Annotated in this window: 40 protein-coding genes and 1 pseudogene (2 of these 41 cut by a window edge); 27 read left to right on the top strand and 14 right to left on the bottom strand. The window is 58.5% G+C overall.

Annotated features, from left to right (window positions below):
- On the top strand, positions 1 to 464 hold the 3' portion of the coding sequence (gene rhtA / locus AABC73_RS09935; RefSeq protein ID WP_341523433.1) for a threonine/homoserine exporter RhtA. 424 nt of this gene lie to the left of the window's left edge; 464 of the gene's 888 nt are visible here — the last part of the coding sequence; the start codon falls outside the window, past its left edge; it ends in the stop codon at positions 462 to 464.
- Between the two features lie 179 nt (positions 465 to 643).
- The gene (locus tag AABC73_RS09930; protein WP_341523432.1) at positions 644 to 937 is read left to right on the top strand and encodes a hypothetical protein; all 294 of its coding nucleotides are present in this window, start codon (positions 644 to 646) and stop codon (positions 935 to 937) included.
- 58 nt (positions 938 to 995) lie between these two features.
- Here the strand turns inward: AABC73_RS09930 and AABC73_RS09925 are convergent, their stop codons facing one another.
- Positions 996 to 2804 carry an aminopeptidase P family protein gene (locus AABC73_RS09925; RefSeq protein WP_341523431.1) on the bottom strand — a complete coding sequence of 603 codons (1809 nt, stop codon included), beginning with the start codon at positions 2802 to 2804 and terminating at the stop codon, positions 996 to 998.
- 57 nt (positions 2805 to 2861) lie between these two features.
- Positions 2862 to 4040: an aminotransferase class V-fold PLP-dependent enzyme gene (locus AABC73_RS09920; protein WP_341523430.1), complete on the bottom strand. Its 1179-nt coding sequence runs from the start codon at positions 4038 to 4040 to the stop codon at positions 2862 to 2864.
- A gap of 1059 nt (positions 4041 to 5099) precedes the next feature.
- Here AABC73_RS09920 and AABC73_RS09915 point away from each other — a divergent pair.
- The 16 genes from AABC73_RS09915 (at position 5100) to ssuE (ending at position 23409) form a co-directional block, all read left to right on the top strand.
- Positions 5100 to 5888, top strand: coding sequence for a hypothetical protein (locus AABC73_RS09915; protein WP_341523429.1), 789 nt, complete (start codon positions 5100 to 5102; stop codon positions 5886 to 5888).
- A 66-nt stretch (positions 5889 to 5954) separates the two neighbouring features.
- Complete coding sequence (locus tag AABC73_RS09910) at positions 5955 to 7076, top strand: DegT/DnrJ/EryC1/StrS family aminotransferase (protein ID WP_341523428.1); 1122 nt, start codon at positions 5955 to 5957, stop codon at positions 7074 to 7076.
- Positions 7077 to 7081: 5 nt separating this feature from the next.
- On the top strand, positions 7082 to 8596 hold the full coding sequence (locus tag AABC73_RS09905; protein WP_341523427.1) for an oligosaccharide flippase family protein: 1515 nt from the start codon (positions 7082 to 7084) through the stop codon (positions 8594 to 8596).
- Between the two features lie 3 nt (positions 8597 to 8599).
- On the top strand, positions 8600 to 9535 hold the full coding sequence (locus tag AABC73_RS09900) for a glycosyltransferase family A protein (protein WP_341523426.1): 936 nt from the start codon (positions 8600 to 8602) through the stop codon (positions 9533 to 9535).
- On the top strand, positions 9525 to 9977 hold the full coding sequence (locus AABC73_RS09895) for a low molecular weight protein-tyrosine-phosphatase (RefSeq protein ID WP_341523425.1): 453 nt from the start codon (positions 9525 to 9527) through the stop codon (positions 9975 to 9977). Before AABC73_RS09900 ends, AABC73_RS09895 begins: the two co-directional genes overlap by 11 nt.
- Positions 9978 to 12194 (top strand): polysaccharide biosynthesis tyrosine autokinase, encoded by a 2217-nt coding sequence (locus tag AABC73_RS09890; protein WP_341523424.1) that lies wholly within the window; start codon positions 9978 to 9980, stop codon positions 12192 to 12194.
- A gap of 37 nt (positions 12195 to 12231) precedes the next feature.
- Positions 12232 to 13032 (top strand): WbqC family protein, encoded by an 801-nt coding sequence (locus AABC73_RS09885; protein WP_341523423.1) that lies wholly within the window; start codon positions 12232 to 12234, stop codon positions 13030 to 13032.
- Positions 13033 to 13036: 4 nt separating this feature from the next.
- Positions 13037 to 13552: a transcription/translation regulatory transformer protein RfaH gene (rfaH, locus tag AABC73_RS09880; RefSeq protein WP_341523422.1), complete on the top strand. Its 516-nt coding sequence runs from the start codon at positions 13037 to 13039 to the stop codon at positions 13550 to 13552.
- Between the two features lie 84 nt (positions 13553 to 13636).
- Complete coding sequence (locus AABC73_RS09875; protein WP_341523421.1) at positions 13637 to 14638, top strand: glycosyltransferase; 1002 nt, start codon at positions 13637 to 13639, stop codon at positions 14636 to 14638.
- Positions 14635 to 15903, top strand: a complete 1269-nt coding sequence (locus AABC73_RS09870; protein WP_341523420.1) for a glycosyltransferase family 4 protein — start codon at positions 14635 to 14637, stop codon at positions 15901 to 15903. Before AABC73_RS09875 ends, AABC73_RS09870 begins: the two co-directional genes overlap by 4 nt.
- Before the next feature lie 73 nt (positions 15904 to 15976).
- Positions 15977 to 17287 carry a hypothetical protein gene (locus AABC73_RS09865; RefSeq protein WP_341523419.1) on the top strand — a complete coding sequence of 437 codons (1311 nt, stop codon included), beginning with the start codon at positions 15977 to 15979 and terminating at the stop codon, positions 17285 to 17287.
- A gap of 124 nt (positions 17288 to 17411) precedes the next feature.
- The gene (locus AABC73_RS09860) at positions 17412 to 18530 is read left to right on the top strand and encodes a glycosyltransferase family 1 protein (protein ID WP_341523418.1); all 1119 of its coding nucleotides are present in this window, start codon (positions 17412 to 17414) and stop codon (positions 18528 to 18530) included.
- A gap of 138 nt (positions 18531 to 18668) precedes the next feature.
- Positions 18669 to 19886 (top strand): glycosyltransferase family 4 protein, encoded by a 1218-nt coding sequence (locus tag AABC73_RS09855; protein ID WP_341523417.1) that lies wholly within the window; start codon positions 18669 to 18671, stop codon positions 19884 to 19886.
- A 13-nt stretch (positions 19887 to 19899) separates the two neighbouring features.
- Positions 19900 to 21312, top strand: coding sequence for an undecaprenyl-phosphate glucose phosphotransferase (locus AABC73_RS09850; RefSeq protein ID WP_341523416.1), 1413 nt, complete (start codon positions 19900 to 19902; stop codon positions 21310 to 21312).
- Positions 21313 to 21467: 155 nt separating this feature from the next.
- The gene (locus AABC73_RS09845; RefSeq protein WP_331150699.1) at positions 21468 to 22556 is read left to right on the top strand and encodes a polysaccharide biosynthesis/export family protein; all 1089 of its coding nucleotides are present in this window, start codon (positions 21468 to 21470) and stop codon (positions 22554 to 22556) included.
- A 271-nt stretch (positions 22557 to 22827) separates the two neighbouring features.
- The gene (gene ssuE, locus AABC73_RS09840; protein ID WP_341523415.1) at positions 22828 to 23409 is read left to right on the top strand and encodes an NADPH-dependent FMN reductase; all 582 of its coding nucleotides are present in this window, start codon (positions 22828 to 22830) and stop codon (positions 23407 to 23409) included.
- A 9-nt stretch (positions 23410 to 23418) separates the two neighbouring features.
- Here ssuE and AABC73_RS09835 read toward each other — a convergent pair whose 3' ends face one another.
- The 3 genes from AABC73_RS09835 to AABC73_RS09825 form a co-directional block, all read right to left on the bottom strand.
- Complete coding sequence (locus AABC73_RS09835) at positions 23419 to 24024, bottom strand: LysE family translocator (protein WP_341523414.1); 606 nt, start codon at positions 24022 to 24024, stop codon at positions 23419 to 23421.
- Positions 24025 to 24158: 134 nt separating this feature from the next.
- Positions 24159 to 24434, bottom strand: coding sequence for a hypothetical protein (locus tag AABC73_RS09830; RefSeq protein WP_341523413.1), 276 nt, complete (start codon positions 24432 to 24434; stop codon positions 24159 to 24161).
- 563 nt (positions 24435 to 24997) lie between these two features.
- Positions 24998 to 25906 carry a LysR family transcriptional regulator gene (locus AABC73_RS09825; RefSeq protein ID WP_341523412.1) on the bottom strand — a complete coding sequence of 303 codons (909 nt, stop codon included), beginning with the start codon at positions 25904 to 25906 and terminating at the stop codon, positions 24998 to 25000.
- 127 nt (positions 25907 to 26033) lie between these two features.
- Between AABC73_RS09825 and AABC73_RS09820 the strand changes: the two genes are divergently transcribed.
- The 3 genes from AABC73_RS09820 to AABC73_RS09810 all read left to right on the top strand — a co-directional run bounded on the left by AABC73_RS09820 (position 26034) and on the right by AABC73_RS09810 (position 28950).
- Positions 26034 to 26735, top strand: coding sequence for a CoA transferase subunit A (locus tag AABC73_RS09820; RefSeq protein WP_065834703.1), 702 nt, complete (start codon positions 26034 to 26036; stop codon positions 26733 to 26735).
- Positions 26736 to 26806: 71 nt separating this feature from the next.
- Positions 26807 to 27463: a CoA transferase subunit B gene (locus AABC73_RS09815; RefSeq protein WP_341523411.1), complete on the top strand. Its 657-nt coding sequence runs from the start codon at positions 26807 to 26809 to the stop codon at positions 27461 to 27463.
- Positions 27464 to 27531: 68 nt separating this feature from the next.
- Positions 27532 to 28950 (top strand): TIGR00366 family protein, encoded by a 1419-nt coding sequence (locus AABC73_RS09810; protein WP_341523410.1) that lies wholly within the window; start codon positions 27532 to 27534, stop codon positions 28948 to 28950.
- A gap of 63 nt (positions 28951 to 29013) precedes the next feature.
- Here AABC73_RS09810 and AABC73_RS09805 read toward each other — a convergent pair whose 3' ends face one another.
- From AABC73_RS09805 to AABC73_RS09795, 3 genes are all read right to left on the bottom strand, one after another.
- Entirely contained in the window at positions 29014 to 29511 is a 498-nt protein-coding gene (locus AABC73_RS09805) for a MarR family winged helix-turn-helix transcriptional regulator (RefSeq protein ID WP_341523409.1), read from the bottom strand.
- Between the two features lie 99 nt (positions 29512 to 29610).
- Positions 29611 to 30177 (bottom strand): YbhB/YbcL family Raf kinase inhibitor-like protein, encoded by a 567-nt coding sequence (locus AABC73_RS09800; protein WP_341523408.1) that lies wholly within the window; start codon positions 30175 to 30177, stop codon positions 29611 to 29613.
- A 209-nt stretch (positions 30178 to 30386) separates the two neighbouring features.
- Positions 30387 to 31112 carry a CTP synthase gene (locus tag AABC73_RS09795; RefSeq protein ID WP_341523407.1) on the bottom strand — a complete coding sequence of 242 codons (726 nt, stop codon included), beginning with the start codon at positions 31110 to 31112 and terminating at the stop codon, positions 30387 to 30389.
- Between the two features lie 52 nt (positions 31113 to 31164).
- On the opposite strand from AABC73_RS09795, the gene AABC73_RS09790 reads away from it, so the two are divergent.
- On the top strand, positions 31165 to 32094 hold the full coding sequence (locus AABC73_RS09790; protein ID WP_341523406.1) for a LysR family transcriptional regulator: 930 nt from the start codon (positions 31165 to 31167) through the stop codon (positions 32092 to 32094).
- Between the two features lie 60 nt (positions 32095 to 32154).
- Here AABC73_RS09790 and AABC73_RS09785 read toward each other — a convergent pair whose 3' ends face one another.
- The 3 genes and pseudogenes from AABC73_RS09785 to AABC73_RS09775 all read right to left on the bottom strand — a co-directional run bounded on the left by AABC73_RS09785 (position 32155) and on the right by AABC73_RS09775 (position 35020).
- Positions 32155 to 33069 (bottom strand): AraC family transcriptional regulator, encoded by a 915-nt coding sequence (locus tag AABC73_RS09785; protein WP_341523405.1) that lies wholly within the window; start codon positions 33067 to 33069, stop codon positions 32155 to 32157.
- 82 nt (positions 33070 to 33151) lie between these two features.
- Positions 33152 to 33847 carry a fumarylacetoacetate hydrolase family protein gene (locus tag AABC73_RS09780; RefSeq protein WP_341523404.1) on the bottom strand — a complete coding sequence of 232 codons (696 nt, stop codon included), beginning with the start codon at positions 33845 to 33847 and terminating at the stop codon, positions 33152 to 33154.
- 128 nt (positions 33848 to 33975) lie between these two features.
- Positions 33976 to 35020: pseudogene (locus tag AABC73_RS09775) on the bottom strand (2-hydroxyacid dehydrogenase).
- A 209-nt stretch (positions 35021 to 35229) separates the two neighbouring features.
- Here AABC73_RS09775 and AABC73_RS09770 point away from each other — a divergent pair.
- Both AABC73_RS09770 and AABC73_RS09765 read left to right on the top strand, forming a co-directional pair.
- Positions 35230 to 35658, top strand: a complete 429-nt coding sequence (locus tag AABC73_RS09770; RefSeq protein WP_341523403.1) for a DUF4160 domain-containing protein — start codon at positions 35230 to 35232, stop codon at positions 35656 to 35658.
- A complete protein-coding gene (locus tag AABC73_RS09765) occupies positions 35655 to 36104 on the top strand; it encodes a DUF2442 domain-containing protein (protein ID WP_341523402.1) in 450 nt (149 codons plus the stop codon). Before AABC73_RS09770 ends, AABC73_RS09765 begins: the two co-directional genes overlap by 4 nt.
- Before the next feature lie 12 nt (positions 36105 to 36116).
- On the opposite strand, the gene AABC73_RS09760 is transcribed toward AABC73_RS09765, so the two are convergent.
- Entirely contained in the window at positions 36117 to 37460 is a 1344-nt protein-coding gene (locus tag AABC73_RS09760; RefSeq protein WP_341523401.1) for a diguanylate cyclase, read from the bottom strand.
- 249 nt (positions 37461 to 37709) lie between these two features.
- Between AABC73_RS09760 and AABC73_RS09755 the strand changes: the two genes are divergently transcribed.
- On the top strand, positions 37710 to 38867 hold the full coding sequence (locus AABC73_RS09755) for a glycerophosphodiester phosphodiesterase (protein ID WP_341523400.1): 1158 nt from the start codon (positions 37710 to 37712) through the stop codon (positions 38865 to 38867).
- 300 nt (positions 38868 to 39167) lie between these two features.
- The gene (gene pssA, locus AABC73_RS09750) at positions 39168 to 40511 is read left to right on the top strand and encodes a CDP-diacylglycerol--serine O-phosphatidyltransferase (RefSeq protein WP_341523399.1); all 1344 of its coding nucleotides are present in this window, start codon (positions 39168 to 39170) and stop codon (positions 40509 to 40511) included.
- An 80-nt stretch (positions 40512 to 40591) separates the two neighbouring features.
- On the opposite strand, the gene AABC73_RS09745 is transcribed toward pssA, so the two are convergent.
- Positions 40592 to 44146 (bottom strand): molybdopterin cofactor-binding domain-containing protein, encoded by a 3555-nt coding sequence (locus tag AABC73_RS09745; protein WP_341523398.1) that lies wholly within the window; start codon positions 44144 to 44146, stop codon positions 40592 to 40594.
- A gap of 13 nt (positions 44147 to 44159) precedes the next feature.
- The gene (locus AABC73_RS09740; protein ID WP_341523397.1) at positions 44160 to 44648 is read right to left on the bottom strand and encodes a (2Fe-2S)-binding protein; all 489 of its coding nucleotides are present in this window, start codon (positions 44646 to 44648) and stop codon (positions 44160 to 44162) included.
- Between the two features lie 339 nt (positions 44649 to 44987).
- Here AABC73_RS09740 and AABC73_RS09735 point away from each other — a divergent pair, with 339 nt between their 5' ends.
- Positions 44988 to 45844, top strand: partial view of an MFS transporter gene (locus AABC73_RS09735; RefSeq protein ID WP_341523396.1) — the 5' portion only. The gene runs 457 nt beyond the window's last position; the window shows 857 of its 1314 coding nt (coding positions 1–857); the start codon lies at positions 44988 to 44990; the stop codon falls past the right edge of the window.

Here is a 45844-nt window from a genome sequence, read left to right as displayed (position 1 = left end):
CCAGCGCGAACCTTGACCTGACGGGTGTCGCCTACGCATTGGGTGCCGGAGTTTGCTGGGCTGCCTACATCCTGTTCGGCCAAAAGGCCGGGGAAGACAACGGCATTCAGACCGCCGCGCTAGGCGTATTGATTGCTGCGATATTCATCGCCCCCATCGGAATGGTGCACGCAGGCACCGCGCTGCTTGATATTGCATTGATACCGACCGCCATTGGCGTGGCGATTCTATCGACGGCCCTGCCCTACAGTCTGGAAATGGTCGCGCTGACGCGCATGCCTGCACGAACGTTTGGCACCCTGGCGAGTATCGAACCGGTGTTTGGCGCTCTATCCGGGATGCTTTTCCTTCATGAAGATCTGACACTTCTGCAGTGGCTGGCGATCGCCGCGATTATTCTGGCTTCAGCTGGCGCGACGCTCACGTCCCAACGAGAAACGTCGCAATTGGTGCCAGCCGATTGACGGATGTTTTGCCTGAAAATGAGATGTTGCTAGCATTTGTAACGTCGTTGAGCCATGTTTAGCGCCAGGCGATGTTCTTTTCTGGATTGCAATCCAGGCAGGGCAGTACGCCGCCTTGTCGCAAGCTACTGAATTCAGGGTGGGCGCCGCTTCTGGTCGATGCTCAGGTAAGGAAGGCAATGAAACACATTTTTATAGTGTTGGCGCTCTTGATAGCTACGGGATGCGCGGCAACATCAAAACCGCTCAAACAGACAAAGCGCGGAATTCACATCAATTGCTCCGGTCTGTCTTCTTCGTGGGAAAAATGCTACGAAATGGCGACAAGTTCCTGCGTTTCGCAGAACTACCGGATCATCGCCAAATCCGGTGATGCAGCTGAAGAGCCCGGCGACTATCCCTTCGGGCTCAACCCGGCCGGCTATACCAGCCGCAGCATGATCATCGTCTGCAAGAAACCAGTAAAACCCTAGCCGTAGGACGGCCGGTCGAAGTGCGCCTCGGCCCGTTGCCGAAGCGCAGGAACCCCCGTCAGATCCCGGCAGTGCGAGTGTTCAACCATTCCAGCGCAGCGCCTTGCAACAAAGGCGTCAAACGCTCCTGTACTTCGACGTGGTAATCATTGAGCCACGCACGCTCATCCTCGGCCAACAAGTCGATATCCAGGCATCGGGTATCGATAGGGCACAGAGTCAGCGTCTCGAACTTCAGAAACTCTCCGAATTCTGTCTTGCCCGCCTCGCGGTTGATCACCAGGTTTTCAATCCGAACTCCCCAACGGCCGGGGCGATATGTGCCCGGCTCGATTGAAGTGATCATGCCTGCCAGCATCGCGGTTTGCGGGGTAGCTGGCGCCTGATAGGCAATGACTTGTGGGCCCTCGTGAACATTCAGGAAGTAGCCCACGCCATGCCCAGTGCCATGACCGTAATTGACACCGCCCGCCCAGATGGGCGCACGAGCAATGGAATCCAGCAGAGGTGACAGAATTCCTTGTGGGAAAAGCGCCCGGGACAAAGCAATCACGCCTTTCAACACACGGGTGCAGTCCTGCTTTTGCTCGACCGTTGGCGTACCGACCGGCACCATGCGCGTGATGTCAGTGGTGCCGCCCAGGTACTGGCCGCCGGAATCAATCAACAACAAGCCATCGCCTTCGATCTGCGCAAATTCTTCTTCCGTAGCCCGGTAATGCGGCATCGCGCCATTAGCGTTGAATCCGGCGATGGTAGCGAAGCTGGCAGAGACATAACCCGGACGCCGCTGGCGCGCCTGACCGAGTTTTTCGTCAATGGTCAGCTCGCTGACCGGTTCATGGCCCAGGGCCGAATCCAGCCAAGTGAAAAACTCGCACAGCGCCGCGCCATCCTGCTCCATTGCCTGGCGAATATGCTGGGTGTCTGTTTCGGATTTCTGTGATTTGAACAGAGTGGTCGGGTTCAAGCCTTCGACGAAAGTGACTTCACTATCCAGGTAATCGAGCAGGCCACAGGTCACCCGTGCAGGGTCAATCAACAGGCGAGCGTCTTTGGGGACCGCGCGTAACGCTGCACCGATCTGCGTATATTCCAGCAAGGTGACGCCATCTGCCTCCAGGCTTTGGCGGATGCCGGCGTCGACTTTGGTGGAGTCAATAAAAAGACTGATGCTGTTGGGGCCAATTAACGCAAAGGAAATGAACACCGGGTTGTAGGAAACATCAGCGCCACGCAGGTTGAACAACCATGCGATGTCATCCAGCGTTGCAAGAAAATGCCAGTCAGCACCCCGCTCTGCCATGACCTTGCGCAGTCGAGTGAGTTTTTCGCTGCGGGCCACCGACGCCTGTGGTGGCAAATGCTCGTAGATCGGCTTGGTTGGCAGCGCCGGACGGTCTTCCCACAGCTCAGTCAGCAAGTCCAGATCGGTACGCAGTCGGGCACCACGATCATAGAGTTTGCTGGCCAGGGTTCGTGAGGAGGCCACGGCCAGCACTGCGCCATCCACGGCAACAACGGTTTCAGCCTTGGCTTGCTCGGCCAGCCACTCCAATGGCCCCTGCTGGCCCGGAACCAGCTTTACCAACTGGATGCCGCTGCCTGCCAGCTCTTTAGTAGCCTGTTCCCAGTAGCGGCTATCGGCCCAAAGACCCGCGAAATCCTGAGTGACAATCAGCGTGCCAACGGACCCATGAAAGCCGGACAGCCATTGCCTACCCTGCCAATAGCCCGGCAGGTATTCGGACAGATGCGGGTCAGCCGAAGGCACCAGATAAGCATCGATTCGCTCGCGGCTCATCAATGCCCGTGTTTGTGCCAAACGTTGCGACACCACACCGCTGGTTGTCGATTGCATAGTCATGGATTCTCCTGCTGTCCCGAAAAGTGATCGCTTTCGGGGCAGATAATGGAGCACCACTCAAGACTGAGCAACCGCCCAGAACGCAGGCTGTATGAGGGATGCCCGGATCAGACCGGCCGCACGCTCGATATCCTGCTCACTGGTGAAGCGGCCGAGACTCAAGCGGATGGTCTGACTGGCGGCTTGCGCGTCATACCCCAATGCAAGCAGAACATGGGATGGCGTGTTCTTGGCCGAGTTACATGCGGAGGTGGAGGAAAACGCCAGACCGTGACCCAGCGCCGAGATATCCAGGTCGCTGTTGGTGAAGGTCAGACTCAAGGTATGAGCAATGCGTTGGGTACGACAGCCATTGAAGTGCAGACCTGACACATCAGCCAGCAACTCGCGCAACCGCAGGTTCAAACGCTGGATATGGGCAACTTCGTCTTCGAATGACTCTGCGGCCAACGCGAATGCTGCCCCCATCCCGGCGATCTGGTGAGTAGCCAGAGTGCCGGAACGCAGCCCGCATTCATGACCGCCGCCGTGAATCTGCGCGAGTACACGTTGCTCGGCACGAGGGCCGACATACAGCGCGCCGATGCCTTTAGGACCGTAGACCTTGTGGGCAGAGAATGACATCAAGTCAACGGCCAGTCCGGACAGATCAATCCTGACCTTGCCCGCCCCTTGCGCCGCATCAACATGGAACAACGCACCGTGAGCGCGCACCTGCTTGCCGATTTCGGCGATGTCATTGAGCGTGCCCAGTTCGTTGTTGACCAGCATCAACGACACCAGAAAAGTATCCGGGCGCAGTGCGGCCGCTACAGCGTCAGCGGTGATCAGACCATCCGCATCAGGCGCCAGAAGCGTTACGTCGAAACCCTGACCCTGAAGTTGCTGCGCGGTATCGAGGATCGCCTTGTGTTCAATCTGGCTGGTGATGATGTGGCCGCGCGCCTGACCATTGCGCTGTGCATGGGACTGCGCAACACCTTTGAGTGCCAGGTTGTTTGATTCGGTTGCGCCAGATGTCCAGATGATTTGGGTAGCCTGAGCGCCGACGAGTCCTGCAACCTGTTGCCGAGCCAGTTCGACGGCTGACCGGGCGTTCTGCCCATAGGTATGCGAGCTGGACGCCGGATTGCCGAAATTGCCGGACATGCCCAGGCACTGGACCATTACCTGAATGACACGCTCATCGACAGGAGTGGTAGCCGCGTAGTCAAAATACAGCGCAATATTTTTCATAAGGTCACTCTAATAATGCGCAGCCCGGAACACAGGCTGTTGTCGCTGGTGGTATCCCTGGCTCGTTCGCAATCTGCGAGGCCAAGGCCTGAGGCCATGGAGTGATGATGCACCAAAACAATTAGATCAAAAAATTATTAATAATTATTTATGTATTCTATTTGGAAATATATGAGTTCAACCTTGCGCGGATTCAGACAGCGAGGACGATACGAGGAGCGTCGGGAAATATCCTACCGTAACTGATATGAAGCATATTCCATGCCCACCAGGCTCCGGCTGACCGCCTCGTATGCGCCTTTTACAGGGATGAGAAAGCCTGAAGTCTGAAGCCGTCACGTATTACCGACGGTTTTTTTTATAAATGCATCGAACGAGTGTCAAATGCCTCTCCAGACACACTCATTTGAACATGAAGTGTCGATACTGCACTTGCGCGACACTCGCAAACACACTTGGCGACTAACTTCTGGCGTTAATAAAACGACTCATCCCAGGCACCAGGCCGTTAAACGCCTAACTGTAAATGTGTCTAAAAAACGTCGTCGCACCGTAGCAGTGCACGCGCTGTTTTTTTGACTCCCATATAATTCAATCAGTTACGAAATATCTGGAACCGCTTATCAAAAATTTAACAGAAACTTGACGAAATAATTTGACAGAAAGCCCGTCCCCATCGATATATATGCCTGTCAAACATTTCCCAGCCAGTGCAGCGTCGCCCCAGAGCGATACGCCGGAATGTTCGACCGATACACCACTTGTTCTGCCCAAGACGTTAGTTATTACTACGGCGAGTTATTTGCGTCGGTGGGCGTCTTTCGTCTGATGGAAACTGAATAAATTGCTGAGTTTGCTCGGCATGGCGGTAGCTTGGCCTGATGCTTTGCTCCGTCAGATAACAAGTTCATTCAAGCACTTACATGCCTGTAGTCGATGTCAACCAGTCCGGATGTGCAGGATTGGGCGGTAGCGTGGCTGCAAGGGCGCCATTTGAGATGAATAAACCAGGCCCGCCGAGCGGTGAGCCCTTTACTTCGGACCCACAGGGTGTGAGTCATGCCATTTTCATTGCATATGAATGATCAGCAAGTAGAGCAACTGGCGGCAGAAATAAACGCCAATGGCTTTGCCCGGTTGCGCGACGTGATCAGCCAACCTGAATTGCAACAACTGCGCGGCTTTACGGACGCCCACGCCCAGCTGCATTACGGCGAATATTTTGCCTACCACGGCGAGAAGGCGCTGTCGCAAAGTTTGCTCGGTAGCATCTGGAGCAATCCTGACTTCAAACAGCTCGTCGACGCCCTGTACCGGCAGGCGACGCACCAGGAGTCGGCAAGTGATCGAATCTTCCCGGTGCTGCGTTGCGTGCAAGGCAATCTGGGACAGAAAGAGTCCAACTGCTTCCACTTTGACGCCAGCCTGGTCACCGCCCTGGTGCCGATATTCATTCCCACCGAAGGCAGTGATCGCGGCGATCTGATGGTGTTTCCCAATCTGCGCAAAGTACGCTCCAGCGTACTGCTGAACGTGATTGAAAAGGCGCTGATCCAGAATCGCGTCACACGCAAATTGATGACGCTGGCCATAGATCGCGGCTGGCTCAAGCCTCAGACAATTCCGCTGGTCCCAGGCGATATCTACCTGTTCTGGGGCTATCGCTCATTACACGCCAACAAGGCGTGCGGCGCCGGCGTCAAGCGGGCGACCGCGATCTTTCACTTCGGCGATCCCCATGCGGGCAGCCTGGCCACCCGGCTGATTCTGCAATTCAACCAGCGTCGCGCACGTCGGGTCAGCGACAAAACCGGCGCTCAGCCTCCGAAATCGACCCTCGGCCAGTAACCAGGGCCGCAACCAACTTCAGGGCAATTGCAGTTCCCGCGTTCAACGTTAGACATGGAGGCTTCGATGATCAACGTAACCAAAACCTACCTGGGCGATATCGGCAAGTTCAAGACCTACATAGAAGGCATTTATGCACGGGGCTGGCTTACCAATCACGGGCCGCTGGTGACGGAGCTGGAAGCTCGACTCAAGGATTATCTGGGCGTCAAACACATCATTCTCACCAATAACGGCACGCTTGCCCTGCAAGTCGCTTATCGCGCCTTGAACCTGAGCGGCAGCGCCGTGACCACGCCCTTCAGTTTCGTCGCGACCAGCAGCTCGTTGCAGTGGGAAGGCATCCGGCCGATCTTTGCCGATATCGACGCCAGCACCTGGAACATCTCCCCGGAACACATTGAAAGTCGCATTGAGCCAGACACTTCGGCCATCGTCGGCACGCATGTGTTCGGCAATCCATGCGCCGTCGAACGTATCGAAGAAATCGCTCGCCGTCGTAACCTGAAAGTCGTCTACGACGGTGCCCATGCCTTCGCCGTTCGGCATGCCGGACAATCTGTTCTTAACTGGGGTGATGTCAGCACCTTGAGCTTTCACGCCACCAAGCTGTTTCACACAGTCGAAGGCGGCGCGATCATCACCAACGATGACGAAATAGCCAAGCGTGCCTACCTGCTGTGCAACTTCGGAATTGCCGACGTCGACAAGATCGACGGGATCGGCATCAACGCCAAGCTCAATGAATTCTCTGCGGCCATGGGCCTGTGTGTGCTCGATGACATCGAGAACATTCTCGAGGAGCGTGCCGAAATTGCCTACCGCTACACCTCGCGACTGGAAAACTACCTGGACCTGCAACAGGCAGAAGCCAACAGCCAGCTCAACCACAGCTATTACCCGGTGGGCTTGCGGGACGAGCAGCAACTGCTGCGTGTGCGTGCCGCACTCAACAACCGGGATATCAATCCGCGCCGGTACTTCTACCCATCGCTGGATACCCTCGAATATCTGCAGCCGCAGATCCCGCAAACCGAATCCCGTGCCTTGAGTGAGCGTGTCCTGTGCCTGCCGATTTATCCAGGCCTGCAACGCGCTGATCAGGACAAGGTGATCAACACCATCATCGACGAATGCAGCTTCAGCAACGCCCATTACCAAAGCCCTGCCCTCGCTCAGGTCATCTAGTGGCTATGCAAACGAAACGCTCCGTGGTCCGCAACACTGCATTGAACTATGCCGGGCAGGCCTACGTCTTGCTGGTCGGTATCCTGATCATGCCGTTCTACCTCGGCCACCTGGGTGCCGAGGCCTACGGCCTGATCGGGTTCTTCGCGGTCATGCAGGCATGGTTGCAATTGCTTGACGCAGGCCTGTCGCCCAGCCTGGTGCGTGCCGTCGCCCACCAGCAAGGTACGCCGGCCAGCGAACGTAATTCGGGACATCTGCTGCGGTCGTTCGAGATTATTTTTCTACCCCTGACCCTGTTGTGCTGCGTCACGATTTACCTGAGCAGCCCGTGGATTGCCCTGCAATGGCTCAATGCCAAAGAGTTGCAACCGCAAACCTTGATTCATTGCATCAGCCTGATGGGTGTGGTGATAGCCCTGCGCCTGTATTCGACGCTCTACAAAAGCGGCATCCAGGGCCTGGAGCAGCATGGCTGGCTCAACCTGGCCAATATCATCATTGCCACCCTGCGCTACTTCGGCGGCCTGCTGCTGGTCAGCGTCTACTCCCAGGACCCGGCGGACTTCTTCGAGTTTCAGGTTGCAGTAGGCTTGATCGAAACCTTGATGTTTGCCGGGCGCGCCTATCAGCAAATGCCGACGCCGCACTGGCTCAGCGGGTTCAACTGGCGACTGGTCAAACCGATCATTCCGTTTGCGGCGAGCATGTCATTCACGGCGGTGCTGTGGATCGTCCTGACACAGATCGACAAAGTGTTGCTGTCCGAGCAGCTGCCGCTGGACCAATACGGCTACTTCTCATTGGTGGCGCTGATCACCACCGGGATCTTGATGCTGACCAATCCGCTGGTGCAAACCCTGCTGCCGCGCCTGACCGTATTGATGGCAGAAGGTCGCCGCGACGATATGCACCGGCTGTTTCTGGCCGCCAACCGCTTCGTCTGCACGTTTCTGTTTCCGCTGGCTGCGGTGATTGCCTTGCATGCCCAGCCCTTGATCTACGCCTGGACCGGCGATCAGGTCGCGGCGCAATGGAGCCGTTCGATCCTGTGCTGGTACGCGTTGGGCAGCGCGATCATGGCCGTCAGCGCGTTTCAGTTCTATCTGCAATACGCCTACGGGAAAATGAATCTGCACGTCCGGTACAGCATCGTTTCAGCGGTGATCACCGTTCCGGTGGTGTTCCTGGCGATTCATTACCAAGGCGCTTATGGCGCTGCACTGGCCTGGTTTTTCCTGCGCATCGTGTCGTTCGCGGTATGGCCGATGATCGTTCACAACCACCTGGCGCCGGGCATTCACGGCACGTGGTTACGCGACATCCTGCGCATCAGCCTAATGACCGGCGTCGGCCTGGCAATCAGCGAGCCAATGTTTCGCATGATCGCGGCCGACGACCGTTTCAGCGTGTTCGCCGGTCTGGCGGTCAGCGGCTTGATCACCCTGATCGTCGTGGCGGCCAGCGACAAACCGCTGGCTTCGAGACTTTTCATTTTGTTCAGCAAACCGAGTACCTGAGCCATGGATGACAAGACATTAGAAACGTCCACTGCCCCGTCCCAGCCACCGCTAGTGAGCATCGTCTGCCCTGCCTACAACCAGGGAGCGTTTATCGCTCAGACACTGGACAGTTTTCTGGCACAACAGACGACATTCAGTTTTGAAATCCTGATCAACGACGATGCCTCCACCGACGGCACGGCACAGATCATCGCCGAATACACCGAGCGTTATCCGACGATCATCAGGCCGTTCTATCAAACGGTGAATCAGTACCAATATGGCAAGCCCTGCGTGCCAGGCCTGTTTGCCAAAGCCCGGGGCCGTTACATCGCGTACTGCGAAGCCGACGACTACTGGACCGATCCGCGCAAACTGCAAATCCAGGTGGACTTCCTGGAAAGCCATCCGGACTACGTCATCACTTATCACGACGCGGTGGCGTTCGACAGCGAAGGCGAGAAAGGCATCCAGTTGCAGGGCAAGTTACGCGGCGATGCGACGGCTCTGCAACTGCAGAAGGCCCGGCCGATTTCGACCCTGACCGTGTGCTTTCGCAACATGATCAGCATCCTGCCGCCAGAGCTGCTGATGCCGGTCGCCCCGCTCAATGACATGTGCTGGTGGTCGCTGCTCGGGGCTTTCGGCAAAGGCAAGTTTCTCGCGCAGATCAAACCCGCTGCCTACCGCGTGCATCCGGGCGGCATTTTCTCGATGCGTACCCATAAACGAAAGCTTCATATGAGCCTGCAAACCTGTAGCAGTCTGGCTAACTACTACAACCGGCAGGGCAATCAGGAGCTGTACGAATACTTCCTTATGCAAACCATCGGCCTGGCGATTTCCGCACTGGCGCCGGTGCATAAGCTGCAGGCGCTGTTGATGGTGGCGCGAAATTTCACCGTCAACCTCGGCAAGCGGCTCATGCCTTCGATAAGCAAGGGCCATGTTCAGTAACGTTCTGGTGATCTGCATCGGCAACATCTGCCGCAGCCCCATGGCTGAAGCGCTGTTGCGCCAGCGGGTGCTGGCGCTGGATGTGCAGATCGCCTCGGCGGGCACGCACGCGATGCTCGATTCGCCAATCGACCCGCTGGCTCAGGCGGTTTTGCAGATGCACCAGGTGCCAACACTCAGGCACCGCGCCCGCCAGATGGATCGCGACATGTTGCACCAGGCCGAGCTGATCCTGCTGATGGAAAACGCCCAACTCAAAAGCGTTTTGAGGATGGCACCCGAAGTTCGCGGCAAGACTTTTCTGATTGGCAAATGGCAACAACAAATGGAAATAGCCGACCCCTACCGGCAACCAAAATTAGCCTTTGAACAGACCTACGAGCACCTCTCGCGATGTGTCGACGACTGGCTACCTTATCTTCAGTCAGGAGAAACAAGATAAATGACCGCTATGAACCGTTCTTCCCTGGACTACTACCAGGACTCCCGGATCGATTTGGCAACTATCTTGCGCACGTTATTCGACCATAAGGGCCTGATCCTCTCAATTGTCGGGCTGTTCTGCCTGGTCGGGCTGGCCTACGCGATACTTGCCGAGCCGATCTATCAGGCCAACGCGATGATCCAGATCGAGCCAAAGAAAATCGGCATCGAAGGCACTCCGGAAGTTTCCAACAAACCGATGTCGGTGTCTCAGGCGACTACCGAAATCGAGCTGATCAAGTCGCGGGCAGTGCTGGGCAAGGTGGTTGATGACCTCAAGCTGAACATCGTGCAGCGTCCCGATTACTTCCCGATGATCGGCGGTTACCTCAGCCGCACGTTCAAGCCAGAGCGGCCGGGCCAGTTCGCCGAACCGTGGTTCGGCATGAGTCAATACGCCTGGGGCGGCGAGAAGCTCGACGTCTTCCAGCTTGAGGTTCCCGAAGATCTGTTGGGTGAAAAACTGACCCTCGTCGCAGGTAAGCCAGGCTTCTTCACACTGTATGACAAGGACCACAACCAGATTCTCAGCGGCGCCGTCAACCAGACCGTCGAAGGCCATGGCGCGAAGATCCAGGTCGCCACGCTCAATGCCCGGCCAGGGACTGAATTCACGGTTTCCAAACTGCGCACGTTAACCGCCGCGCTCAATTATCAGGAGCGCCTGAAAATCACCGAAGCCGGTAAGGACTCGGGGATCATCTACCTGGCGTTGCAGGACCCGAACCCGGAAAAGGCCAACAAGATCGTTGATGAAATCAGCCGTCTTTACGTACGTCAGAACGTCGAACGCAGTTCCGCCGAGGCCGCCCAACGCCTGGACTTCCTGCGCTCGCAACTGCCGGCCGTACGCAAGCAGCTGGAAGCGTCGGAAGTCGCCTTGAACAACTTCCAGACCAGCGCCAAGTCGGTGGATCTGAGCATCGAAACCAAGGGCGTCCTGGATCAGGTCGTGAAGCTGGATTCGATGCTCTCGGAACTCAAGATGCGCCGCGTCGAACTGGAGCGGCTGTACACCCGCGAACACCCGAACTATCGCGCCTTGATGAGCCAGATGAGCCAGCTGGAAGCGCAAAAACAGGGCCTGCTGAAAAAGATCGAAACTCTGCCTGAAACCCAGCAGGAATTGCTGCGCCTGACTCGCGACATGCAGGTCACCAGCCAGACCTACACCTTGATGCTGAACAAAAGCCAGGAGCAGGACATTCTGCGCGCTGGCAGCATCGGCAATGTCCGCATCATCGACAACGCCGACGCCAACGTGGAAGAGCCGGTCAAGCCGATGAAGAAACTCATCGTGCTGATTGCGACGTTGCTGGGTGCGCTGGTCGCGGTCGCCACAGTGTTCGTTCGCCAGGCGTTCTATCGCGGCGTGGACAACCCTGAAGTCATCGAAAACATCGGCATGCCGGTGTACGCATCCCTGCCCTACTCGCGCCAGCAGGAACGTCTGGAAAAGAACAATCAAAGCCGCACGGCCAGCAAGGAATCCCGACTGCTGAGCGTATCGGCACCGACCGAACTGGCAGTGGAATCCCTGCGCAGCCTGCGTACCAGCCTGCATTTCGCAATGCTCGAAGCACGCAACAATGTGCTGATGATTTCCAGCCCGTCGCCGGGCGCAGGCAAGTCATTCGTTTCCAGCAACCTGGCGGTGATCATCGCCCAGACCGGCAAGCGCGTGCTGCTGATCGACGCCGATATGCGTAAGGGTTACCTGCACAAGGTGTTCGGCCTGCAACCCAAGCACGGTCTGTCCGACACACTGGCCGCGCGCCTGAAAAGCACCGAAGTCATCCATCACACCGAAGTGCGCAACCTGGATTTCATTTCCTGCGGTTTCGCGGCGCCCAATCCTTCGGAGCTGTTGATGCATGACAACTTCAACAAGATGCTCACCGAGCTCTCGCCGCTGTATGACCTGGTGCTGGTCGACACGCCGCCGATCCTGGCCGTGACCGACGCCACTCTGGTCGGTCGCCAGGCCGGTACATGCCTGTTGGTCACCCGTTTCGGTCTGACTTCGGTCAAGGAAATCGAAGCCTGCAAGCGTCGACTTGGTCAAAACGGTGTAGTCATCAAGGGCGCCATATTCAATGGCGTGCTACGCAAGGCTTCGACCGCAGATTACGACTGTGCCGCCTACGGATACGACTACAGTCCAGTACGCAAATAACGAGCAAAGATCACCCAACACACTAAAGGAGTTACGCATGGCCAGGACCATAGCAATGATGCAGCCATACCTCTTCCCCTACCTGGGCTATTTTCAATTGATCGCAGCAGCAGATGTCTTCGTCCTGGGAGACGATCTGCAATATATCCGCTCCGGCTGGGTCAATCGAAACCGCATTCTGAACAACGGCGAGGCGAAGCTGATTACCTTCCCGCTGAAAAAGGATCGCTTCGAGCTGCCGATCATGCAGCGCCAGTTCATCGACACCTTCAGCGACGAAGCCGAACGCCTGATCAACATCATTACCCAGAACTATCGCAAGGCGCCGTACTTCGAACAGGTCATGCCTTTGGTAACGCGCCTGATCCGCTTTGCGCAGCAGAATCTCGCGCTGTACGCCGAGCACGTCATCCGCGAGCTGTGTGCGTATCTGCACATCGTGACGCCGATTCTGCGCGGCTCGGACCTGAAGCTGAACTCGTGCACCGACAGGCAGGACCGGGTGATCAATATCGCCCATACCTTTGCCGCCACGACCTTTCTCAATCCCATCGGTGGTGCCGAGCTGTACGACCGCGACCTGTTCGCCAGAAATGGCCTGCTGGTGCGCTTTTTCAAGATGGATGAAGTGGTCTACCGGCAATTGGGCAAGCCGTTCGTACCCAACCTGTCAATCATCGACGTGCTGATGTTCAACTGCGTCGAACAGGTCCAGGCCATGCTCGCCTGCTTCACCGTCAGCGATGGCGCCGGTGGGAATCAAGAGGATCTGCTGGCCGGGCTCGTCAGTCAGCAGGACGCCACCAAGCCCTCGTTCACACGCACCGCAGTGGAGTGAATGTATGTCTCAATTCAATAGCCCCGCCCGTTGGTACCTGATCCAGACCAAACCGCGTCAGGAGGCCCGCGCAGAAGAGCATTTGCAGCGGCAGAGCTTCGAATGCTATCGGCCGCTGAAGACAGGAGAGCCGAAAAAGCGCACGCCCAAAGTGGCAAGCGAAGAAGAGTTGTTCCCGGGCTACCTGTTCATCCGCATGGATCAGGTGCACGACAACTGGTACCCGATTCGCTCGACCCGTGGCGTGGCGCGCATCGTCACCTTCGGCGGCCATCCGGTTCCGGTCCAGGATGAACTCATCGAACAGATCCGCCAACGCTTGCATGAACCCGTCGCCAAAGTCGATTTCCGGCAAGGCGAGCGCGTGATGATCAAGGCTGGCGAACTGTGTGATATCGAGGCGATTTTCCTTGCCGCTGATGGCGCCGAGCGTGCCGTCATCCTGCTTAACCTGCTGCAGCGGGAACAGAAAGTGGTGTTGCCGATGAGCAGTCTGTTGCGGATGGAAGCCAGGGTCTAAGGCAACGTTTCGCCAGGCCCCGGTTGTTCACACGCACCGGGGTTGCAGCACTACCTTCATTTCTATTGCGGACGGAACCTCAGCATGACTCAACTCACGACATTGGTGACGCTCACCTATGGTGACCGTTTCAATTATTTGCACACCCTTGTCAGCCGCTCGCTGGAAAGCCCGTTGATTGACCGTGTGATCATCGTCAGCAACGCGTCCGTTGCCCCGCTGGAAAACCTGCGCACCACCTGGCCCGGCCAGGTCGAAGTTATCTATCTGGACAACAACACCGGTTCGGCCAAAGGTTACTCGGTGGGCATCAAGGCCGCACTGGATGCCGGTGCCGAATACATCTGGCTGATGGACGACGATAACGCACCGACGCACAACGCCATCGCGACTCTGCACACATGCCTGCGTCAGCTGGAAGAAATCGATGGCCGCGACAAGTCGGCGGTGCTTGGCTTTCGCCCAACTCATCAGGCTGACATTGCCGCTGGCGTTCCCGGTCGTTTCGCCATTCAGCGCCGCTCCAGCTTCTTCGGTTTTCACATTGCGCAACTGCCCTACAAGCTCTGGCGCCGCCGCCCCTGGGTGCATCCCCAGCGCAAGCAAGACAAGATCCCGATGGTGCAATTGCCCTTCGCCACCTACGGCGGCCTGCTTGCTCATCGCAGTCTTTATCAACGCATTGGCCTGCCCCTTGATGCCTTGATGCTGTATGCCGATGACAGTGAATACACCTGGCGCATCACCGCCGGTGGCGGACGCATATTCCTGGTGCCCGACGCGCTGCTCGACGACCTCGAAGACTCATGGAACATCAAGGCGCGCACCAGCAACATCTACGAGAGTTTCCTGCTGGGCGGTTCGGACCTCAGGGCCTATTACGGCGCCCGCAACCAGGCCTGGTTCGACAAGAACATCTGGGCCTCGTCGTCTGTGCTGTACAACCTCAACCGCTGGATGTTCTTCCGCCTGTTACGTCTGATCGCCAAACGCCGTGGCGCAGAAAAACGCCTGAACCTGATCGAAAAGGCCATTCAGGATGGCGAGGCAGGCGTGCTGGGCCTGAACCGCTCCTATCCCCTATGAAGTTGTTATTCATCTCGAGTCTTTACGCACCCAATATCGGGGGCGGTGCAGAGATCATCCTGCAACGCACCGTCGAAGGCCTGTACAAGCGAGGCTACAAGGTCGCGGTACTGGCGACCGGAGCCGAGTCCGGCCTCAAGGAGGAGATGATCAATCAAGTCAGGGTGTACCGCGCAGGGCTGCGCAACTTCTACTGGCATTTCAGGGATCAGCGCCCTGGGAAACTGGCGCGGTTGGGCTGGCATCTTCGCGATCGATATAACGGCGGCATGCGCGAATACGTAAGGCGGGTGATCAAGATCGAGAAGCCCGACCTGGTGGTCTGTCACAACCTCACCGGCTGGTCCGTGTCGGCATGGGATGAAATCACCGCCGCCGGCAAACCGATCGTGCAGGTGTTGCACGATCTGTATCTGCTCTGCCCGAGCAGCACCATGTTCAAAGACGGCGAAAGCTGCCGCAACCAATGCGGCCGCTGCGAACATTTTCGCAAAGGCCATGATGATCGCTCGGCACAGGTCGATACGGTGGTGGGTGTCAGCCGCTTCATGCTCGACACCCTGCAGGACAACGGCTATTTCAAGAACGCCCTTGGCTTTGTTGTACATAACGCCAGCCCTTGCCCTCCCTTGCTGGTCAAGGCCAAAACCAATCCGCAACCGGAGGCCAGGAAAGCGCCGCTGCGCTTCGGCTTCATGGGCACGCTCTCGGAGCCTAAAGGCGTGCGCTGGCTGATCGAGCAATTCCGCGCACTGCCTTTTGACGCGACGCTGCAGATCGCCGGTCGCGGGCAATTGGACGACGAAGCCCGCTTCAAGACAATGGCAGCGGAATCGCCCCGTATCAGCTTTGTCGGCTATCAGAAACCCGAGGCGTTTTATAAACAGATCGATGTGGCCATCGTGCCGTCGATCTGGAATGAACCGTTCGGCATGGTCGCCGTTGAGGCCTGCGCTTATGCAAAGCCGGTGATTGCCAGTCGCATGGGCGGCCTGCAGGAGATTATCCAGGACCAGCTCAACGGTTTGTTGTGCAGCCCGGACGATCCGGATTCCCTGGGGCTGGCCATGCTCAAACTGCACCAGCAACCGGCTTTGCTGGCACGTTTGAGTTCCCAGGCCCGAGTCAGCGTTGCTTCGCTGCTTGACATGGATCTGATGCTCGACAGCTACCAGAGTATTTTTGCCCAGACCCTGCTGGACAGGATCGTACGGCACGATGAGCCGTCGATTTCAGGCTCCAGCCAGGTCGATCGCCCAACATAAGGAAGTGTTATCCATCGGCCCGTGACTCACCTGAGCAAGCGCTCCGGACCGTGCCTCTTCATTGAGACAAAATATGCCCAAGCCGCCCATCGCCCGATCGCGACCGCTGACGATGCTTGTGATTTGCCTGTTCATGAGCTGTATGGCAATTGCCGATGAGCGATTCATCATCGGCGTCGATACTCACTTGATGAACAAAAGCAGCTCGTCGGCCAAGGCACTGCAACTGCTCGAAGAAGCCGGAGTCGATTCGGTACGCGATGATGCCTACTGGTCGACGGCCGAACCCCGACGCGGCATGTTGCGCATCGACCCGGCCTGGCAAGCCTATTTGAGCAAGGCCCAGGAACATCGACTGCGACCCTTGCTGGTATTGGGTTATGGCAACACCTATTACAGCAACTACGCCAAGCCTCGTACTCCACTGGTCAAGGAAGGTTTTGGCAACTACGTGTCATTCGTTACTCGGGAACTGGCTGACAGCGTGGATTTTTACGAAATCTGGAATGAGTGGGATAAAGAAAACCCCGTGGACCCGGGCTTCGCCACGGACTACAGCAACCTGGTGGAAGAAACCGCGCAGCGCATCCGTCAGCAGAAGAAACCAGTGACGATCCTTGCCGGCGCGGTGACCAGCCTCGGTATGGATCTGGGTTTCGCCGATCGCCTGGTGGAGGCTGGCGTACTCAACCACGCCGACGGCCTTTCCCTGCATCCTTATGTGCATTGCCGGCATGAGGAACGGCATACCCCGGAACGCTGGATAGCCTGGCTGCGCTGGGTGGACGCGGATCTCAGGGCCTTGGCCTCGCGCCCGGTGCCCTTGTACCTGACCGAGATGGGCTGGCCCAGCAACACCGGCAAATGCGGCTTGAGCGAACAGACCCAGGCCGCCTATCTGGCGCGCAGTTTCTTCCTGGCTCAAACGCTGCCGGATATCAAAGGGTTGTGGTGGTACGACCTGTTCAATGATGGCAATGACATCAATGATCCAGAGCAGAACTTCGGTCTGCTCAAACAGGATCTGACGTTAAAACCGTCATACCTGACCCTCAAGGCAATCAGCCCGATTTTGCATGATTACCGCTACGACGCCGAAAAAAGCCGCGAGCTGGATTCAACCTATCTGCTGCGCTTTGCCAAAGGTTCGGAGCAGGCGTTGGTGGCCTGGACAACCGGTGAGCCGCGCCTGATTCGGGTCGAGGCAAGCAGCGTACAGCGCGGCAACGTCCTGCTGATCGACAGTGGCAAACCGGGCAAAGGGCTGATCGATACCGGCATTGCCTGGGACTGCAACGACAGCCGTTGTTCGGCCCAGGTGCCCATCGACGAATTTCCGAAAATCATCAGCCTGGGCAGTAAGCCACCGCTGTTTGCCCAATGAGTTATGAGTCCAATAACTACGGCGCACAGCGCCCAGGTATCGCGCAGTGCGAGCAGCCCATCGGTCAAGGCCTGCTTGCGCGAACCCGTCAATCGACCCAATTCTCTTTTCAGGTCGCGCCCCAATGATTGTGATCAATGCCCGTTTTCTGACCCAGGAAATACGCGGAGTACAGCGTTTCGCCGAGCAGACCTGCCTGGCCCTCAAGCAGCTGCGAGACGATGTGGTTTTCGTCGCTCCCCACGACATCAAGTTGCACGAAAGCGCAAAAGCGCTGAACGTTCAATGCATCGGTCGCAACAGCGGCCACCTGTGGGAACAACTGGATTTGCCGCTGTACCTGTACCGCCATGGCAGCCCGTTACTGGTCTCGCTGACCAGCACCGCGCCGATCTGGTACAGCAACCAGATAGCAACCCATCTGGACATCAATTACATACGCTACCCGCAAAGTTATTCCCGAGCGTTTCGCACCGCTTACCGCGCCCTCACTCCGGTGCTGCTGTCGCGGCTCAAGGCGCTGATGACCGTGAGCCAGTTTTCCAAGGGCGAGATTGCAAGCTTTTATGGCTTCCCGGAGAACCGGATCTACGTCATCCCGGCGGCGGTCAGCGAGGCGTTCGTACCGGCACATTCTGCTGCCGATCAGCCTGAATACCTGCTGGCGGTTTCTTCGCCCAGCGCGCACAAAAACTTCAACCGCATGATCCAGGCGTTCCTCAGCCTGCGCGGTCAGGAAAACATTCAGCTGCATATCGTCGGTGGCGGCAACGATGTTTTCGCTGACCCCAACCTGCAACGTCTGGCCAGCCGCGATCCGCGCATCCGCTTTCTGGGACGACTCAACGACGCTGAACTGATTGCGCAGTATCAGGGCGCGACGGCTTTTGTTTTCCCCTCGCTGTATGAAGGGTTCGGCATTCCGCCCCTTGAGGCCCAGGCCTGCGGTTGCCCGGTATTGGCCGCCAACGCCGCGTCAATTCCGGAAGTGCTGCAAGCCAGCGCGTTGTACTTCGACCCGCTGGACGTCAGCCACATGGCCGCGGCCATGGAGCGCATTCTGACCGACCTGCCGTTGCGGCAATCCTTGCGGCGTCGTGGCTTGACCAACGTCCGGCGCTTTTCCTGGGAGGAATCAGCACGCCGGGTATCGCAACGCATCGACGCGCTGGTCAACGCGCAATCCGATCCCGTGCCGTCAGCTCGCGGCGCGGTTACTGACTCCTCTTCCGGCAAGTCTTGAAGCGCCGAGGGAAACGGTCAGTGCTTTCACTGCATGGATAACGCCTGGCTCACCAGGGCAAACAACTCAACAACGACACGCCAAGACGCAGCCTGCCCACGTCTGCAGTGGAGCATGTGCCAATAGAAGGGAAACCCAATGAGAATAGCTATAGTCCACGACTGGCTGGTGACTTACGCCGGCGCCGAACGCGTACTGGCGTCGCTGCTGAAGGTCTGGCCCGAGGCCGATCTGTTTTCCGTGATTGACTTTCTCAGCGACCAGGATCGCGCCCATCTTGGCGGCAAGGTCGCCAAAACCACGTTTATCCAACGCCTGCCCAAAGCCAGGACTCACTATCAACGTTATCTGCCACTGATGCCGCTGGCCATCGAACAACTTGACCTGTCGGGCTATGACTTGATCATCAGCAGCAGCCACGCCGTGGCAAAAGGCGTGCTCAGCGGCCCTGATCAATTGCACATCAGCTACGTACATTCGCCCATTCGTTATGCCTGGGACCTGCAGCATCAATATCTGCTGGAATCCGGAATGAGCACCGGCTTCAAGAGCAAATTGGCACGCATGGTCCTGCACTACATCCGCATGTGGGACCAGCGCACGTCAGCTGGCGTGGACGACTTCATTGCCAATTCGTACTTCATCGGCGGGCGGATTTCCAAGGCCTATCGTCGCGATTCAACGGTGATTTACCCACCGGTGGATACCGTCAATTTCACGCCCCAGGACACCAAGCAGGACTATTACTTCACCGCGTCGCGCATGGTCCCCTACAAACGCATGCCGATGATCATCGAGGCGTTCGCGGCCATGCCGGACAAGCGCCTGATCGTGATCGGCGACGGCCCGGAAATGGCCAGGGCCAAAGCCATCAACGCACCCAACGTCACGCTGCTCGGGTATCAGCCGTTCGCGGTATTGCTGGAGCACATGCGCAATGCCAAAGCCTTTGTCTTCGCTGCCGAAGAAGACTTCGGCATCAGCCCAGTGGAGGCCCAGGCCTGTGGCACGCCAGTAATCGCGTTCGCCAAGGGTGGCGCTCTGGAAACCGTCTGCGGTCTGGATCATCCGCAGCCAACCGGGGTGTTTTTTCATCAGCAAACCATGGCCGCCGTGGTCGCCGCCGTGGGCGAGTTCGAAGCCGCACAGTCGCGGATCACTGTTCAGGCCTGCCGAGCCAATGCCGAGCGGTTCTCTTGCGAGCGATTTGAGGAGGAAATCAAATATTTCGTCGAAAGCCGCCTGGCCGCCGCACGTCTGGCACGTCAACCGGCGCAATACCGCATGCCGCAAGCCACCCCGATCCTGGTCAACAGCGACCTGAGTGCACGTGTCGTCCCGATCAAATCTGTCTGAGCGAGCAACGTCTATGCGTACGCAAGTTCGCGGCATTCTTCATGCGCATCAATCCCTGCTGTCGGTTGCCCATCGCCTGCTGGATCTGACAGTGATCGTGCTTGGCGGTTACTGGCAAAGTCGGCAGGATCCATCGGTATCCAGTGCCGAAGCCTGGCTGCAGATACTGCTGGCGGTGCTGGTCTTTCACTGGCTCAGCGAATTTCACCAAATGTACGGCTCATGGCGCGGCGAACGCATCCTTCGCGAGCTGACCAAGGTGTTCAATTACTGGGGACTGACCTTCGTCATCCTGCTGTGCGTGGATTACCTGCTGCTCAACCATGGGCAATTGCCGGATGACAGCCAGATGACCTGGTTCGCCTCGGTACTGGCGGTGCTCTGCGGCTATCGGTTGTTGATTCGCAGCGTCCTGCATGGCTTGCGGCGGCGTGGTTTCAACACCCGTCGGGTGGCCATCGTCGGCACCGGTCACGTCGGCGAGCGCCTGGCGGAATCGATTTCCGGCGCGCCCTGGATGGGCCTACAATTGCTGGGTTTCTACGATGTGCAGCCACAGCAGCTGGATGCCAACGGCATCGAGCCTCAGGTTCCGGTGCTGGGTGACCTGAACCAACTGATCGAAGATGCGCGCCAGGGCCGTATCGACAAGGTTTACATCACCCTCGGGATCGACGGCCAACCGCATTTGCATGATCTGGTCAAAGGCCTGAGCGATACCACGGCGTCGGTGTATGTGATTCCTGACGTGTTCATGTTCGAACTGCTGCACGCCCGCAGCGAGAGCATCAATGGCCTGGCCAGCATCAGCATTTTCGACTCGCCCATGGACGGCGCGTGGAGTCTGGTCAAACGTATCGAGGACATTCTGCTGTCCAGCGTCATCCTGCTGATGATTGCCCTGCCGCTGCTGCTGATTGCCATCGCGATCAAGCTCACCTCCCCCGGCCCGGTGCTGTTTCGCCAGCGTCGCTACGGGCTGGATGGCAAGCCGATCATGGTCTGGAAATTTCGCAGCATGAACGTGCAGGAAAACGGCGAAGTGGTTCGCCAGGCCACGCGCAACGACTCACGCATCACACCGCTGGGCGCGTTTCTGCGGCGCACATCACTGGATGAGCTGCCACAGTTCTTCAATGTGCTGCGCGGCGACATGTCCATCGTCGGTCCGCGGCCACATGCGGTGGCGCATAACGAGCAATACCGCAAGCAGGTCAACGGTTACATGCTGCGCCACAAGGTCAAACCAGGCATCACCGGCTGGGCGCAGATCAATGGCTGGCGCGGCGAAACCGACACTCTGGACAAGATGCAGAAGCGCGTCGAATTCGACCTCGAATACATCGAGCACTGGTCGCTGTGGCTGGATCTGAAAATCATTCTGTTGACCCTGTTCAAAGGTTTTCTGAACAAGAACGCCTTCTGAACCCAATCATTCCCACAAGAACAATGCTCGGGGCTACACGCTCCGCGGGAGGTGCGCGCATCCGCAAAATCACACATGAAGTCAATGTCGGTGTTGGTAAGGGAAGCAATGAAATCACTGTGGTGCCAAGCGCACCTTTAGGAAGGAAGAATTATATGAAGCTAACCCTAGCTGTTGTGCTGCTCTCCAGTCTGATTTTGCAAGGCTGCGCTTTCGCACCCGGGCAGCACATGACTCCAAGTGACGTTGAAAAGAAAGACCCGGACGGTCCGGATGTCCATCTGGTCAACATAACTCCGCTAACGCTGAAACAGCAGCGACAGCAAGCAACGGCCGCCACCAAGCCATTGCCAACCGAACTGCTGAACTACAAGACTCCCGAGTACATCGTGGGCCCAGGTGACACACTGTTGGTGATCGTCTTCGAACACCCAGAGTTGACAGCACCCGGTTCCCAGGACCAACTCGATGCCAACAGCCGGGAAGTATTGAGCGACGGCACGCTCTATTTCCCTTACGTCGGCAGAATCCAGGCAGGCGGCAAAACAGTCGGGCAGATCCGCGAACAATTGCGCATGGGCCTGTCGCCGCAGTACACCGAGGTCAAGGTCGACGTCAAAGTCCTGCGCTACAACAGCCAACGCGTATTGCTCTCCGGCTCCTTCAAATCCCCCGGCCCGCAATCGATCACCAATATCCCTTTAAGTCTGGTCCAGGCAATCAGTACTGCTGGTCTTGACCTGACCGATGCCAACCTCGCAGGTCTGACCCTGCGCCGCGATGGCAAGGACTACGTGATCGACGTCGATGCGCTTAACCGCAAAGACTCGCAACTGAGCAAAATCTTTCTCAAGAACGGCGATTACCTGCACTTGAACAGCAACTCGAAGAACAAGATCTACGTCATGGGCGAAGTCCAGCGGCCACAGGTCATTTCCTTCGGCACCACCAGCGTGACACTGCTTGAAGCCCTGGGTAATGCCGGCGGCCTGAGCCCGGACAGCGCTGACGGTGATGCGGTGTATGTCATTCGCGGAGCCGACAATCAGGCGAACGTCGGTGCCACTGTCTACCATCTCAATGCCGAAAAACCGACCGCCTACATTCTGGCCAAAGACTTCGAACTCGCCGCTCAGGATGTGGTGTTCGTAGGCCCGGCCAACATCACCCGCTGGAGCCGCTTCGTCAGTCAACTGCTGGGCTCGGCCAACGTCATTCAGACCGGCGCTGCGTTCCGCAACTGATTCCTCGGCATCGCGCAACAAAGCAACAGAACGTCCCCGCATATGCCGACTGCGGGGATTTTTTTTGCCTGCGATCTGGCGGGCAAACAAGGCCGCCAAGTGTTGTCCAGGCAACAGTCATTCAACAGTTAATCATCCATGCAGCACTGCGCGCATTCACCGGAGATTTTATAATTCGATATTAAGTCTTTAAATTCAATCAGTTAGGTTAATTCAAAGAGCTGGCATGCATGCTGCTTTATCACACAGACGCTTAAGTAAGGAATACCGCATGTTAGTCGTTTCACTCTCCGGCAGCCCCGCTCTCAAATCCCGTTCCGGCGTTGTGCTCGAACACGCACGGCGCTGGCTACAGAACCATGGCGTGGATGTCACCACGTTGCGCATCCGTGATTTCAACGCAGAAGATTTGCTGTTCGGGCATTTCGACAGCCCGCAAGTGATCGACTTTATCGAAGCGGTCAAAAAGGCCGATGGCCTGCTGATCGGCACACCGGTCTACAAGGCGTCATTCTCCGGGGCACTGAAAACCCTGCTGGATCTGCTGCCGGAGCGCTCGCTGCATGGCAAAGTCGTGCTGCCACTGGCAACCGGCGGCAGCATCGCCCACATGCTCGCCGTGGACTACGCGCTCAAACCTGTGCTGTCGGCGCTCAAATGCCAGGAAGTGCTGCACGGAATTTTTGCCATCGACACGCAGATCAGCTACGCCGACAACGAACTGGGCGGCGAGCTGGACGAGATACTGACCGAGCGTTTGCAAGAAGGGCTGGAGCATTTCTATCTCGGCCTGCAACACCGTTTGCAAGCGCGGCAGAAGCAGGCCGGCGGGCATTTGCGCCTGGCTTTATAAGCAGTCGAATCAGCCTTCCAGCAGCGGATACAACGACAGCACCAGCAGGGTCGCCATCACGCCGTTGAACACCCGCAGCCAGAACGGATCACGCAGGGCATTACGTAACAGACTGCCGCAGCCGGCCCAGACGCAGACACTCGGCGCGTTGATCAAGGCGAAGACTGCGGAAATCACCAGGACGTTGGTGAAGTAACCCTGCAACGGCGTGTAAGTGCTGATGGCGCCTACCGCCATGACCCAGGCTTTGGGGTTGACCCACTGAAACGCTGCCGCTTGCAGAAAGGTTTGCGGTTTGCCCTCATGGCCCTCTGCATCCGAAGCCGGGCCGGAGGTCGCGATTTTCCAGGCCAGGTACAGCAGATAAGCGGCGCCGGCGTAACGCAATACGGTGTACAGCAACGGATAGGTCTTGAACGCTGCGCCCAAACCCAGGCCGACAGCCAGCACCAGGCTGAAAAAGCCACAACTGATACCGAGAATATGCGGGATCGAACGGTTGAAACCAAAGTTCACACCAGAGGCCAGCAACATCATGTTGTTCGGACCGGGTGTAACCGAGGTGACAAACGCAAACAGCGCGAATGCCAGCAGCAAATCGAAAGAGAGCGTCATGAACCGATCCGTGGAGTTAAGGGCAGGCCATCAACCCTAGCGGAGCGTCAGTTCAAAACACACGAACAGTTGGGGAAAAGTTGGAGCAGTACAGTTTTTGATTTACTGCCACTGCTCACGACTGTTATAGCGACTCAACCTTGACGATCCTGGCTGACTTCAGCGCGTTCGACGCTGATCTCACCGTGATTGTCGAAGGAACGCACCGCTTGCAGCGTAGGTTCAGCCATCAACTGGGCTTTCCTTGCTTGATACTCATCGAACGACAAACCGCGACGGTTCAGGTCTTCAAGCGCCAACTGATGGGTTTCTTCAGCGGTGTAAGGGCGCAGTTCGACAGCGTGGTGGGTCGAGCAACCCGAAACAACAGCGACGCAAAGTAACAGGGCAACGGCGAGAATGCGGTTCATGGGAGTCTCCAATATGACTCGTTCGGGAATGAGCCAAGGCTACGCCCGCCACCGTTTTCGCAGAAATCACTGCTCTTGATAGTCGTTATTGTCGGGGAGGTTCAACCGCACTGTGGGAGCGAGCTTGCTCGCGAAACAACGTTGCAGACGCTGAATCTGAGCAGGATGTACCGGCCCCTTCGCGAACAAGTTCGCTCCCACACAGACTGCACAGGTATCGTGCTTCAACAGGATCAATTCCTGGAGCTATTCACGGCAACCACTGCCACAAGTTCCCACCAGACCCACCACCGAGACAATGGTCTGCAACACGGACCAGACCAGACATCACGAAAATGATCGGCACCATCAACACCAGGCCGACTTATGGTGGTGATGGCAATCAGCCAACAGATGATCAAGCGGGTGTCATGCACAAGCCAGGCGGCTGAAGACGCATCCAAAGGGGTGGCTCCTTATCACCGGTTTCGGCAGAAATATTTAGTTGTAATTTTGCTGCACGATACCGGAAGGCCCTTGGGACCCATGTGGATTTTGTGACAGTTTCGCCCGCCGACCTTGTTCTAGAGCGCTTCAAGCCTGGGCTGTTGTGACTGCGCGCATTCGATCAAGACATCCCGAAGCGCTTGGGCAGCGGCCGATAGCTTGTGATCGGCGAGCATCATCAGACCGATCCGCCGCTCGATACGCGGTTCGACCAGGGCAATGCAGCGCGCACCCAATTCCTGCATCTGCTGAATGCACAACGACGGTACCGCGCTGACCCCAAGCCCGTTAGCCACCATGCGTCCGACCGTCGATAGTTGATGGCTTTCAAACGCCACCGACAATTTGCCGTGCTGCGCTTCCAGACTCTGCTCCAGCAGCAGACGCACGGCGGAAGGTCGTTGCAGGGCAATGAAGTCTTCTTGCAACAACTCCTCCCAGCTCAGTTCGGCACGCTGGGCAAGGGGCGAATCCAGCGGCACCACGGCGACGAAGCGGTCGGTATAGAACGGCGTGAAGACCAGCGAATTGCCCGCCTCGGGCTCGAAACCGATGCCCAGCTCCACGCGCCGATGACGAACCATCTCCAGCACTTCTTCGTTGATCAGGTCATGCACCGCCACGTTGACCCGTGGGTAGCGACTGCGAAACACCTTGAGCGCGCCGGGCAGCAGATTGCCCGCAAAAGAAGGCATCGCCGCCACCGACACCCGGCCCAGTTGCAAGGTAAAGCGCTGACGCAGCAGCTCTTCGGCATTGTCCCAGTCGGCGAGCAATTGCCGCGCAAGAGGCAGCAAGGTTTCACCTTCCGGCGTGAGGCCGACGCTACGGGTGGTGCGACTGAGCAGTTGCCCACCCAAATCCTCTTCTAGACTCTTGATGGTCAGGCTCAGGGCCGGTTGCGAAAGGTGCAGCCGTTCCCCCGCCTGGGCAAAGCTCAGATGCTGCGCCACGGCCAGAAAAGCGCGAAGCTGCTTCACGTTCATATATTTGTTTTCTTTATTAATCCATCAGAAAAACAAAATTAACAAATCATTGGTCCCGAGAGAAGATGCAGCGAACGCTCCTCCGACGCCCAGGCAGTCGGTAACAACTATAAAAGGCGGATCAATCATGGCTGGACTCGACAAACGAGTTGCGACTTATCAAGAAGCCCTTGCTGGGCTGACCGACAACATGACAGTGCTTTCCGGTGGATTTGGCTTGTGCGGCATCCCGGAAAACCTCATCGCAGAAATCAAACGCATGGGCGTCCGAGGCCTGACCGTTGTTTCCAACAACTGCGGCGTCGACGGCTTTGGCTTGGGCATCCTGCTCGAAGACCGGCAGATCCGTAAGATGATCGCCTCCTACGTCGGTGAAAACGCCCTGTTCGAGCGCCAGTTGCTCAGTGGCGAACTGGAAGTCGAACTTACTCCCCAAGGCACCCTCGCCGAGAAAATGCGCGCAGGCGGCGCCGGCATTCCCGCGTTCTACACCGCTACCGGGTACGGTACGCCGGTGGCCGAAGGCAAGGAAACCCGTCAGTTCAATGGCCGCAATGTGATCCTTGAAGAGGCAATTACCGGCGACTTCGCTATCGTCAAAGGCTGGAAAGCCGATCACTTCGGCAACGTGGTTTATCGCCACACCGCGCAGAACTTCAACCCGGTGGTTGCCACCGCAGGCCGGATCACCGTGGTCGAGGTTGAAGAAATTGTCGAACCGGGTGTGCTGCTGCCTTCCGAAATCCATACGCCTGGCATCTACGTCAATCGGGTGATCCAGGGGACTTTCGAGAAGCGCATCGAACAGCGCACCGTACGCAAAGCCTGACGCCATCGCTTTGCGTTCTTCCGGCGCTTGCTTGTGCAGGCTGCGATAAAACAACAAAGAGATTTCAGACCATGGCACTTTCCCGCGAACAAATGGCTCAACGCGTCGCACGCGAACTCAAAGATGGCTTTTACGTGAACCTGGGCATCGGCATTCCGACCCTGGTTGCCAACTACGTGCCTGACGATATCGACGTGATGCTGCAATCGGAAAACGGCTTGCTGGGCATGGGCGCCTTCCCGACCGAAGAAACCATCGATGCCGACATGATCAATGCCGGCAAGCAAACAGTGACCGCACGTGTCGGCGCATCGATCTTTGACTCATCACAATCCTTCGCCATGATCCGCGGCGGCCACGTGGACCTCACCGTCCTGGGTGCTTTCGAAGTCGACGTGGAAGGCAACATCGCCTCGTGGATGATCCCCGGCAAGCTGGTCAAGGGCATGGGTGGCGCCATGGATCTGGTGGCCGGCGCCGACAACATCATCGTCACCATGACCCACGCGTCAAAGGATGGCGAGTCCAAGCTGCTGGACCGTTGCAGCCTGCCCCTGACCGGCGCTGGCTGCATTCGCAAAGTGTTGACCGACCTGGCTTACCTGGAAATCGAAAACGGCGCGTTCATCCTGCGCGAACGTGCGCCTGGGGTCAGCGTTGAAGAAATCATCGCCAAGACCGCTGGCAAATTGATTGTTCCGGATGATGTCGTGGAAATGACATTCTGATTTGTTAACCGTTTGCAGAAAATGTAGGCGTTCCAACCACCAAAAAATAACTACAAGAGGTAACCCCCGTGGCCGCCGATATCGAAGAAAGCCGCTATGCCCGTTTTGCCCTGCGGTGCGCAAAATTCGCGGAACGCTGGTTTCCTGACTCCTGGGTATTTGCTGCGTTGGCGGTGGTCATCGTCACGGTTGCGACCCTGGCCATGGGTGCCCGCCCCGCCGAAGCGGCCAAGGCGTTCGGTGATGGTTTCTGGAGCCTGATCCCGTTCACCATGCAGATGGCCTTCGTGGTGATCGGCGGCTATGTCGTCGCCAGTTCGCCGCCAGCGGTCAAATTGATTGATCGCCTGGCGCGTATCCCGAAAAACGGCCGCTCGGCCGTGGCCTGGGTGGCGCTGATTTCCATGGTCGCCTCGTTGCTGAACTGGGGCCTGTCGCTGGTCTTCGGTGGCCTGCTGGTGCGCGCTCTCGCTCGGCGGACCGACTTGCGCATGGATTATCGCGCGGCCGGTGCTGCGGCGTATCTGGGCCTCGGCGCGGTCTGGGCACTGGGCCTTTCTTCTTCGGCGGCGCAGCTGCAAGCCAACCCCGGCAGCCTGCCACCGTCGATCCTGGCAATTACCGGGGTCATTCCGTTCACCGAAACGATTTTCCTCTGGCAGTCCGGCGTGATGCTGGCCGTGTTGGTCATCGTCTCGCTGGTGGTGGCTTACGCCACGGCGCCCGGCCCGAACAGCGCCAAGGACGCCAAGGCCTGCGGCGTCGATCCGGCTTTCAGCCTGCCAGCCCTGCCCCCGCGCAGCCGTCCCGGCGAATGGCTGGAATACAGTCCGCTGCTGATTATCCTGATGGTATTGCTGGCGTCCGGCTGGCTGTTCAACGAATTCTCGACCAAACCGGCTATCACCGCGATTTCCGGTCTGAACACCTATAACTTCCTGTTCATCATGCTCGGCGCGCTGCTGCACTGGCGTCCACGCAGCTTTCTCGACGCCGTAACCCGCGCCGTGCCCACTACCACGGGCGTAATGATCCAGTTCCCACTTTACGGCTCGATTGCAGCATTGATGACGACGGTCAAAGGCAGCGACGCGCAAACCCTGGCGCATCACATCTCGACGTTCTTCACCAGCATCGCCTCCCACGACACCTATGCGCTGCTGATGGGTGTCTATTCGGCAGTGCTGGGCTTCTTCATCCCGTCGGGTGGTGGCAAGTGGATCATCGAAGCGCCCTACGTCATGCAGGTCGCCAACGAACTTCAATACCATCTGGGCTGGGCGGTGCAGATCTACAACGCTGCCGAAGCCTTGCCGAACCTGATCAACCCGTTCTACATGCTGCCGCTGCTGGGCGTACTGGGTCTGAAAGCCCGCGACCTGATCGGCTTTTCGTTCGTGCAATTGCTGGTGCATACGCCGCTGGTACTGTTTCTGTTGTGGGCGCTGGGTAAGACGTTGAGCTATATCCCGCCAATGATGCCCTGACTTGAGTCTGCGGCCACGCCTTGCACACCCACGTGCCGGGCGTGGCAACTCGGGCAATTCGGGTTAATCCTCAACCGTCTCATCGCCGTAATCCAGGGCGGCAACCTTGCCCAACAACTCACGCAGTTCACAGGCTTGCTGTTTGCCGAGTCTGGTTTCGAAGCACTGCTGAGCCTCTTCCCACAACGCTTGGGATTCGAGCAATTTATCCACACCACACTGGGTGAGCCGCACACGACGGCTGCGGCGGTCGTCGGTATCGACCTCCACTGACACCAGACCGTCACGCTCCAGCGGCTTGAGATTCTGCGCCAGCGCCGAGCGATCGATGACCAGAATCGCCGCCAGCTCAGTCATTGCCGGAGCCTGGTGGCGGGCGATCTGGATCAGGATCGAGCGCTGGGTCGAACGCAAACCACTGGGCGCCATGACGGCATCGTAGAGCTGGGAGATACGCCGGGTTGCCTTGCGCAAACTGGTGGCGTGACAAAGCACTTTGGGGGGCACCCGCAAACTGTCGGGAATGTGCAGTTCAGGTGCAGTATCGGGGCGGTGATTCATAAAATTTCCTGCCGGGAAACATCAGTCGGAAGTGGCACAGACCGGAATGCTGGCACAGCCTGACGCATTGCGACACTCACAGTGTAATCGCTGAACACTTCAAGGCCGCTCATGAACCCCGTCCAGTCGGCCCCGACCAATTACCGCGCCGGCCATCGCTCGGAGCAATTGCGTGCGATTCGGCGGACTTTCGAAATACAAGGCGCGATCAAGTGCCAACAATTGAAAGCTGTAGCGATGCGGACCGTGGCCCCGTAACGGGCTTGGCCCTGAATAAGTGGTGCTGCCAAAACTGTTGCGCCCCAGCGTCACCAACCCGCGAGAGGCGCTGCTCAAGGCGCCGACCGGCAAGCCGTTGAGTTCCGGCGTGATACCGACGGCAATGGCGTGCACGAAGGCAAACGGCAGCGCGGCATCGCCGTCTTCGATGATCAATGCCAGCTCTTTGGTGCCAGGTGGCAAACCGGTCCATTCAAGAGCAGGAGATAGATTACCGCCCGCTGCCGACCCCACATGAGACGCCGGTATCCGCTCCATCGAGGCGAATGCCGGGCTGCGCAGGTCGATATTGACCGGCGCAAACGCCACGGTTTTCTGATTCCAGATCAGTTTGTTTTCGGTCGCACTGCGTCCGCGCAACACTCGACCCAACAGACGACTCAGCATGTGACTTCCCCGGCTCATGGCAACAGTATGTAGAGGACGATAGCCCTACCCCGCCATTTACAGAAGCGTTGTCTCCGAGTCGACGTTTATAGGCAACTCGTTGGAGCGAGGCTTGCCCGCGAGTCGTAACTCCAGTCGACATATTTATCGTCTGAATTGACGCCTTCGCGGGCAAGCCTCGCTCCCACGGGTCAGCGAGATCAGCGAGATCAGCGACGGCGGCACTCCAGGCAGGCGCCAAGGAAAGCTGCAACCAGTGGCGGCAGACTTCCTGCCAGAGCCGCGCGCTCGGGCTGGAACAGGCTGGCGACGAAAAACGGATGGCCTTGCAGTTCGATGGCGCGAATCTCGCCGTTTTTATCCCTGCCGCTCACCCCCAACGCACCGGAAAACAGCTCCTCATGCAGTTCCGCCCGCAGACCATAGCGACATTGATAGCACTCGGCGATATCCAGTTGTTCATACGCCTGGGCAATCAAGGAACCGGGGCGCAAACGGATGTCAGCGACAACCTCCAGCAGCGAGCAAGTCAGCGGTGTAATGATCGCGTTGGCTGATTCAGGCGCGGTTTCCGCATGCTCGGCGTCCTGCCAGCCCAATACGTTGCGCGCGTATTCAATCAACGCATGCTGGAAGCCGCCGCAAGTACCCAGAAACGGCAGCGGCCGTTCTCGGGCATATCGAATCGCCGTGAGCGCGCCGTTCATGTCCAGATAAGGACTGGCCGGCACACACCAGATTCCGTCGAAGCCAGCCAGTCCAGCGCCATCCTGAACCTGCGGCGTGGGTACCCAGCTGTACTCAACTTGCACGCTCGCGGCACTGGCCGCCATCTCCAGCGCCAGCGGAATCGCCCGATGTGCTGGCACACTTGCGTTGTAATCCCCAACCAAGGCGATGCGTACTGTTTCACCCGTCCGACTCACCCGTTCCATGCCCTGCTCCCTGATGATGGCAATCTATTGTTGATCGCCTGCTGGGGACTATATGCTGGCGTTCACGCAAGCAAAATTGGCATTCAGACAAGTGATCAATGCACCCGCGCACTATCGACTCAATCATTCCGACCTCGCATTGATCCTGGCATTAGTGCGTGGCAAGACTCTGGTGCGGACCGCCGAACTGCTCAAGGTCGATGTTTCCACGGTGTTCCGCTCGGTGCGGCGCCTTGAAGCGGCACTGGGCACCGCGCTGTTCGACAAGAACCGAGCCGGGTACCGGCCGACCGGAGCGGCGCTAACCCTGGCCAAGCAGGCCGAAGATGCCGAACAGGCGCTGGAACTGGCGCAAATCAGCCTGGAACAAGGGCGCGAAGTGGTCAGCGGCACGGTGCGCCTGACCTGTACCGAAACGGTGCTGCAAAGTCTGTTGCTGCCTGCGCTGACTCGTTTCATGCCTGATTACCCGGCCCTGAAACTTGAGCTCAACACCTCCAGCACGTTCGCCAACCTCAGCAGCCGGGACGCCGACATCGCCCTGCGCCTGACCACCAGCCCGCCGGAGCATCTGGTGGGCAACCGGCTCGGAACGGTGTCCTACGTGCTTTGTGCCAGTACGGATTACCTGCAGCGGATCGGCCATGACGAGCCCGCCCTGATGGACTGGATCGCGCCCGACGATTTTCTCCCCGACCATCCCACCGTCACCTGGCGGCGGCAGCAACTGCCTGGCATCAATCTGAGCTATCGCTGCAGTTCGATGATGGCGGTGGCCGAGTTGGTCAAGGCGGGAATGGGCATTGCGGCGCTGCCGGACTTTCAGTTGGCCAACAGTCCACAGCTGCAAACGCTGGGTGAACCGCTGGCCGGTTATGACAGCGCGCTGTGGTTGCTGACCCGCCCGGATTGCCGCGCGCTGCGCTCGGTGTCGGCGTTATTTACCGAGTTGACGCGGGGGATTCGCTTGCCGCAGTCGTGAGAGCGCTGGGTGATGTGTCTGGTAAACACCCACCGATCCGACCTGCCCATTCCCGGATAATCAGCCCTGCGATCCCTCCCGCACTTGCCGGCGAAACTGCCCCGGCGGCATGCCGTTTACCTGACGAAATCGGCGCGAGAAGTAGGCCTCATCGGCGAAGCCACAGGCCTGGGCAATATGGCTGATGGGTTGGCTGCTGTTGCTCAAATGGCTGCGCGCCAGGCGCATGCGCCGCTCAAGCACCAGTTCCGAGAAGCTGCTGCCGGTTTCCTTGCGCAACAGATGGGTCAAATAATTGGGCGACAGAAACGCTGCGGCGGCTGCGTCTTTCAGGCTGATGGCCGGGTTGTCGAGATGCTGGCGAATGTAATCCATCACGCGACCCAAGGCGTCGCGTCGACCACGTTTGTGCGCCTTGCCCGTCGAAAGCGCCATCAATTGCTCTTGATAGAGATCGCAGACGTGCCCAATCAATTGCAACAGGCAACCGCGCAGCATCATGCCAGTGCCCAACCGGCGTGTGCGGTCCAGGTCGCGCATGGTTTGCAGCAAGCCTTGCATCCTTGCGAATTGCTCGTCATCGAACCTGAAATCCAGGTGTTCCTGGAAGCGAAACGGCGCCAGTTCCGGGGCTTCTTCCATGGGCACATCTTCCAGATCCAGCGAATCGCAGTGCAGATGTTGCAGCAGAAAATCCTGGGAAAAATTGATCAGCATGAAATTCCCGTCTTCAGGATGGGGAATCACGTGCAGCCGATGCGGCAGGATGAACGCCAGGGTATTGCGCGGGAACGGTCGAACCGCCCCGCCGATGTGCTGCACGGTATCGCCGCCCAGGTTGATCTGGATCTGGAAATACTCATGCCGATGGGGCGTCGTCAGCGCAGGTCGGGCGGATTTGTCACGGATGTAGAAATCCTCGCGATCACTGCGCTGCTGCATATCGTAGGTAGGGATGCTGGACAGACTGACCATCGGTGACGCACCTGATTCGCTGGGCCAAGACCCTTGCATGGTAGTGCAAGGGCAACGGGCGGACCAAGGGATTCGTCGTGCTTCAGCGCGCTGCTATGGTCAGGGAAAACTGGCCGATCCCTTCGACGCCACCGGTGAGCACATCGCCAGGTTGCAATGCGGCAACGCCCGCTGGCGTGCCGGTGTAGATCAGGTCGCCGGCCTTGAGCGCCACGGATTGGGAGATATAGGCGATCACATCCTTGACTGACCAGATCTGATCCGCCAAATCTCCGCGCTGACGCTCTGCGCCGTTGACGTCCAGCCAGATCAAACCCTTATCCGGATGACCGATGCGGCTGACCGGCACCAGAGGCGTGGCCGGTGCTGACTGATCGAACGCCTTGCCCCATTCCCACGGCCGCCCCGCCTTCTTCGCCACACCTTGCAGGTCACGCCGGGTCAAATCCAGGCCGACGGCATACCCCCAGACATGATCCAACGCGTCTTGCGGCGCGATATCAACGCCGCCTTTGCCAATCGCCACGACTAACTCGACTTCGTGATGCAGATCCTGGGTCAGCGGCGGATAGGCGATGCTGCCCTCGGCGGCAACCACTGCATCGGCAGGCTTCATGAAGAAGAACGGCGGTTCACGGTCTGGGTCGTGCCCCATTTCCCGGGCATGTTCGGAATAGTTGCGCCCGACACAAAACACGCGGCGGATGGGAAAGCGGCTGCTCGTGCCCTCGACGGCCAGCGACGGGGTTTCAACAGGTGCAATGACAAACTCGCTCATGGTCCTCTCCTTGAGGGCAGTGCCTGATCGAATCAGGCGATGAGCAGAGTCTGGGCATTTACCCGGCGAACGGCTTGTACAGATCCACCGGGCTTATGGACGAAACAACGCAAGTACAGCTCGAAGGATCAGCTGTGCACCGGCGTCAATACCGGCTTGCCCGCGAAGAATGCCAGCAGATTATCCGCGACCAGCTGCACAGTTCCACGGGACGCTTCCGGCGACAGCCCTGCCACATGGGGCGAGAGAATCACGTTGTTCAAGCTCTTGAGCGCATCCGGCACTTGCGGCTCGTCATCGAAGACGTCCAGCGCCGCGCCGGCAATCCGCTGCTGCTGCAAGGCCTGGATCAGCGCCTCGGTATCAATGACGCTGGCGCGGGCGATATTCACGATAAACCCATCAGGCCCCAGGGCATCAAGGGCCGCGCGGTCGATCAAGTGCTGCGTAGCCGACCCGCCCGGAGTGGCGACAATCACGAAGTCCGAGGCACTGGCCAATTCCAGCGGCGTCGCGCAGTAGGTGTAATCCACATCATTACGCGGCGTGCGGCTGTGATAATTCACCCGCATGTCGAAGCCCGCAGCTCGACGAGCGATAGCCATGCCCACCGCGCCAAGTCCCAGGATACCCAGACGCTTGCCCTCAAATGATGGCCGGGTCAGCTTGCGCCACTCGCTGCGGCGCACCGAGGCATCGCCCTGGGGAATGTCGCGCACGATGGACAGCAGCAACGACATCGCATGATCGGCCACCGTCGGCGCATTCACCCCGGCGCCGTTGGTCACGACGATGCCCCGCGCCTCGGCCGCAGGCAAGTCGACGCGCTCATAGCCGGCACCGATCACACAAATGATCTTCAAGTCGGGCAACGCGTCCATCTCGTGCGCTTCGAATCCCAACGGTCCGCGGGTCAGCACTGCGGTGATTTCCGTGCCACGCGTCGCAATCGCCTCGGCGCGCATCGCTGGCGTTGGCGCAAGAATCAGCCGCAAACCACTGTTTTCCAGAATCGGCAAATACTCGTTAACACTTTCGACCAATACCAGGACCGTCGTTGTCATGCTGGGCTCCAGAAAAATCTGCGGAAAGACGCAGACAGTAACGCGACTCTGCGCGCTTGGGCAGGGGTCTTTGCTGGATTGCTGGCTTGGAAACTGAACGTGTAGGCATTCAAAGCAGTTCAAGTCAGAAAATTCAGCGCAACGCTACGGACTCTATCCGGCTTGTGGCGCCGTTAAATCTTGTATCGCCTGCAACGTGGTCAGCACCGCCGATTTGCGCTGAACTCTGCTTGCGCTCAATTCCATGCAAGGTCAGCAGCCCCCCTTGCGTGACTTTTTTTTGGGCGTAAACTCTAAAACCTAACGGATGGGTTATTGATGCGTATATGCAAACACAAAGGACTGACCATCGCGGTATTAACCCGAAACGAACATTGTCCTCCTCATGTGCATGTGGGGAATTCTGAGTGGGACGCGCGTTTCTTGTTCAGCTTCTGGCACAACGGCGTTCGGCTTTGGGATGTAATACCAACACAAAATGAGCCTTGTGGCGCGGCGCTTGAAGAGCTTCGGCGGCTCATACGGCGCCGAGATGTTTTGCGCAAGGCGAGGGAATGCTGGTGGCGAAGTCGACAGACGCTTTGCCTGGAAAATCAGCAGTGGGACATGAATTCGGCGCAAGTCGTCAGCCCACGCATGCAGCCCAATGAAGCATTGGCGATCTTGTCGGCAGACTTCGACGCCAGCGCTTATCGAACCCGCTTACGACTGGCAGGCGAACCTGCATTTTTGGAGATTGAATTATGAAAACAGTGAAAGCCGTCGACCTGTTTGATGACGTGGTCACCGAACAGGGGCTGCAACAGGCCAGGGAGCAAGGGCGCAAGCGGCGCAATACCGGTCTGCTGGCATCCACGGTGGAGTTCCTGCCGGCACAACAGGCCTTGCTGATCGGGTTCGCCGATCAGTGCGCAATCGCGCTGCCGATCAGGAACTACCCCGAACTGGCGCACTTGAGCATTCAGGAGCTTGAAAGCCTGGAGTTGGGTTTCGGTGGCAGTGCTGTATGCCTGGAAGCACGTGACCTGCATGTATCGATCGCCGGGCTGATTTCCGCCAGCGCGCCGCTGATGGAGATGGCCGCCACCATGATCGCAGCCCGTAATGGCAGCCGCAGCAGCAGCGCCAAAGCTCAGGCCGCCCGGGCAAACGGCGCGAAAGGTGGGCGACCACGCAAACTGGTTACCGGCTAATGAGCACCGGTTTCATCCCTGAAACCGGTTGCCGCCGTTTTTCTTCGCCAGATACATCGCCTCGTCGGCGTATTTAAATAGCTGCGTCAGATCCGCTCCGTCATCCGGGAAGTGGGCGACGCCGATGCTCGGCATTATCGGCCAGTCGATGCCGTTGAAGTTAATTGGGTCATTGAGTGCGACAAGGATTTTAGTGGCTACGATATTGGCGTCATCGTCCTTGTTGATGCGGTCCAGCAATACGATGAATTCGTCCCCGCCAATCCGCGCGACCGTGTCCGATTCACGTACGCATTGAGTAAGGCGCCGGGCGACTTCCTGCAAGAGCACGTCGCCTGCGGCATGTCCAAACGTGTCGTTGACCAGCTTGAATTTATCCAGATCCAGATATAGCACCGCCAATCGTCCTTCGCTAAGCCGGGCGCGTTCCAGGGAACCGAGCAGCCGCTCATGCAACAACATCCGGTTGGGCAAGTGGGTCAAGGGGTCGAATTGCGCCATCTGCTGCAAACGCTCGTGCATCCGCTGCCGCTCGATGGCGGCGGTTGCCTGATTGGCGATGAACTGCAGGAGCTCCTGATCCTGGTCGCTGTAGTGCCCTTCGCCGCTGTTGCCTTTAACCATCAACGCGCCGATGGTGCCGCCCTGCGCATTGAGCGGTACACCAAGCCAGCACGACGAGTTGTCGTCCATCAGGCTGATCAGGGTTTGCGGCAGCGAAGCTTTCTTTTGGCGGCAAAAAAGCACTGCGGTCCCGCTGGCGGCGACTTCCAGCGCCAGAGTTTGTGCCACCGGACTTTGCCGCAGCGGGTCCTGCTCGTCGATGTGATAGGGGAAGTTCAACTGCGCACGCAGCGGATCGAACAGCGCGACCGAGAAATTCTGCGCGGGCAGCAATGTGCCGATGATTTCATGCATGTGCCGAAACAGCTCGACCAGATCCCCCGCCGTATGAGCCGCTTCGGATATATCGAACAGCGCCTGGCGCAAGGCCTCGGAACGCTTGAGCTCGGTGATGTCGCGGGCTACCGCAATCCGTAAACGGTCCACCTCGGACCAGCGCGCCGACCACATGATGTGCACGACATGCCCGTCTTTATGGATGTAGCGATTCTCGAAATGCAACTTGGGCTCGCCGGTCATGATCTCCTGGGCTGCAGCTAACGTGCGCTCCCGGTCATCCGGATGAACCAGGTCGAGCATCTGCGTGCCCACCAGCTCAGCAGGCGAATAGCCGAAAATCCGCTCACTGGCTGCACTGACGTACACATAACGGCCTCGCGAGTCGACCACGCAAATGGCGTCCATGAGCATATCGACGAAACCCACCAGCGCTGCGTAAGTATTGATTTCCATAAAAAGACTGCCTGGAAAATTCTAGCGTTCACGGGGCGGACTCATTTGCCGTGCAAGCTGACAACAATTGACGGCCTATAGTGCCCAAATGCGTGCCAATGAGCCACAAACCTCTAAAAACCCCTGCGATTGACTGGAACCTGATCCGCGCGGGGCCCGACAGGCACCTTGCTGGCCCCGCCTGATGCTGTTAAAGCTTTGCGTGGATTAAGACAGTCAACCATGACGATCAGAAGGAATTAGACGCCCATGTTGAAAGGAATGTCGAACAACCTGTTCCGTAAAACGCCGATTGCCCAGCTGCTGGCCGCGAGTGCATTCACAGGCTTGATGCTGGCATCGGCCGTGGCGGTTTCAGCCGAAGCGCCGGGCAAGGCGTTGAGCGAAAAGATCGGCCTGCCATGGCCTGCGGTCATTGCCCATCGCGGCGCTTCGTTTGACGCGCCGGAAGAGACCATTCCGGCCTATACCGTGGCCCGTGAACTGGGGGCGGATTATCTGGAAATGGACATTCAGCGCACCAAGGACGGCGTGTTGATCGCCTTGCATGACGACACTCTGGTACGCACCACCAACGTCGCCGAAGTTTTCCCCGCGCGCGCCAAGGATCCGGTCAGCACCTTTACCCTCGCCGAACTCAAGCGGCTCGACGCTGGATCCTGGTTCAACAAGGCCTATCCCGACCGTGCGCGCGCCAGCTATGCCGGGCTGCAGATCCTGACCCTGGATGAAGTGATCGACATCGCCGAAGGCGGCAGCAACAAGCCCGGCCTGTATATCGAAACCAAAGTCCCTGCGCAGTTTCCCGGCATTGAAGCCGACCTGAAAAAGAACCTGGACAAACGCGGCTGGCTGACTTCACGCCCGGCCGCTGGCGCAGGTCATGTAAACGTGGCGCACATGCCAGGCCGTGTGGTGTTGCAGACCTTCGAGAAACCAAGTCTGGACCTGCTGCAGCAAGAGATGCCGCAAGTACCGAAAGTGCTGCTGTTGTGGATCGGTGAAGGATCGATCGAACCGAAATCCAGCGTGGCATTCAAGGATTCCGGCTTCAAGGACAAGGCCAGCTATTACGGGGCGCAGGAGGTCAAATCCGAAGCGGAGTTTGCCGCCTGGATGGATTGGGCCAAGGCACACGGCGCGATTGGCACCGGCCCGTCTACCAAACTCAGCCACGGTGGCGATCAGAGTTACATGGACCTGGTCAAACCCTGGATGAACAAGATGGCCCACGACAAGGGTCTGGTGGTGCATCCCTATACCGTCGATGACGAAGTGGATTTCAAGAAAGTCAGCGATGACGGGGTTGATGGCTTCTTTACCAACCGTGCTTCGCAATTGCTGAAGTTCTACGGTCGGCCAGCGAAAGAAAGCATGGATGCGATCTTGAAGCGCAACGGTTACTAAGCTGGCGTGCTCATCTGACTCGCGAGGCGATGACCCCGTTGGCGAGGCTTGCCCGCGAAGTCGTCGTTTCTGATTAGAAGCTTCGGCGGATGTACCGGCCTCTTCGCGGGCAAGCCTCGCTCCCACTGTGTGGGAGCGAACTTGTTCGCGAAGGCGTAGGTTCTGGTTTGGAGCTTCAGCGGATGTACCGGCCTCGCTCCCAGAGAGCTGAGGTTTGGCGATCATTGGCAGAGCATCCACGACCTGACCTCGACTCTGGTGTAAGCTCGTGCGCTGTTGGTTTACCCCTTCGAGAGGCTTATGCGGTCCAACTTCCGACGCTCTACCCTTGCAGCGCTGCGCGGTTTTGTCTTGCCCGGCGATGCCCTCACGATTCTGCCCACTGCCGCTGATTACCGTCGCTGCCTGCTGGAGAAAATCGCCTCGGCGACCCGGCGTATTTACATCATCGCCTTGTACTTGCAGCAGGACGAAGCCGGCCAGGAAATACTCGACGCACTGTACGCCGCCAAAGCCGCCAGGCCCGAGCTGGATGTGGTGGTGCTGGTGGATTGGTTCCGGGCGCAGCGTGGCCTGATCGGCGCGGGACGCCAGCCGGGCAATTCCACCTGGTATCAGGCGCAGAATCTGGAGTATGACGAGGAAGTGCCGATCTACGGCGTGCCGGTACAGACCCGCGAACTGTTCGGGGTCTTGCACTTGAAAGGCAGCGTGATCGATGACGCCGTGATCTACAGCGGCGCCAGCATCAATAACGTTTACCTGCACAAGCTCGACAAATACCGTCTGGACCGCTATCACGTGGTGGACAGCAAGCCGCTGGCCGACGCTTTCCAGGCCATGGTGCAGCGCGACATCCTGCCCTCCGGAGCGGTGCATCGCCTGGACCTGCCTTCGCCGCCGACGTCCCGCAGCCTGCGCAGCGAAATCCGTGCCTTTCGCAACCATCTCAAGCGCGCCGTATACGACACTTCAACCGGCGTCGTGGAAAACGGTGAGTTGCGGATCATTCCCTTGCTGGGAGTCGGCCCACGCAACCCGCTCAATCGCACGATTCTCGAATTGATTGCGGCCAGTAAAATCCAGCTGACCATTTGCACGCCTTATTTCAACGTGCCCCTGGCGGTGACGCGGGAAATCAATCGCGCCCTCAAGCGTGGCGTAAAGGTCGACATCATCATTGGCGACAAAAAAGCGAATGACTTCTTTATCCCGCCTGATGAGCCATTCAAGGTCATTTCCGCATTGCCTTATCTCTACGAGATCAGTTTGCGGCGCTTTGCCCAGAAGCATAAAGCCTCCATCGCCCGTCACCAGTTGAACCTGCACCTGTGGAAGGAAGGCGAGAACACCTTCCACCTCAAGGGCATGTGGGTTGACGACCGCTACACCTTGCTGACTGGTAACAACCTGAACCCCCGGGCCTTCAATCTGGACCTGGAAAACGCGCTGCTGATCGACGATCCCAAGGGTCAATGGCTCAGCGCACGCCAGGCCGAAATCGAAAGCCTGATGCGCAACACCCAGCGCGTCGGCAAGTACGACGAGCTGGATACCCTGATGGAATATCCGGTCGCGGTCAGAACCTTTCTGCGTCGGGTCAGCCGGGTACGTGCCGAGCGCTTGCTGTATCGCATCCTGTGAGGCGCACCTGAAACTTTCGGGGACAAGTCCTACCTGTCGGTGGTAGGTCCGTGAAACCGGAGTCATTTCAGGTCAAGCGTTCAATGCGTTCCCGGATTGGCCCGTAAATGGGCCACTTTTTCCCTGACGCCGGGCCATTGCGGCTGATTCGGCGCGAAGCGGTTGCGCAGGTACGCCGTCAACTCGCTGATTTGCGTATCGGACAAACTGTCCTTGAAGCCCGGCATATAACCCAGATCCGCAGTCGCCGGGGTCGGAATGCCGTCCAGGATGATCTTCAGCAAGTTATCGGGTTGCCGGCTGTGCAGGTTGGTGTTGCGGGCCAGTGATGGGCTGACACCGAACAGCTTCGGCCCTTTTCCATCCGCATGACAACCCCGACAGGCTCCTTCGAAAATGCGCTTGCCCCGGTTCAATGACGCCAGCGTCGGCTTGGGGATCAATGCATCGCCAGGCTTGGGCTGAGACACGGCCGATGCATCCAGCGAAACCAGATACACCGCCATGGCGCGAATGTCGGTGGTGGCCAATTTAGCCAGCTCGCTGACCACCGGGCCCATGGGTCCGGCCGCCACGCCATGGGCCTTGGAATAGCCGTTGCTCAGGTAGGTGAACAGTTGCTCCTCGGCCCAGGGCGTCGGTGCTTGCGAAAGACCATTAAGTGCTGGCGCTTGCCAGCCGTCCACTGTGCCGCCAGCCAGAAACCACACACCGCCCTTCTGCGCGCCCAGCGCATTACGCGGCGAGTGACAGGCCGCGCAATGCCCCAGGCCGTTGACCAGATACGCGCCGCGATTCCACTGCTCGCTGCGATCGGGTTGAACCTGGAACTCGCCGTTGCGCAAAAACAATGCGTTCCAGCCAGCCAGCAACGGGCGCAGGTTCCACGGATAACGCAGCTCGTTGCTTCTGAGCGGCTGGCTGACGGGGGGCTGCGCCATCAACCAGGCATAGAGCGCCTGCATGTCGGCATCGTTGATATTTCTGAAAGCGGTGTAGGGGAACGCCGGGTACAGATGCTTGCCATCGCGACTGATACCCTCGCGCATAGCCCGCTCGAAGGCCGGATACGACCAGTTACCGATCCCGGTTTGCGCGTCCGGAGTGATGTTGCGGGTGTAAAGGGTGCCAAATGGTGTTTGCAGGGCTCGCCCGCCCGCGTTACTCGTCCCGCCCGGCGCGGTGTGACAGACCGCGCAGTCCCCCGCCGCCGCCAGCAAGCGTCCACGTTCCAGGGTAGCGGCTGACCAAGTGCCAGGGTTGGGCGGCGCAATCGGCGCGATTTCCGCCCGCCACGGCGATGCGCTGCCCAGTAATGCGCCGAATGCCAACATCATCGAACCCAACAATCCCCTGAAGCGTTTGGCTTTCGAAGGTGCAGGCGGATGCCCGTCGGTTTTGGCCTCTGCACTTTTGAGCGCCGCAAGCACCCGTTCGGCAGTGATCGGCAGTTCGCGAAAGCGGATTCCGGTGGCGTCGTAGATCGCATTGGCAATGGCCGCCGCGCTGGGCACGGCTGCCGACTCCCCCGCGCCCAGCGGCGGCTCGTTCTGGCGCGGCATCATCAGCACATCGATGTCCGGCACCTGGGGAAAAGTAAGGATGGGATAACCGCCCCACTCCTTGCTGGCGACCGTGGACGCTTCGAAAGTCACCTGTTCCTTGAGCACGCGGCTGGTGGACTGAATGACGTTGCCGTGAATCTGATGCTGCACTCCCGCCGGATTGATCATCATGCCAGCGTCATGCCCCACCACCACGCGCGTCACCGTCACTTCGCCGCTCAGCCTGTCCACCGCAACGTCGGCCACCCACGCCGCCCACGCTGCGCCGGAACCGGGAAACTTGCTGTGCATATAACGCGCATAGGCAAAGCCGCGTCCGCGCAACACGTTGTCCTGCTCGGGGATCGACATCGATTCGCTGCGTGGCGTCCACTGCGCGCGGGCAGCAGTGGCCCTGACCAGTGCCGCGCCGCGCTCGTCATGCAGATAACGCAGACGATATTCGACAGGATCAACCCCCGCCGCGAAGGCCAGCTCATCGATATAGGATTCGTGAGCGAAGGTGTTGGGCAGCGCTGACACGCCACGCATCCATGACGAGCGGACCATGGGCGCCATGTCGTTGATGGTGACTCGCATGTGCTCGAAATCATAAGGCGCAACTGAAGTTCGATCGCCCATCTCGAACAACGCCGCCACCGGTTCGACGCGAGCGGTCAGCAACAACGCCAGAGTTGGCGCGTCGTTGGATGGATAGCTGGTGTGAAAGTCATAACCGGCCACCCCGCCGTCGGCGTTCAGGCCACCATCGACTTCCATCAGTTGGGCCGCGCCCTTGGGTTCCCAGACATGTTCCTGTTCGCGAGTCAGCTGCACGCGCACCGGCAACCCGACCGCGCGGGACAGCAAAGCGGCGTCAGCGCTCACATCATCGGCACAGTTGCGCCCGTAACAACCGGAAGCTTCCATGCGGATGATCTCGATGCGCTCTTCAGGATATTCCAGCAACCAGGCCAGGTCTGCGCGCAGCAGGTGCGGGTTCTGCGTGCCGGACCAGACGCGCAAGCCCGCAGGCTGATAATCCGCCAGCGCGCACGATGGGCCGATGGAGGCGTGCATCTGGTACGGCCAGACATAGCGACGCGGCATGCGCTGGCTGGCGTGGGCGAGTGCGTTTTCGATATTGCCCTGATCCAGCACTACCCGCTGCACGCGAGGGTTGGCGCGGATCGCCTGGGCAACATCAGCCATGTCCGGCAACTTGTGATTCCAGTCCTTCCAGGTGACCTTGAGCAGTTGCGCAGCCTTGGCGGCCTGTTCTTCGCGCAACGCAACCACGCCGACAAAATCACGAATCACCACCACCCGGACCACACCCGGAACCTGGGCGATCGATGCTTCGTCAACCTCCAGCAGGCTGTTGCCAACGAAGTCGCCGCTGTCCAGGCCCGCATAAGGCGGACGAATCACTCGACCGTGAAGCATGTTCGGCAAGCGCATGTCATGCACGTAGGTCAGCTCGCCAGTGGCTTTGCCGGGAATATCCACCCGCGCCGCGCCCGTGCCGACCAGGCGATAGGCCGCGACATTTTTCAGCGGTGCAGTGCCGGAAATGCCCAGCTCGTCGTGCTCATTCGCTACCAGCTCGGCAAAACTCAGCGTCCGGCCATCACCCGCCGTCACCTCGCCACGGTCGATGCTCAACGATTCAAGCGTGACGTCCAGACGCTCAGCCGCGCGTTGCAGCAGAAAGCGGCGCGCTTCTGCTGCGGCATTACGCAACGGGATCGCGGCAAGCTGGATGGTCGCGCTGGCAATGGTCGGCCCCTGATCCGGTGCATCGGCGGTGTCGCCCAGGATCATGCGCACCTGATCCAGCGCCACATCCAGCTCTTCGGCAACGATCTGCGCCAGTGCCGTGCGAATGCCGGTGCCAAGGTCGACATGACCATTGAATGCATAGACATGGCCGTCATCGTTGACCGCGATGAACAGCGCCTTCTCGGGTGGTTTGGGCACCGACACGTCGCCTTTGGCCAACGGCGCCGAGGACGGTTCGATAGTGTCGATGATCAGCAGCACGCCGGTCTTGGCCAGCAATTGGTCACGGTTGAGCAAGGCTTGAGGCATGAGGGTGATCCGTTCAAGACGTCTGCCGCGCGGCACGCCGCACCGCACGAAGTATTTCAAGGTGGGTGCCGCAGCGGCAGAGATTGCCCGACAGCTCTTGGCGAATCTCTGCGTCCGTGGGCTGGGGGATACGATCAAGCAGCGCCTTGGCGGTCATGATCATGCCGTTCATGCAGTAGCCGCATTGCGCGGCCTGCTCGTCGATGAATGCCTGTTGCACCGGATGCGGACGCTGGCGGTTGCCGAGGCCCTCCAGGGTGGTGATTTCCCGACCTTGGGCGCCGCTCAGGGGAAACACACAAGCGCGCGCGGCAATCCCGTCGATAGTCACCGTGCACGCGCCGCATTCCCCCAACCCGCAGCCGTATTTCGGGCCGTTGAGTTGCAAGTCATTGCGCAACACCAGCAACAGCGGTGTATCAAGCATGGCGGTGACAGCAGCGGTCTGGCCATTGACCCGCAAGGTCACGGTCCTTTCCGGTGCCATGACGGGCTCGCCCATGGATTGCTCTCCCTTTTCAAAAAGCCATCCGTGGCGTTTGTGAAGTGGTTACTTCATGAAATATGAGCAGCGATGGAGCATCTGACGAAAGCCGCTATTTAAACCCAGATCGCCCTTTATTTTTTCAGGCCCCTGAGCGGCAAGCCCAAGCTTTCGGGTGAGTTTCCTGGCTTCAAGCCGCTACTTACGGGTATTAACATTGTTACTACAGACGCTTCCTACTGCTTTTAAGGACGGATCACTCAAACCACGAGTACATTTCTCCTCACATTTGTTCAACAATCCTTCTATCTTCGCCGGCCACCTACTGATCAGCCCTGCCGCTTCCAGGACAAATCCATGCCCCCAGCAGATGTAAAAAGCACATTGACCGACCTCAACGACCCCTTCAAGGCGCTGTATCGAAAAATCACCTGGAAGCTGATCCCGTTCCTGTGCTTCTGTTATCTGGCCGCCTACCTGGACCGGATCAACATTGGCTTCGCCAAATTGCAGATGCTCGATCAACTGCACTTCAGCGAGACCGCCTTTGGTCTGGGCGCCGGACTGTTTTTCGTCGGCTACATCCTGTTCGAAGTGCCCAGCAATCTGGTCCTGGAACGGATCGGCGCGAGGATCTGGATCGCCCGGATCATGATCACCTGGGGTCTGCTTTCGGCATGCACGATGCTGGTCACCACGACCACTCAGTTCTATGTGCTGCGATTTTTGCTGGGCGTGGCCGAAGCCGGCTTCCTGCCAGGCGTATTGTTTTACCTGACCACCTGGTTTCCCACGTATCGACGGGGCCGCATCATTGCGCTGTTCATGCTCGGCCTGCCGCTGTCGAGCATCATCGGCGGCCCGTTATCCGGCTGGATCATGAGCCACTTCGACCAGACCGCCGGGCTGCGCGGCTGGCAATGGCTGTTTCTGCTTGAAGCGGTGCCGAGCGTGCTGTTGGGGGTGCTGGCCTTCTGGCTGCTGCCGAACAATCATCGTCAGGCCCGCTGGCTGGATGACACGGAAAAGCGCCTGCTGGAAAGCGAACTGGCCCTGGATGCTGCCCATGAAAAGGGCAGCAAATACAGCTTTCGCGACGGCTTCTTCAATCTCAAGGTCTGGATGCTCGGCGGCATCGACTTCTCGATGCTGCTCAGCGCCTACGCCATGGGTTTCTGGATGCCGACGTTCATCCGCAATGCGGGCGTGACTGA

It is taken from the genome of Pseudomonas sp. G.S.17, from assembly GCF_038096165.1.
Taxonomy (GTDB): Bacteria; Pseudomonadota; Gammaproteobacteria; order Pseudomonadales; family Pseudomonadaceae; genus Aquipseudomonas.
This window is presented reverse-complemented; position numbering and strand designations above follow the sequence as displayed.

What these genes read in the sequence shown, in the direction of transcription:
- AABC73_RS09930 (WP_341523432.1), top strand. Translation starts at nt 644, where the DNA reads ATGAAACACATTTTTATAGTGTTGGCGCTCTTGATAGCTACGGGATGC.
- AABC73_RS09925 (WP_341523431.1), bottom strand. Translation starts at nt 2,804, where the DNA reads ATGACTATGCAATCGACAACCAGCGGTGTGGTGTCGCAACGTTTGGCA.
- AABC73_RS09920 (WP_341523430.1), bottom strand. Translation starts at nt 4,040, where the DNA reads ATGAAAAATATTGCGCTGTATTTTGACTACGCGGCTACCACTCCTGTC.
- AABC73_RS09915 (WP_341523429.1), top strand. Translation starts at nt 5,100, where the DNA reads ATGCCATTTTCATTGCATATGAATGATCAGCAAGTAGAGCAACTGGCG.
- AABC73_RS09910 (WP_341523428.1), top strand. Translation starts at nt 5,955, where the DNA reads ATGATCAACGTAACCAAAACCTACCTGGGCGATATCGGCAAGTTCAAG.
- AABC73_RS09905 (WP_341523427.1), top strand. Translation starts at nt 7,082, where the DNA reads ATGCAAACGAAACGCTCCGTGGTCCGCAACACTGCATTGAACTATGCC.
- AABC73_RS09900 (WP_341523426.1), top strand. Translation starts at nt 8,600, where the DNA reads ATGGATGACAAGACATTAGAAACGTCCACTGCCCCGTCCCAGCCACCG.
- AABC73_RS09895 (WP_341523425.1), top strand. Translation starts at nt 9,525, where the DNA reads ATGTTCAGTAACGTTCTGGTGATCTGCATCGGCAACATCTGCCGCAGC.
- AABC73_RS09890 (WP_341523424.1), top strand. Translation starts at nt 9,978, where the DNA reads ATGACCGCTATGAACCGTTCTTCCCTGGACTACTACCAGGACTCCCGG.
- AABC73_RS09885 (WP_341523423.1), top strand. Translation starts at nt 12,232, where the DNA reads ATGGCCAGGACCATAGCAATGATGCAGCCATACCTCTTCCCCTACCTG.
- rfaH (WP_341523422.1), top strand. Translation starts at nt 13,037, where the DNA reads ATGTCTCAATTCAATAGCCCCGCCCGTTGGTACCTGATCCAGACCAAA.
- AABC73_RS09875 (WP_341523421.1), top strand. Translation starts at nt 13,637, where the DNA reads ATGACTCAACTCACGACATTGGTGACGCTCACCTATGGTGACCGTTTC.
- AABC73_RS09870 (WP_341523420.1), top strand. Translation starts at nt 14,635, where the DNA reads ATGAAGTTGTTATTCATCTCGAGTCTTTACGCACCCAATATCGGGGGC.
- AABC73_RS09865 (WP_341523419.1), top strand. Translation starts at nt 15,977, where the DNA reads ATGCCCAAGCCGCCCATCGCCCGATCGCGACCGCTGACGATGCTTGTG.
- AABC73_RS09860 (WP_341523418.1), top strand. Translation starts at nt 17,412, where the DNA reads ATGATTGTGATCAATGCCCGTTTTCTGACCCAGGAAATACGCGGAGTA.
- AABC73_RS09855 (WP_341523417.1), top strand. Translation starts at nt 18,669, where the DNA reads ATGAGAATAGCTATAGTCCACGACTGGCTGGTGACTTACGCCGGCGCC.
- AABC73_RS09850 (WP_341523416.1), top strand. Translation starts at nt 19,900, where the DNA reads ATGCGTACGCAAGTTCGCGGCATTCTTCATGCGCATCAATCCCTGCTG.
- AABC73_RS09845 (WP_331150699.1), top strand. Translation starts at nt 21,468, where the DNA reads ATGAAGCTAACCCTAGCTGTTGTGCTGCTCTCCAGTCTGATTTTGCAA.
- ssuE (WP_341523415.1), top strand. Translation starts at nt 22,828, where the DNA reads ATGTTAGTCGTTTCACTCTCCGGCAGCCCCGCTCTCAAATCCCGTTCC.
- AABC73_RS09835 (WP_341523414.1), bottom strand. Translation starts at nt 24,024, where the DNA reads ATGACGCTCTCTTTCGATTTGCTGCTGGCATTCGCGCTGTTTGCGTTT.
- AABC73_RS09830 (WP_341523413.1), bottom strand. Translation starts at nt 24,434, where the DNA reads ATGAACCGCATTCTCGCCGTTGCCCTGTTACTTTGCGTCGCTGTTGTT.
- AABC73_RS09825 (WP_341523412.1), bottom strand. Translation starts at nt 25,906, where the DNA reads ATGAACGTGAAGCAGCTTCGCGCTTTTCTGGCCGTGGCGCAGCATCTG.
- AABC73_RS09820 (WP_065834703.1), top strand. Translation starts at nt 26,034, where the DNA reads ATGGCTGGACTCGACAAACGAGTTGCGACTTATCAAGAAGCCCTTGCT.
- AABC73_RS09815 (WP_341523411.1), top strand. Translation starts at nt 26,807, where the DNA reads ATGGCACTTTCCCGCGAACAAATGGCTCAACGCGTCGCACGCGAACTC.
- AABC73_RS09805 (WP_341523409.1), bottom strand. Translation starts at nt 29,511, where the DNA reads ATGAATCACCGCCCCGATACTGCACCTGAACTGCACATTCCCGACAGT.
- AABC73_RS09800 (WP_341523408.1), bottom strand. Translation starts at nt 30,177, where the DNA reads ATGCTGAGTCGTCTGTTGGGTCGAGTGTTGCGCGGACGCAGTGCGACC.
- AABC73_RS09795 (WP_341523407.1), bottom strand. Translation starts at nt 31,112, where the DNA reads ATGGAACGGGTGAGTCGGACGGGTGAAACAGTACGCATCGCCTTGGTT.
- AABC73_RS09790 (WP_341523406.1), top strand. Translation starts at nt 31,165, where the DNA reads ATGCTGGCGTTCACGCAAGCAAAATTGGCATTCAGACAAGTGATCAAT.
- AABC73_RS09785 (WP_341523405.1), bottom strand. Translation starts at nt 33,069, where the DNA reads ATGGTCAGTCTGTCCAGCATCCCTACCTACGATATGCAGCAGCGCAGT.
- AABC73_RS09780 (WP_341523404.1), bottom strand. Translation starts at nt 33,847, where the DNA reads ATGAGCGAGTTTGTCATTGCACCTGTTGAAACCCCGTCGCTGGCCGTC.
- AABC73_RS09770 (WP_341523403.1), top strand. Translation starts at nt 35,230, where the DNA reads ATGCGTATATGCAAACACAAAGGACTGACCATCGCGGTATTAACCCGA.
- AABC73_RS09765 (WP_341523402.1), top strand. Translation starts at nt 35,655, where the DNA reads ATGAAAACAGTGAAAGCCGTCGACCTGTTTGATGACGTGGTCACCGAA.
- AABC73_RS09760 (WP_341523401.1), bottom strand. Translation starts at nt 37,460, where the DNA reads ATGGAAATCAATACTTACGCAGCGCTGGTGGGTTTCGTCGATATGCTC.
- AABC73_RS09755 (WP_341523400.1), top strand. Translation starts at nt 37,710, where the DNA reads ATGTTGAAAGGAATGTCGAACAACCTGTTCCGTAAAACGCCGATTGCC.
- pssA (WP_341523399.1), top strand. Translation starts at nt 39,168, where the DNA reads ATGCGGTCCAACTTCCGACGCTCTACCCTTGCAGCGCTGCGCGGTTTT.
- AABC73_RS09745 (WP_341523398.1), bottom strand. Translation starts at nt 44,146, where the DNA reads ATGCCTCAAGCCTTGCTCAACCGTGACCAATTGCTGGCCAAGACCGGC.
- AABC73_RS09740 (WP_341523397.1), bottom strand. Translation starts at nt 44,648, where the DNA reads ATGGGCGAGCCCGTCATGGCACCGGAAAGGACCGTGACCTTGCGGGTC.